44 protein-coding genes, 2 pseudogenes and 1 riboswitch (1 of these 47 cut by a window edge) are annotated in these 46,353 nt (G+C 37.7%); of the genes and pseudogenes, 17 read left to right on the forward strand and 29 right to left on the reverse strand.

The window, feature by feature from the left end:
* From plsY to AO843_RS14410, 6 genes are all read left to right on the forward strand, one after another.
* Positions 1–245 carry the 3' end of a glycerol-3-phosphate 1-O-acyltransferase PlsY gene (gene plsY / locus AO843_RS14385; protein WP_054611784.1) on the forward strand. It extends 358 nt beyond the left edge of the window, so 245 of the gene's 603 nt are visible here — the last part of the coding sequence; the start codon falls outside the window, past its left edge; the stop codon is at positions 243–245.
* A 19-nt stretch (positions 246–264) separates the two neighbouring features.
* A complete protein-coding gene (locus AO843_RS14390) occupies positions 265–555 on the forward strand; it encodes a HesB/YadR/YfhF family protein (RefSeq protein ID WP_054611785.1) in 291 nt (96 codons plus the stop codon).
* Between the two features lie 144 nt (positions 556–699).
* Positions 700–2,244, forward strand: a complete 1,545-nt coding sequence (locus AO843_RS14395) for a spore germination protein (RefSeq protein WP_054611786.1) — start codon at positions 700–702, stop codon at positions 2,242–2,244.
* Positions 2,245–2,271: 27 nt separating this feature from the next.
* On the forward strand, positions 2,272–3,471 hold the full coding sequence (locus AO843_RS14400; RefSeq protein ID WP_054611787.1) for a Ger(x)C family spore germination protein: 1,200 nt from the start codon (positions 2,272–2,274) through the stop codon (positions 3,469–3,471).
* 4 nt (positions 3,472–3,475) lie between these two features.
* Positions 3,476–3,709: a hypothetical protein gene (locus tag AO843_RS14405; protein ID WP_036126116.1), complete on the forward strand. Its 234-nt coding sequence runs from the start codon at positions 3,476–3,478 to the stop codon at positions 3,707–3,709.
* A gap of 34 nt (positions 3,710–3,743) precedes the next feature.
* Positions 3,744–5,201 carry a GerAB/ArcD/ProY family transporter gene (locus AO843_RS14410; RefSeq protein WP_054611788.1) on the forward strand — a complete coding sequence of 486 codons (1,458 nt, stop codon included), beginning with the start codon at positions 3,744–3,746 and terminating at the stop codon, positions 5,199–5,201.
* 55 nt (positions 5,202–5,256) lie between these two features.
* Here the strand turns inward: AO843_RS14410 and metA are convergent, their stop codons facing one another.
* A complete protein-coding gene (metA, locus tag AO843_RS14415; protein WP_054611789.1) occupies positions 5,257–6,192 on the reverse strand; it encodes a homoserine O-acetyltransferase MetA in 936 nt (311 codons plus the stop codon).
* A 96-nt stretch (positions 6,193–6,288) separates the two neighbouring features.
* Positions 6,289–6,398: riboswitch (SAM riboswitch) on the reverse strand.
* Between the two features lie 202 nt (positions 6,399–6,600).
* Between metA and AO843_RS14420 the strand changes: the two genes are divergently transcribed.
* Complete coding sequence (locus AO843_RS14420) at positions 6,601–6,972, forward strand: nucleotide excision repair endonuclease (protein WP_054611790.1); 372 nt, start codon at positions 6,601–6,603, stop codon at positions 6,970–6,972.
* 49 nt (positions 6,973–7,021) lie between these two features.
* Here AO843_RS14420 and AO843_RS14425 read toward each other — a convergent pair whose 3' ends face one another.
* Together AO843_RS14425 and AO843_RS14430 are read right to left on the reverse strand one after the other, a co-directional pair.
* Entirely contained in the window at positions 7,022–7,405 is a 384-nt protein-coding gene (locus tag AO843_RS14425; protein WP_231630155.1) for a hypothetical protein, read from the reverse strand.
* A gap of 21 nt (positions 7,406–7,426) precedes the next feature.
* Complete coding sequence (locus AO843_RS14430) at positions 7,427–8,209, reverse strand: TrmB family transcriptional regulator (RefSeq protein WP_054611791.1); 783 nt, start codon at positions 8,207–8,209, stop codon at positions 7,427–7,429.
* Positions 8,210–8,335: 126 nt separating this feature from the next.
* Between AO843_RS14430 and AO843_RS14435 the strand changes: the two genes are divergently transcribed.
* Positions 8,336–9,106: a TSUP family transporter gene (locus AO843_RS14435; protein ID WP_054611792.1), complete on the forward strand. Its 771-nt coding sequence runs from the start codon at positions 8,336–8,338 to the stop codon at positions 9,104–9,106.
* Between the two features lie 44 nt (positions 9,107–9,150).
* On the opposite strand, the gene panF is transcribed toward AO843_RS14435, so the two are convergent.
* Complete coding sequence (gene panF / locus AO843_RS14440) at positions 9,151–10,596, reverse strand: sodium/pantothenate symporter (RefSeq protein WP_054611793.1); 1,446 nt, start codon at positions 10,594–10,596, stop codon at positions 9,151–9,153.
* Positions 10,596–10,859, reverse strand: a complete 264-nt coding sequence (locus AO843_RS14445; RefSeq protein ID WP_054611794.1) for a YhdT family protein — start codon at positions 10,857–10,859, stop codon at positions 10,596–10,598. The genes panF and AO843_RS14445 overlap by 1 nt, the downstream gene beginning before the upstream one ends.
* Positions 10,860–11,026: 167 nt before the next feature.
* On the opposite strand from AO843_RS14445, the gene AO843_RS14450 reads away from it, so the two are divergent.
* On the forward strand, positions 11,027–11,632 hold the full coding sequence (locus AO843_RS14450; RefSeq protein WP_054611795.1) for a DUF6241 domain-containing protein: 606 nt from the start codon (positions 11,027–11,029) through the stop codon (positions 11,630–11,632).
* Between the two features lie 106 nt (positions 11,633–11,738).
* Here the strand turns inward: AO843_RS14450 and AO843_RS14455 are convergent, their stop codons facing one another.
* The 10 genes from AO843_RS14455 to AO843_RS14500 all read right to left on the reverse strand — a co-directional run bounded on the left by AO843_RS14455 (position 11,739) and on the right by AO843_RS14500 (position 21,102).
* Positions 11,739–12,290, reverse strand: coding sequence for a short-chain dehydrogenase (locus AO843_RS14455; protein ID WP_054611796.1), 552 nt, complete (start codon positions 12,288–12,290; stop codon positions 11,739–11,741).
* A 17-nt stretch (positions 12,291–12,307) separates the two neighbouring features.
* Complete coding sequence (locus tag AO843_RS14460) at positions 12,308–13,786, reverse strand: AMP-binding protein (RefSeq protein WP_054611797.1); 1,479 nt, start codon at positions 13,784–13,786, stop codon at positions 12,308–12,310.
* 15 nt (positions 13,787–13,801) lie between these two features.
* Positions 13,802–14,533, reverse strand: a complete 732-nt coding sequence (gene fabG, locus AO843_RS14465) for a 3-oxoacyl-ACP reductase FabG (RefSeq protein ID WP_054611798.1) — start codon at positions 14,531–14,533, stop codon at positions 13,802–13,804.
* The gene (locus tag AO843_RS14470; RefSeq protein ID WP_054611799.1) at positions 14,517–15,428 is read right to left on the reverse strand and encodes an intracellular short-chain-length polyhydroxyalkanoate depolymerase; all 912 of its coding nucleotides are present in this window, start codon (positions 15,426–15,428) and stop codon (positions 14,517–14,519) included. Before AO843_RS14470 ends, fabG begins: the two co-directional genes overlap by 17 nt.
* Positions 15,429–15,440: 12 nt before the next feature.
* Positions 15,441–16,445: a 3-oxoacyl-ACP synthase gene (locus AO843_RS14475; RefSeq protein ID WP_054611800.1), complete on the reverse strand. Its 1,005-nt coding sequence runs from the start codon at positions 16,443–16,445 to the stop codon at positions 15,441–15,443.
* On the reverse strand, positions 16,442–17,458 hold the full coding sequence (locus AO843_RS14480) for a branched-chain amino acid ABC transporter permease (RefSeq protein WP_082389483.1): 1,017 nt from the start codon (positions 17,456–17,458) through the stop codon (positions 16,442–16,444). The genes AO843_RS14475 and AO843_RS14480 overlap by 4 nt, the downstream gene beginning before the upstream one ends.
* A complete protein-coding gene (locus AO843_RS14485; RefSeq protein ID WP_054611802.1) occupies positions 17,455–18,327 on the reverse strand; it encodes a branched-chain amino acid ABC transporter permease in 873 nt (290 codons plus the stop codon). Before AO843_RS14485 ends, AO843_RS14480 begins: the two co-directional genes overlap by 4 nt.
* Positions 18,328–18,342: 15 nt before the next feature.
* Positions 18,343–19,050, reverse strand: coding sequence for an ABC transporter ATP-binding protein (locus tag AO843_RS14490; RefSeq protein ID WP_054611803.1), 708 nt, complete (start codon positions 19,048–19,050; stop codon positions 18,343–18,345).
* A complete protein-coding gene (locus AO843_RS14495) occupies positions 19,025–19,801 on the reverse strand; it encodes an ABC transporter ATP-binding protein (RefSeq protein ID WP_054611804.1) in 777 nt (258 codons plus the stop codon). Before AO843_RS14495 ends, AO843_RS14490 begins: the two co-directional genes overlap by 26 nt.
* A gap of 62 nt (positions 19,802–19,863) precedes the next feature.
* Entirely contained in the window at positions 19,864–21,102 is a 1,239-nt protein-coding gene (locus tag AO843_RS14500) for a substrate-binding domain-containing protein (RefSeq protein WP_054611805.1), read from the reverse strand.
* A gap of 935 nt (positions 21,103–22,037) precedes the next feature.
* Here AO843_RS14500 and AO843_RS25165 point away from each other — a divergent pair.
* Both AO843_RS25165 and AO843_RS14505 read left to right on the forward strand, forming a co-directional pair.
* Positions 22,038–22,313 (forward strand): MBL fold metallo-hydrolase, encoded by a 276-nt coding sequence (locus tag AO843_RS25165; RefSeq protein WP_231630156.1) that lies wholly within the window; start codon positions 22,038–22,040, stop codon positions 22,311–22,313.
* Between the two features lie 26 nt (positions 22,314–22,339).
* Complete coding sequence (locus tag AO843_RS14505; RefSeq protein ID WP_231630157.1) at positions 22,340–22,957, forward strand: MBL fold metallo-hydrolase; 618 nt, start codon at positions 22,340–22,342, stop codon at positions 22,955–22,957.
* A 365-nt stretch (positions 22,958–23,322) separates the two neighbouring features.
* Here the strand turns inward: AO843_RS14505 and AO843_RS25385 are convergent, their stop codons facing one another.
* Both AO843_RS25385 and AO843_RS14510 read right to left on the reverse strand, forming a co-directional pair.
* The gene (locus AO843_RS25385; RefSeq protein WP_255350377.1) at positions 23,323–23,451 is read right to left on the reverse strand and encodes a hypothetical protein; all 129 of its coding nucleotides are present in this window, start codon (positions 23,449–23,451) and stop codon (positions 23,323–23,325) included.
* Between the two features lie 471 nt (positions 23,452–23,922).
* A complete protein-coding gene (locus AO843_RS14510; RefSeq protein WP_054611806.1) occupies positions 23,923–24,564 on the reverse strand; it encodes a TetR/AcrR family transcriptional regulator in 642 nt (213 codons plus the stop codon).
* Between the two features lie 128 nt (positions 24,565–24,692).
* On the opposite strand from AO843_RS14510, the gene AO843_RS14515 reads away from it, so the two are divergent.
* From AO843_RS14515 to AO843_RS14530, 4 genes are all read left to right on the forward strand, one after another.
* The gene (locus tag AO843_RS14515) at positions 24,693–25,706 is read left to right on the forward strand and encodes an ABC transporter substrate-binding protein (protein WP_054611807.1); all 1,014 of its coding nucleotides are present in this window, start codon (positions 24,693–24,695) and stop codon (positions 25,704–25,706) included.
* The gene (locus AO843_RS14520) at positions 25,696–26,757 is read left to right on the forward strand and encodes a FecCD family ABC transporter permease (protein ID WP_054611808.1); all 1,062 of its coding nucleotides are present in this window, start codon (positions 25,696–25,698) and stop codon (positions 26,755–26,757) included. Before AO843_RS14515 ends, AO843_RS14520 begins: the two co-directional genes overlap by 11 nt.
* A 1-nt stretch (position 26,758) precedes the next feature.
* Entirely contained in the window at positions 26,759–27,532 is a 774-nt protein-coding gene (locus tag AO843_RS14525) for an ABC transporter ATP-binding protein (protein WP_054611809.1), read from the forward strand.
* A 65-nt stretch (positions 27,533–27,597) separates the two neighbouring features.
* Positions 27,598–29,040, forward strand: a complete 1,443-nt coding sequence (locus tag AO843_RS14530) for an MFS transporter (RefSeq protein WP_054611810.1) — start codon at positions 27,598–27,600, stop codon at positions 29,038–29,040.
* 1,459 nt (positions 29,041–30,499) lie between these two features.
* On the opposite strand, the gene AO843_RS14535 is transcribed toward AO843_RS14530, so the two are convergent.
* From AO843_RS14535 to AO843_RS14570, 9 genes and pseudogenes are all read right to left on the reverse strand, one after another.
* Positions 30,500–31,930, reverse strand: a complete 1,431-nt coding sequence (locus AO843_RS14535; RefSeq protein WP_054611811.1) for a DHA2 family efflux MFS transporter permease subunit — start codon at positions 31,928–31,930, stop codon at positions 30,500–30,502.
* A gap of 128 nt (positions 31,931–32,058) precedes the next feature.
* Positions 32,059–32,766, reverse strand: a pseudogene (locus AO843_RS24070) (FecCD family ABC transporter permease); the annotation flags it as partial.
* A gap of 129 nt (positions 32,767–32,895) precedes the next feature.
* Positions 32,896–33,000, reverse strand: a pseudogene (locus AO843_RS24555) (ferrichrome ABC transporter permease); the annotation flags it as partial.
* A gap of 15 nt (positions 33,001–33,015) precedes the next feature.
* Positions 33,016–34,332: an NtaA/DmoA family FMN-dependent monooxygenase gene (locus AO843_RS14550; RefSeq protein WP_054611814.1), complete on the reverse strand. Its 1,317-nt coding sequence runs from the start codon at positions 34,330–34,332 to the stop codon at positions 33,016–33,018.
* Between the two features lie 298 nt (positions 34,333–34,630).
* The gene (locus AO843_RS14555) at positions 34,631–35,461 is read right to left on the reverse strand and encodes an AraC family transcriptional regulator (protein WP_054611815.1); all 831 of its coding nucleotides are present in this window, start codon (positions 35,459–35,461) and stop codon (positions 34,631–34,633) included.
* 548 nt (positions 35,462–36,009) lie between these two features.
* Positions 36,010–36,177 (reverse strand): hypothetical protein, encoded by a 168-nt coding sequence (locus AO843_RS24860; protein ID WP_197278931.1) that lies wholly within the window; start codon positions 36,175–36,177, stop codon positions 36,010–36,012.
* Positions 36,170–37,006, reverse strand: a complete 837-nt coding sequence (locus AO843_RS14560; protein WP_054611816.1) for an alpha/beta fold hydrolase — start codon at positions 37,004–37,006, stop codon at positions 36,170–36,172. Before AO843_RS14560 ends, AO843_RS24860 begins: the two co-directional genes overlap by 8 nt.
* A gap of 127 nt (positions 37,007–37,133) precedes the next feature.
* Complete coding sequence (locus tag AO843_RS14565) at positions 37,134–40,319, reverse strand: BTAD domain-containing putative transcriptional regulator (protein WP_054611817.1); 3,186 nt, start codon at positions 40,317–40,319, stop codon at positions 37,134–37,136.
* Between the two features lie 145 nt (positions 40,320–40,464).
* On the reverse strand, positions 40,465–41,445 hold the full coding sequence (locus tag AO843_RS14570) for a diaminopimelate dehydrogenase (protein ID WP_054611818.1): 981 nt from the start codon (positions 41,443–41,445) through the stop codon (positions 40,465–40,467).
* A 282-nt stretch (positions 41,446–41,727) separates the two neighbouring features.
* Here AO843_RS14570 and AO843_RS14575 point away from each other — a divergent pair, with 282 nt between their 5' ends.
* Entirely contained in the window at positions 41,728–42,042 is a 315-nt protein-coding gene (locus AO843_RS14575) for a hypothetical protein (RefSeq protein ID WP_054611819.1), read from the forward strand.
* Positions 42,043–42,133: 91 nt separating this feature from the next.
* Here AO843_RS14575 and yeiL read toward each other — a convergent pair whose 3' ends face one another.
* Entirely contained in the window at positions 42,134–42,796 is a 663-nt protein-coding gene (yeiL, locus tag AO843_RS14580) for a transcriptional regulator YeiL (protein ID WP_054611820.1), read from the reverse strand.
* A 97-nt stretch (positions 42,797–42,893) separates the two neighbouring features.
* Between yeiL and AO843_RS14585 the strand changes: the two genes are divergently transcribed.
* Entirely contained in the window at positions 42,894–44,045 is a 1,152-nt protein-coding gene (locus AO843_RS14585) for an MFS transporter (protein WP_054611821.1), read from the forward strand.
* Positions 44,046–44,520: 475 nt separating this feature from the next.
* On the opposite strand, the gene AO843_RS14590 is transcribed toward AO843_RS14585, so the two are convergent.
* Together AO843_RS14590 and AO843_RS14595 are read right to left on the reverse strand one after the other, a co-directional pair.
* Positions 44,521–45,153: a type 1 glutamine amidotransferase family protein gene (locus AO843_RS14590; protein WP_054611822.1), complete on the reverse strand. Its 633-nt coding sequence runs from the start codon at positions 45,151–45,153 to the stop codon at positions 44,521–44,523.
* Between the two features lie 75 nt (positions 45,154–45,228).
* A complete protein-coding gene (locus AO843_RS14595) occupies positions 45,229–46,191 on the reverse strand; it encodes a helix-turn-helix transcriptional regulator (protein ID WP_054611823.1) in 963 nt (320 codons plus the stop codon).
* Positions 46,192–46,353 lie beyond the last annotated feature (162 nt).

Consider the following 46,353-nt stretch of genomic DNA (forward strand, 5'->3'; position numbering starts at 1 on the left):
GGCCATTGTTTGTCTTACTCCTTATTGCTTTTATTGTGACATTGAAAATCACAAAAATCGTCAGCTTAACATCTATGATAGCCGCTTTAGTAGCACTTATTTATTCTATCGTTTATTATTTTGTTACAGGTGACTTTGCATTAAGCATCTTGGTAGCCTTATTATTTACCTTTATTATCTATCGTCACCGTGCCAATATTACACGTATTAAAGACGGCACCGAGCCAAAGGTAAAATGGCTTTAAGAAGAGAGGAGCATTCGCTATGAAAATTGCACTGACAGATGAAGCCTTACAATGGTTCAAACATGAGATGGAAGTAGAACCAGGTGACACTATTCGCTTTTATGCACGCTATGGTGGCTCTAGTCCTTTTCACGAAGGCTTTTCACTTGGCATGACACGAGAAGAGCCCATTGCCATTGGGGTAGAAACAGTCATTGATGGCATAACCTATTACATCGATGAAAAAGATCTATGGTTCTTTAACGATCACAATTTACACGTGGACGTGGATGCTAGTCAAGATGAATTACAATACGAGTATCGTACATAAAGCAGTATTTTCCTTTCAGTTTCTGAAAGGAAATACTGTTTTTTTATTTAGAAAATAGCTAGAATTTCATTTCCTTTTTCGTTTATCTCCTCACAAAGTTGTCCATTCTATAGATAATGAACACCCATTTGAGGAGGAAAACACATGTCCATATCTAACAATATCGATCCCTCCCCATCCCTTACAACGGACGATTTACTAAATACTTCCCTTGCCAAAAATATAAAAGTCATTCAAAACACACTTGGTCATAGCAATGATATTATCATACGTGAAATTACGATTGGTGAAGCTGAACCTCATCGGCTTGCCATTATTTCGATTGATGGCTTATCCGATAAAACAACGATTTCGGATTCTGTTATTGGTAAACTAATGGCCAATATTGAGGAAGAACAAGAGATTGAAATTACAACCATCAATCAATATGTGCGAAGTTCCTATTTAACTGTTGGTGATGTGATGAATATCGAGCATTTTACCCCACTTTATCATGCCATACTTAATGGTGAAACTGTCATTTTATTAGACGGCTTTGCGGAAGGCATTGTGACAAGCACGAAAAGTGCTAAGGACAGAGCTGTGGCAGAGCCATCGACCGAATCCGTTATTAGAGGACCTCGGGAGTCCTTTACTGAAACGTTGCGTACAAATACGGCGCTCATTCGCCGCAAAATAAAAAGTCCAAATCTTTGGATTAAGTCACGTGTCATTGGAGAGGTGACGCAAACAGATGTCGCTGTGATGTATATAAATGGTATCGCCAGTGACAAAATTGTAGCCGAGGTGTTAGCGCGGTTAGATCGAATTAATATCGATGGCATCTTGGAAAGTGGGTATATTGAGGATTTTATTCAAGACTCTAAAAATTCCATGTTTCCAACTATTTATAACTCCGAACGTCCAGATGTTATTGCTGGTGAATTATTAGATGGTAAAGTGGCGATTCTAGTAGATGGTACCCCCTTTGTCTTAGTGGTGCCTGCATTGTTTACATCCTTTTTACAATCAGCAGAAGACTACTATCAGCATTGGATCATTAGTTCCCTTATTCGTATCTTACGTTTCTTTGGTATTAGTTTGGCATTGGTAGCACCTTCGCTCTATGTTGCCATTACTACGTTTCATCAAGAAATGCTGCCAACGCCTATGCTCATTAGTATTGCTTCACAACGAGAAGGCGTGCCCTTCCCTGCTGTAGTCGAAGCACTTATTATGGAGCTTGCCTTTGAGATACTACGAGAGGCAGGGCTTCGAATGCCCAGAACAATCGGTCCTGCAGTGTCCATCGTGGGTACGCTAGTAATTGGCCAGGCGGCGGTAGATGCCGGTGTTGTCTCGGCTGTTATGGTTATTATCGTAGCATTAACAGCCATTTGTAGCTTTTTATTCCCTGCCTATGGTTTGTCGAATACGATTCGTGTACTTCGCTTTCCATTAATGATTTTCGCTGCCATGTTTGGTCTATTTGGCGTTATGTTTGGCATTATAATAATTATTCTTCATTTATGCAGCATTCGTTCATTTGGTGTACCGTATTTAAGCCCATTCGCGCCATTCATTATACAGGATCAAAAAGATGCTTTTTTATTGCTCCCTCGTAGAGGTTTATTAAAACGTCCTCGTTTGGTCAATCAGAAAAACGTTGTCAGAGGGCATAAATATGTTGTAAGAACAGGCAGGAAATAAAACTACTAAACAAATGAGGAATGGAATATGGCAAAAGTAAAAGCAATTTGCTTCCTATGCATCCTCACTTTACTGTTAAGTGGTTGCTGGAGTAAGCGTGAATTAAATGAATTAGCCATCGTTGTAGCGCTTGGTATAGACAAAGTAGAAGATGAGTTTGAGATTACCGTTCAAATCGTTGATCCTAGTGAGGTTTCAATGCGTCAAGCTTCCACTCAGCGCTCCCCAGTTATCAGCTATCATTCGAGAGGGGAGACGATTTTTGAGGCCATTCGCAAAATGACGAACCTTGCTGCACGGAAACCATATTTTGCCCATCTACAGGTAGTCGTTTTAGGCGAAGACCTCGCTAAGGAAGGAATCAGTGATTCATTAGATTTAATTGTGCGAGATCATGAATTTAGAAAGGATTTCGATGTCATTATGTCTCATGAAGCTACAGCTAAGGAAGTGTTAAATGTGCTAACACCCATCGAAAAAGTGCCTGCTAATAAAATCTTAAATTCCCTTACCGTTTCTGAGAAAGTTTGGGGCTCTACAATAGCTGTTAATATTGACGAATTAGTCTCTACACTTAGCAATAAGGAGAGAGGGGCATTGATTTCTGCGATTGAAGTTCATGGTGATAAACGATTAGGGATCGATCAAACGAATGTCCAACGTGTTAAAACACCTGTTTTCTTAAATTATGCCGGATTAGCCGTCTTTAAAGAAGATAAATTCGTTGGTCTACTTTCGGAGGGAGAAAGTAAAAGTGTTAGCTTCCTTAGCGATAAAATACAAAGTACAATTGAAATCGTCGCCTGTCCAAAACAAGGTACCCTCTCAACTGAAATTACGAGTTCTACAACAAAGGTAAAAGGTTCGTTTCAAAATGGGAAACCGAAAATTGATGTTCAAATAAACGTGGAGCAAAATGTGGGAGAGGTCGAATGTGAAATCAATCTATCGAAAAATAAAACGATTGATTATATCAATAAAAAAACAGCACAAGGCATCGAAGAACGTATTGAAAAAACATTAGAGAAAATACAGCAACAATACCAAGTGGATGTTTTAGGCTATGGTGATGCCCTACATCGTGCAGATGCAAAACAGTGGAAAAAAATCAAAAAGGATTGGGCAACCATCTTTCCTGATCTACCAATCCATGTTCATGTTAAAGTGACAACACAAGGTTTAGGCACAATGCAAAACTCATTATTAAAAAAGCCAAAGGAGGGATAGTGGATTGGTACTAGCAATAGCCATCTTAATCATTTCAATCATCATTGCGTTACTATATATCCCGAAACTCAAAAAGCAACAAGAGACCAAAACCATTCTTGTTTTTTCAATCCTATTACTAATTGGTACAGCGCTTAATATGGGCATTGCCCTTAAAATAAATATCCCGAGTCCTTTAGATTTTATAACCTTTATTTTTACGCCGATTAAAGATTTTATCGTTTCACTCACAAAATAGTAGACACATCGACATGTATTGGAGGGGTAGTTAAATGGAAAAAGAAATCATTAGTTCAAGACAATTTACAATCATTACATTCCTCCTTTCTATCGGTACTGCCATCTTAATCGTCCCTTCAAGTATTGCAAGCTCTAGTAAGCAAGATGCGTGGATTGCTGCAAGTATTGGTGTTGTCCTTAGTTTGCTTGTTGTGAAATTATTTTTGACGTTAGGCGACCAAACACCGACACTTAATTTTATTGAAGCAAATGAAAAACTTCTCGGGCGCTTTTTTGGGAAAATCACAGTGGTGGGCTTCCTTTCTCTTACCCTATTTGCGGGAGGAGAATTATTGTATTTTATTGGTGCTTTTATGAAAACAGAGGTAATGCCTGAGACGCCCACACTGGCATTTGCCTTGTTGTTTATTATTATAATTATGTATGCTACCTATTTAGGGTTAGAAAACTTTGCTCGTTCAGCAGAAATACTTTTCCCTATGTTTGTCTTAATTTTTATTTTCTTTGTTGTAAGTATCACCCCACAAATTAAGTTTGAAAATATACAACCGATTATGGAAGCATCCAAAACATCCATCTTATATAGTATCATCCGCTTTATAAGTGTCTTTTCTTTTTCGTTAGTTATGTTATTAATGATTTACCCTGCTAGTGTCAATGTCCAGCAATCCTCAAAGAAAGGATTTTACATAGGCATGCTTCTCGGTGGATTTGTTCTAGTAACATTGATTACTCTATCCATTTTAGTATTAGGGCCAGCTAACACGGCTTCGCGAACTTTCCCTAGTTATGCCCTAGCACAAAGAATCTCTATCGGAAATTTTTTACAGCGCATTGAAATTATCATGGCTTTTATGTGGATTGTATCCATTTTTATTCGAACGTTTATGTACTTCTATACAACTGTTGTGGGGATTGCACAAATTATGAAATTGAAGGATCATCGACCACTTATCTTACCAATGGGTATTATTATGGTCGGACTTTCGCAAATTGTTCACCCAGACATCGTCCATTCCAACATTTATAATGATGAGATTTGGCCCATTTATGCATTTGTTTGCACCATATTATTACCCATACTTCTCCTCATTGTAGCTGTTATTCGTAACCGAAAATCACAGGGGAACGAAGCCAAAACGGTAAATGGAGAAAATAAGCAAGAGAATGAGGCTAACATAGGTAATGCGGATACCAATCAACAGAAACAGGCTGATACAGGCAATTCGGATTCTAATCATCAGAGTCAGACTAATACAAACAATGCGGATTCTAATCATCAGAGTCAGACTAATACAAACAATGCGGATTCTAATCATCAAAATCAGGCTAACACGGGCAATTCGGATTCCAATCAACCGAATCAGACGAAAACAGGCAATTCGGATTCCAATCAACCGAATCAGACGAAAACAGGCAATACAGATTCTAACCAGGAGCATCAGCCAAAATCAGACAATGCGAAAACTAACCAGGAAAATCAAGAATAACAAAAGTCTAATTCCTTCTACAGATTGAGAAGAAATTAGACTTTTAAATGGTTACTTAAATATGATATTCAATTTCGTCTACGAAATCCCATTCATATGGTGTCTCTTGGTATACGTAGTAGTTCAACCAGTTGGAGAACAATAAATGCGTATGTGCACGCCATGTATTCATCGGTTCCTTTGCTGGATCATCATTTGGGAAGTAGTTGACTGGAACTTCTATATCAATACCCTTCTCAACATCACGACTGTATTCATCTGCTAACGTTGTGGCATCATATTCTAAATGACCTGTAATCATAATGTTTTTATTATCTTTAGATTGTACGATGAACACACCTGCATCCTCTGAATAGGATAATAAGCGTAAGTCTGGATGATTGCGTACCTCGTCAATCGAAACAGATGTATAGCGAGAATGAGGAGCTGTAAATAAATCACTAAAGCCTCGTACTAAATCCACCGTTAAATCGGTAATCACATGGGAATAAACGCCTGAGCATTTAGCAGAAAGCTCGACCTTCCCAATCCCATAATGGTGATATAACGCAGCTTGTGCCCCCCAACATATATGTAGCACGGATGTCACATTCTTTTTAGACCAATCCATAATTTCTGAAATCTCCTGCCAATAGTTAACGTCTTCAAACGCCATTTTTTCTACTGGCGCCCCAGTAATGATCATACCATCATAGCGTCGGTGACGAATTTGATTGAACGTCGTGTAGAATAATTGTAAATGTGATTTACTCACATTTTTAGATTCATGAGTAGCCGTGTTTAAAAAAGTAATATTCACTTGTAATGGTGTATTTCCTAGTAAACGTAGTAATTGTAGTTCTGTCTTTTCTTTTTCGGGCATCAAATTTAAGATTAAAATATTTAATGGACGAATTTGTTGTGTTAGCGCACGATCCTCTTCCATGACGAAGATTTTTTCCTCACGTAAGTGTTCCCCAGCAGGTAAATTTTTCGGAATATTAATTGGCATCTAGCGTTCCCCTCTCTCTTATTGCTCTCTTTTTAAAAATTAAAAAATCCCCCACATTCCATACGAGATAGAATGAGAAGGATTTTTTCACGTTCACTCTTATCTCTCAAAGGAATATCCTTTGCTGGAATTAGCACCTTTCTAACATGTGTTAGAGGTTGCTGAAGCTTCATCGGGCCAAATCCCTCAGCTTCTCTTGATAAGATTATTTAATTACCTTGAATTGTAACATGAACTAGTTAGAATATCAATAATTCATAGAATATTTTGTTATTCCTATGCATGTTCCACATTGAATTGATGAACACTAAGCTTGCTGTATATGGTTTTTCTACATGAAATTTTATGGTAAACATGCCGCTATTATGTTACCATATATCTTTAGTAATAGAGAGGAACGTGAATACTTTGATTAATATTGAATTTCCAAAACCAGACGTAGTCATTCGCCAACGCGAACAAGATGTAAAACCAGGTGATGTCCCAATCACACCCTATTTTGGTTTCATTGACTTCCATAAAATCACTCGTGATAATGGCGGCATTTTCTTATTCTATAATGAAAAGAATGAACTATTATTTGTCGGCAAAGCACGTAAAATTCGCCAACGTGTAAAAAAACATTTTGAGGACAATGTATCTCCGATGAGAAATCATCGTGATGAAGTCTTCAAAATTGAAGTTTATGAAGTTGAAGACCCTATGGAGCGTGAAATTTATGAAACATATGCCATTAATACTTTCCGCGCCAAATACAATGTAGATAAAGTATTTTATTAATCACTTCATCAAAAACCGAAATCTCTTCTAAGGGATTTCGGTTTTTTTATCACATCATGGTAATACGATCAATCGGCGTGCTTTTGCCGTTTATAAACAGTTCGATAATAGACTGCTCTGGGCTTTTCTTGATGGCATAAACATAGGGCTGCGCTTCTTTCTTTTGCTCGCTTCCTTCCTTGAAATGAATGATAAGCCTCTTCTCTTTAGCTGCAACATTCGCGAGCACATTTCCCTTTGAATAAATGACAAGATAGTACGTAGTATCATCTTCATACAATAGCTGAACTCTGTCATTGGCTATAATATGTTTATGCATACGGTCAGGGACGATTGTGAGCTCCTGAATCTTAGGAGAAATAGGCTGCGGTGTAGTATCACATGCCCCTATCAATAAAAAATAAAATAAACCTGGCAACATCCATTTCCTCAAGATGCTCCCCTTCCCTTATAACTACTCTAAGAAAAATGCTTTCCGCTCTTTAGCAATCCAGTCCTCAAGCTCCTTATCATCGCGCTTTACCAATCGATTGATCAGAACATCATGCCAAATATAATCCTCTAATAAATAGATATGCACGGGATCATTGGTAATAAAAGCTGTTTCTTGGTTAGACGGCGAATGACCATAAATCATTTCTTGTCCATCAACCGATAAAATAAACCAATGAGGTGTTGAAGTCTTTCTCGTATAGTGTGTAGCCCTATGCTGGTCTATAGATGCCAGATGTTCCCCTACATACAATGAAATGCCATGGACAGCCACATGCTGAGATACCTCTTCGATATCCTCTCGTAAAGCATCATACATATCTTCCCACATCGATAGTATAACTTTTGACTCTGCTTTTTTTAATAAGGTTTGACAATAATTAACGATTGTCTGCTTACCTTTTAGCATTAATACTTTAGGTTCCGCTTCTTGCTCTGTCGTTTCTAGTTTTTCTAACTGATCGCTTATCGATGTAAAATTCGATTGCCAACGTTGCTGAATTTGTTGTAAAAACATCGCTACAGGAATGGAAGAGTAAGTCGTTTGATCCGCTGTTTCCTCTTTCAATACGAGTCCTTTTTCAACAAGACCATTCAAGATGTCATAGATTCTAGCACGTGGAATACCAGAGTTTTTACTAACTTGATAGGCACTAACATGACTATTTTGCACAAGTGCTGTATAGGCCTTTGCCTCATATTCTGTCAATCCCATTTCTTTTAATTGGGCGATTAATTCATCCATATCATCCCTCCATATTTTTATTATAGGCTACTATTGTGAACATTTGCCAATGAAAAAGTTATGCTTTACAGCAACAAATAAATTAGTTACTATTTCAGTAGTAACTAATTAAGAAGAGGTGTAAGCATGCTTTTTGATGTTGATGTACATATCCTAATACTATTAATTTCTTTTGGATTTCTGGCGGCATTTATCGATTCAGTAGTTGGAGGAGGCGGTTTAATCTCCCTACCAGCTTTATTGTTTGTTGGCCTAAATCCAGCCGCTGCTGTGGCAACCAATAAACTAGCAGGGGCAATGGGCTCACTGACATCGTCCATTTCCTTTTACCGTTCTGGCCAGCTAGAAATTCGATCTGTCCTTAAATATTTCCCTCTAGCATTCATTGGATCTTTATGTGGTGCATGGACTGTTCATTTAATTAATCCCGCACTATTAAAGCCATTAATGCTAGTAATGCTGGCGGCTGTCGGGATTTATACAATCTTTAAAAAGGATTGGGGCGCTGTCTCAACAGTAAAAAATCTTTCAAAAACCCATTTAATTTTATTTATGATGCTATTATTTGCTATTGGTTTTTATGATGGTTTTTTAGGTCCAGGAACGGGCTCTTTTTTAATCTTTAGTTTCTTGCTTGTAGGCTTTGATTTTTTAAAGGCGGCAGGTAATGCGAAATTTTTAAATTTGGCGAGTAATGTGGCTGGTGTTTGTATGTTTGCTTACTTAGGTCAAATTCATTATGTTTATGGTTTAGTAATGGGGGTTGCTCAAATCGGTGGGGCCATGCTTGGCTCGCGGATGGCCATTCAAAAAGGAAGTGGTTTTGTCCGTACACTTTTTATCATTGTGACGATGACGCTCCTTGCCAAAAATGCCTACGATTATATGATTCATTAAACACGAAAAACGCCACAGAAGAGTTTCTGCGGCGTTTTTTTAGATTATATCAGGAAGTGCTCTTCCTTAAATTTATGACTAGTGGCGAGACTAACAATCACAAAAATTATAAGAGAAGCTACAATTGGAATCGTGACGGTATGCATACCGAAGGCAGATGGATAAAATCGATCGATGATAATATACAAGGTCATACCCGAAATCATCGATGCTATCGCACCATATTTATTTGCTTTCTTCCAATATAAGCCCAGAACCACTGTCCAAATAAAGACTGCCTCAAGTCCACCAAATGCAAATAAATTTAACCATACTAATAAATCAGGCGGATGAAGCGCAAAGACTATAACAACTAAGCCAATCACAGTTGTGACAATATAGCTTGCACGCTTAATTTCTGCATCACTCGCTTTTGGCTTCATGTAATTTAAATAGATGTCTTTAACAACCGTAGAACTAACAAGCATGAGCAAAGCATTGACCGTTGACATCGTAGCGGCCATTGGTGCTGCTAAGACGATGCCTGCTAAAAATGGCGGTAGCACCTTCAATGTTAAGAGTGGCATGACTTTATCACCAATGTCGATGCCAGGTAAGACAGGTCGTGCTAACACACCAATGAGGTGCATACCAAACATGATCGTCCCAATAGCAATTGTGCCAATAATAATCGCTAAATGCATACTTTTAGAATCCTTATAACTCATAGCACGTACGGCGATTTGTGGTAACCCGACAACACCTACACCAATTAAAATCCAAAAAGTCGAGACATATAGAGGTGTTAAATCTCCTTGAGCTCCAAATGGTGATACAAAATCAGGATTTTCAGCAACAAGTGAGGCCATAATCTTATCGACACCTCCACCTGCAATAATAGTTCCGATTAATAAAATAACCGTCCCAATGACCATTATCGAGCCTTGTACGGTATCCGTTAAAGCAACCGCTCGGAAACCACCAATAATCACATATACTAAAACCGAAATTGCAAAGATAAACAGTGCCGTTGTGTAATGTAAGCCCGTCAATGACTCAATTAAACGTGCGCCACCTACCCATTGTGCCATCATCGCCGAAAATAAAAAGACAATAATACTAATAGCAGATAAGATGACGATGGCATGGCTTTTGTAGCGCTCTCGTAAAAAGTCGATTAACGTAATGGCTTCGTAACGACGAGCAATTATCGCAAATTTCTTTCCTAAAATCATCAGGACAAAATAACCGGCAGGTAGCTGTGCCATCGCGAGAAGTACCCAACCGAGTCCCTTTGTATAGGCAACGCCAGGTCCTCCGATAAAGCTACTTGCACTGCCGTATGTAGCAATCATCGTCATCGCAAGGATAAAACCACCCATTTCTCGACCACCAAGGAAATATTCCTGTAGGAACGAGTTAGAGGAACGAACATGCTTATTGGCCCAAAAACCAATTCCAAAAATAATAATTAGAAATAATAGCAATGGAAATACAACTTGCCAATGCATTAGCGATCCCCCTCCTCATCATCAAATGGAACCTCTTTGAAAAAGAGTTTCATAACAATCCAGATGAGTAGGATCATAAAGCCTGTCCCTGCGATACAGCTATAGAAAAACCATGCAGGAAAACCTAAAACATATGAATAATTTGCGGGATCACCTGCACCAAGTCCATAAGCAAAGCCAAACCAAATCGCAAAATTGACAATGACTAGTCCAATCCCAATAAGCGCCTCTTGATGCGCAATTTTAAAACGTTGATCTTTCACAAGACAATCCTCCTAACCTACTCTATTTTACTGATATGTTGGTCGGATGGGAAGGGATGTGAAAAAATAAGAAGTACATGACTTAGCTACCTTTTAATAAGGGATATATTTACATATTAGAATGCAAATGATACCTTGGTAGTAATTGTAAATGGAGGTGATAATGAATGCGGCGGATACATGTTGTAGGAATCGTTGTTTTAACGGCGTTGCTAAGTATAGGTGGTACGTATTTAGTAATGGACAAGAACCATAAACAAGAAACTTCTAATGGGACTGACAGTGAAATAGATAACAGTCCCAAAGAAGTGGTCAAGGAAGAATTTGTATCGACAGTGGATACGACCTTTGGTTGGGAAAACCCTGTGTTCTCCATGAGGATTGATGAATGGAAGAGTGGAGATGAACCATTTGTTGATAATTTAGTGGAAGAAGTACTTCAACAAATGTCACACCAAAAAATAATTGCTGATGAGAAAGAATCATCCATCATGATTACACCTAAAAGAATTGACACATTGCTGCAAATGGTAGAAGAAAATAAAGCTGAATACGAACACAATGAACAATATTTGGATATATTAAATCGTTGGAAATTAGGTGATTTTTCATCTGTAGACCAAGACCATAATGATATGTGGTATCTTCAAGGGTCAAAGCAAAGTGGGATTGCTTATGGAATTGCAACAAAAGAACAGGAAATTGATTATATCTTTCGGGTTTTCGCTAAAGAGGTAGTAGATGTTTTTGGTAGTTCCACTAATATGAAATAAGCCACTATCTTACCTTTTACAAATGGAGAAGATGAAAACGTGTAGTGTTAAAACTTAATAACCCTCGTCTACTTAGTTAGACGAAGGTTATTTAAATCCACATTGATTATGACGAGCGCTTTTCCCAAGGCTGCAATGTGCCAACAATATTGATAAGACGATGATGTTGGATTGAATCAATGACACCTTGGGAAATTTCCTCATTAGTAAGCCACCTAGAATGACCATTTTCAATGATAAAACCTAGCTGCACTTGGTAGTATTGAGCCGTATTAGGCAGATGCATGTTCTCTTTGATTTCACTTAGTTTCGCACTACTACCTAAGACATGAAACAATTTCCATGTGCCATTCCTGCAAGGTGAAATTTCACTGACTATGCTCTCTAAAGTCCTTTCAGCATATGAATGAATCCACGCAATGACTAAATCAATTGGTCCATTCTGTTCAATCGTACTCCTTATCTCTTTTTTTAATAAGGCAATATCACTATAATCAACGAATATGGGCGTCATAAGTGATGAATCTGTTGCATTTAATAAACTTTCCATTCGAGCTTTATTCCGTCCAATGACAGAAACATGAATACCATTACTCACTAACCAAAGAGATGTGTTCGCTAACATCCCTGTTCCACCAACTACTAATGCGTGTACCATTTATCTGTCCCTCACTTTTATTCACATGGCGTAGTAGCTACAAGCATCTGTATGGCTTTTTTATCAATTTTTCCGACACTTGTTTTCGGTAATTCCTCTATGAAAATAATTTGTTTAGGAATTTTAAAACGTCCTAACTGTTGATGGCAAAGCTCATGTAGTTCATCTAAAATGGTCGCTACTTGATTGTGACAGACAATGAATGCTGTCACTACCTCTCCCCAATAGTCGTCTGCTACGCCAATTACGGCAACTTCCTGTACATGTGGATGCTGTAACATACACTGTTCCACTTCCTGCGGATATACATTTTCGCCACCCGAGATGATCATCTCTTTTCTTCGCCCAACGATAAAGAAATCCCCATCCTCGTCCATCATCGCTAAATCGCCAGTTTTTAACCAGCCATCTTGCATAATATTGGCTGTTTCTTGCTTGTTATTCCAATAATAACGAAACACATGCTTCCCTCTTACCAATAGCTCTCCGACTTCACGAGGCGCACAATTTTGTCCTGTTGGTTTGACAATTTTAGCTTCATTGAACTGCATGCTTTTCCCCACTGCCCCTTTTTTGGCATAAGCATCCTCTCGCGCAATGAAAAAGTTATTAGGCCCTGCCTCCGTCAAGCCGTAGCCCTCTTTAAAAAATAGCCCCTTCCTATAAAAAGCATCGTAAATAGGGTGTGGACAAGGGGCACCACCTGACAAAAATACTTTCATCGAAGGAAATGGATTTTCCTGAAAATAGTTCGTAGCAATCATCGCCTGATACATCGTTGGCACAAACAGTGAAATCGTCGTTTGATATTGATTCGTGGCTCGCAGTGCTGCCTCCGCTTCAAATTTATCGCCAATGATGACAGTTCCGCCAGCCATAAGTAATGGTATACAGAGCGCATTTAAGCCACCTGTATGAAACATCGGCATATAATTTAAGGTACGATCTTTGTCATGTAAACCCCAGCTAATAATCGTATTCATGGCATTCCAATTGACCGACTCAAAGGATAAGACCACTCCCTTTGGTCGTCCCGTTGTCCCTCCTGTATAAATCATGAGCCAGGGATCATCTACTTCCATGGATTGCTCATTACCTATAACATGCTTCTCTTGCTGGCTAACATGAAGGGGAAACATTTTTTCTAACACTAAGGGACAATGATTCGCCTCTTCATACAACAGGATGGAGGGGGTAGCATCCTCCAAAATTTGGGTTAATTCCTCTTTACTTAAACGCCAATTTAACGGCACATAGATCAGACCACGTAAACCACAGGCAAAGAGAACAGCAAAAAGTTGAATATGATTTTTGGCAAAAACAGCGACTCTATTCCCTTTCTGTAGCTGTTGACGCTCAAAAAATTGACACCATTTACCGATCTCCTCACTTAATTGCCGATAGGTCCATTGCTCCTCTGTAGCAAGATTAATCAATGCGATATGGTGAGGTGTTAATGTGGCACGTTTTAAAATCCACGTTTGCTCAACAAACATGTTGAAAACCTCCTATCACATCATAATGGCGCCATCCACATGAAGCGTATGACCGTGGACGTAGGAGGCTTCATCAGAGGCTAAAAACAAGTAGGCGTTGGCAATATCTCGCGGCGTTCCTAAGCGTTGCAATGGGACGATGGATCGCATTTGAGCAAGGATATTTTCAGGCATTTTCTTCACCATATCGGTTTCTGTAAAACCTGGGGCTACGGCATTGACATTGATCCCTTTCCGCCCTAATTCCTTGGCCCATGTTTTGGTCATACCTACAATCGCTGCTTTCGTGGCTGCATAATTCGTTTGACCAACATTGCCGTAAACACCACTTACGGAGGATGTATTAATAATTTTGCCACCCCTAGCCGCCACCATATGAGGAATGACTTCCTGTGTACAGTGAAAGACACCTGTCAAATTGACATCTAAGACTTGCTGAAACTGATCCTCAGTCATCTTTGTGAGCATCGCATCTCTTGTTATCCCTGCATTATTTACTAAAATATCAATTTGTCCTGCTTGTTCAATCACAGTAGCCACTAACTGTTTTACGCTCTCTCTATTGGCGACATCCACTTGTATAAATGCTGCCTTTTCACCTAATTGTCCCGCTGCAGCAATCCCCGCCTCGTTATCATAATCAGCAATAAAAACAACTGCCCCTTCTTCGATAAAACGCTCAGCAGCCGCATAGCCGATTCCTTTGGCAGCACCTGTAATAATGGCGACTTTATTGTTTAAACGCATAATTTCTCCCTCCAATTTCTAAAAAAGCCTCAATTTCAGCTGTCAGTTGTGCTAAATCATCTACCAGTGGTGAATGCCCACAATTCTTTAAGCTCACAAATTGCGCCATCTTGCCCAAATCTTGAAGCAACTCTACATTCATCTCCTCAGTAATGACCAAATCACGATCCCCTCTTAACACTAAAATGGGGATATTGATAAGGAGGGCTTCGTGTGACCCTTTTGCCACCTCATGATCAACTCCACTTATATTAAAAGTATTGAGTGCATGATATACCTCTGCTAAATTTCGCTGTGTCAGCATATCCGCTACATATTCTTGATATTTTTCTTTGCTTGGCTGTTGATGGCTATAAATTAATGCATTCCATAGTGACTGTAAGCCCTCTCTATTTTTCGTATCATAGAAGCCCTGTACGAGCTTCGTTTTCGATGTATCCACAAGGACCTCTTCATAGCTATGCGCTCTCTTGAAGGAGGCAGGATTGCTCGTTCCTAAATCTGTATAAAATGGATAACCACGTGTGGAAGCGGAGGCTAGTAAAATCAGGCGTTGACAATATCCTGGATAATTCGCTGCAAACTGTAGACAGACTGCTCCACCCGTTGACCAGCCAATCATATCAAAACTTTGTAATTGAAGAGCATCTACAAAAAGTTTGACATCCTCACTAAAATCTCGAATGGCCGATATAGGCTTATGATAAGAAGACCCACCAAAACCCCGTAAATCAATCGCATAAATCGTAAACTTATCATCCAAAGCATCTATCAGTACATCCCAATGCTTAGAAGATGTCATATTCCCATGAACCAACACTAAAGGATGACCTCCACCCGGGCGTTTGCGATAAGCCAACGTTTCTCCATTTGCTAACTGAACTGTTTTTAACATTCAAGTTCCCCCTTAACCCCAACGTATTGTAATAGCCCCCCATACATAGCCAATACCTGCACTAACGAATGTAACAATGTCGCCAGCCTGTATACGATTTTGCTCCAAGGCAAGCTGTAAGGACAATATTTGATCTATCTGTCCAATATGCCCATAGTCTTGTAAATAAATAGACTGCTCAGGCTGCAGGCAAAGCTCTGCTAAAATATAATCATGCGCAGACCTTTTCATATGCAGCATCGCTAAGTAACTTAATTGCTCTTCGCTATATCCACTTTTCGATAAAGAACTTCGAATGACCTTCAAAAAATTGCTTAAAGATTTCTGTTCTAATCGCTCCTTCATGCCAATCGGATCCAGAACGTCAAGTTGATATAATCGTTCTGTTAAATGAAAAGGTGTTAACGGGGTTTTCGTACCTCCAACTGGAACCACCACATCTTCCGAGAACGAACCATCTGTCATAATATCTGCCTCTAAAAGCTGGTTTTTTACATAGTTTTTTTGTAGCAGTATGGCGCCTCCACCAGCAGCCAAATTATACATAAAGCGTGTTCGTGGATTGCTATAATTGATAAAATCAACATTACGATAGCCACCAGCGATTAGAATGGTGTTAATGCTATTGTCTGCAGCCATTAAGCTTTTCGCCACTTTCAGCGCCATAATGGTTGTGCCACAGCGTAATTGCACATCAAATGCCCACGCATTGACTGCACCAAGCTCTTCCTGCATTTTGATGGAAGCTGTCCAGAGTGGATATTCTTTATGCTCCTCCCCCATATAAATAACAACATCAATATCTTTTGGCTCTATATGTGCTTTTTTCAGAGCATCTTGTGCCGCCCATATCCCCATCTGCACCGTATGATCATGCTCTCCAGGAATCGATTTTTCGTAGATGCCCATTTTTTGACGGATAATGTCCTCAGGAATGTTCGAAAGAGCCGCAAGTTCCCGCGATGTCATTTTGTTTTGCGGTAGATAAATACCTGTACTAACAATACCGATCGTCATTCAAATCGCTCCTTTTCCTGTGGCAGGGCAACCTGTGTTTTTTTGTTTTTTACCTTTCCTCGCCATTTCCAAATCAGCAATCTTAGTGAGCCGATAATGCCTTTTGGGAAAAAGATAACCGCTAAAATATAGAGAATTCCAAAGAATATAATCCACCGCTCAAAAATAGGATAATCTCGTGCCATTCCTGACAGTGCATGCTGAGCATATTCAATGACTGCTGCCCCTAATAATGGTCCCACTAACGTTCCGACCCCACCAATTATGGTCATTAATAAAGCATCGAGTGTAATATCCATCGTCATCACACTCGTATTGACGAAGCGTAATGATACGGCGTATAAGGATCCTGCAAAGCTCGCTACGATGCCTGCCACAACCGAGGCGATGACTTTATAATGCAACGTGTTAAAACCTAATGATTTTGTCCGTTGCTCATTTTCACGAACGGCAATTAGTATTCGACCTGTTGGCGAATTCACAAAACGATAAAGCGCTAAAAAAATAACGACTAGGCTTGTGAACACAAAGAAATAAAAGGTCATTCGATCCCTAAAAACATCAGGTGCTCGAAATGTAAAGCCATCATTGCCATAAGTGACAGAGCGCCATTTTTCAGCTAGTACTAAAAATAATCCCGAAAAAGCTAACGTAAGCATGGCGAAGAAATGACTTTTCAAACGGAGGGTCAATAAACCTACTAAAAAACTAACAAATCCTGCAAATAGCATGCCAATCAATATGGACAGTACGAAAATAAACAGCGTATTATCCATCTGTTTGAGCATAACCGCTGTTGTATAGGCACCAATACCAAAAAACATGGCATGCCCAAATGAAACGATTCCTGTATAGCCTAGTAAAATATCATAGCTCATTGCCAATATCCCAAAAATAAAGATTTGCGTTAATAAAATGAGCAATGTTCTCGAATCATTAACAAAAGGAAGTAGGACAAAAATCGCGAATAATAGGAAAAATGCGATATGCCGTAAGGAAATTTTTAGCTTCATGATGTTCGCTCCTTCCGCATCGCAAACAGCCCTTGAGGACGGAAAATTAACACGATCGCCATTAATATCATATTGACTGCCAATGACAGTACAGGCACGTAATAGGCCATAAAGCTACCTGCAAGTCCTACTAAAATAGCTGCCAGCAACGAGCCTGAAAAGCTGCCCATTCCGCCGATGACCACAACGATAAACCCTAAAATCGCGTACTCCATACCCATTTCTGCATAAATCACACCTGAATAGGGAGCCATCAACATCCCACTTAGGGCCGCAAGAGCTGCACCTACCATGAAAACATATAAAAATACACGTTTAATATGAATACCAAGCGCCTGTGCCATTTCCTTATCCTGGACACCAGCCCGAACAATTAAGCCAATCTTTGTGCGCTTCAGCAAATATTGGAAAAATCCAAAAATCACAAACCCGACGATAATAATAAATAAACGATATTTAATGATAATAACGTCGCCAATTTCCCAGCTTCCAGCTAAATAACTTGGCGTTTTCACTGCGACGCCATTCGGGCCAAAGACCACCTTAATAAGCTCCTGTAAAACAAGCATCAGCCCTAAGGTAATTAAAATTTGCTGAATATGATTGCCATAAACAGGCGTAATAATTATTTTCTCCGTTATAAATCCAAGCAATGCTCCAGTTATAATTGCACCAACAATCCCCAAGATGAAACTTTCCGTATACATATAGGTGAAGATTCCCGCATAAGCTCCCCAAACGAATAGCCCACCATGCGCAAAATTCAACACATCCATTAAGCCAAAAATTAAGGTCAAGCCTGCTGCTAGTAAAAATATCAGCATGCCAGTTGCCAAGCCATTAATGATTAAATTGACGAAAAGCTCCAATGATGGTCACCCCCTTTATCCAATCCCAAGATACTTACGTTTCAGCTCTTCATTATCAATGAGTTCCTGCATATTGCCTGAATGCACTGTCCTGCCATCATCAATCAATGTATAGGTATCACCAATACGACTAGCCATCATAAAGTTTTGCTCGACGAGGACAATGGACGTTTTCTTTTTCATTTCTACAATGGCCTCCATCACCTTTTCAACAACGATTGGCGCTAGCCCCTTTGAAGGCTCATCAATCAGAATTAATTGACTATCATTGATAAAGGCTCTTGCCATCGACAGCATTTGCTTTTGGCCACCTGATAAATGTCCACCAGCCTTCTTCCAAAATTTCTTTAAGTCTGGAAATAGCTCAAGCACATATTGTTGCCGCTCTATTGTCGCTTTGTCCTCCTTCCGCATTGCTACCTTCATATTCTCTTCTACCGATAAATCTGCAAAAATCCCTTGATTTTCTGGAACATAGCCTATCCCTAATTTGGCTACCTTGTAGGTGGGGCTTTTTTTTATAGAGTTCGAGCGAAAGGCGATTTCTCCCTTTGTCGCAGGTGTTAAGCCCATAATTGTTTTTAGCGTAGTCGTTTTACCTGCGCCATTACGGCCTAGCAGTACTGTCACCTGCCCCTCCTTTGCTTCAAAATTCACGCCTTGTAAAATGTGATATTGGCCGATATGGGTATGAACCTCATTTAATGTCAGTAAGGTGTTCATCGTACAGCCCCCCCAAATATGCATGTTGCACGGTGTCATTATTCATAATTTCCTCTGGTGAACCATCTGCTAATAACTGACCATTAAACAACACCATAATGGAATCCGATAAATCTAAAATCATATCCATTTTGTGTTCAATGAGCAGAATGGTTTTATCCCCTTGCTGTTTAATTGTCCGAATCACTTCTAAAATCGTTGGCACTTCTTCTAAAGACATGCCAGCAGTTGGTTCATCGAGTAACAGAATCTCCGTATCTAACGCTAAGAGCATGGCAATCTCAAGCTTTCTTTTCTCCCCATGTGAAAGCATTGTTGTGAGGGCGTCGCGTTTATTGTCGAGCAAAACGAGGGCTAATAACTCTTCCGCTTTTTCAGTGATTGCCTTATAGCTTTTGAAGTGTCGAAATAGCTGATAACGAATTTTCTCCTTAGATTGCACAGCTAAACGAACATTTTCTAAAACCGTTAAATTTGGAAAAACATTGGTGATTTGAAAGGATCGCCCTAAACCCATACGTGTTCTTTCAATGGCTGACTTTTGTGCCAGTGATTGCCCCTTAAAATAAACATCACCAGCAGTTGGCTTTAACTCGCCACTAATTAAATTAAAGAACGTCGTTTTACCAGCACCATTCGGACCAATTATGGCCTTCAAATGCTTCTCTGGCATTTGAAAATTAACGCGATCCACAGCCGTATGCCCACCAAAACGAATTGTTAAATTATCTGTGTGTAATATAGGTTCCATCCTCGACTCCCTTCCTCTCTATTAGTTATGTAGAGAGGACAGAATTTCTGCCTCTCCTGTGCCTAATTCAGAACAGGCGGTGCTGTTTCCTCAGGACTTAGCTCACGTATAAGTACTGGTACTGGATAATCCACACCTTCTTGTTTTTCTAATCGTATCGAATACATGGATTGAAGAGCCTGATGATCCTCCTCACGGAAAGTCATCGTGCCTTTTGGCGTCTCAAATGACATCCCTTCCATCACGTCAATCAGTTTGTTGGCATCAGCATCTCCATCCGATTTTTTCAATGCCTCCACAATGGCAATCGCCGCAGACATACCTCCAGGTGTAAATAAATCGGGTACTTCATTAAAACGTTTTTGATGTTCATCCACTAACCATTTGTTCACATCATTTTGCGGTAGCGTATTGTAATACACCGAGAAGCCTTCCATTCCAACCAATGGATTCATAAATTGAAGTGCAATAATATCGGGCGCACCTGTTGAAATTTTAATGCCCTTTTCTTGAATTTTAAGATCAGCAATTTGATTCCAAGGCGAATTTGCGCCTGCCCATACTACAAATAAATAATCAGGCTTGGCATCGATCACCTTTTGTAAATTGGGCGTAAAGTCGGTTGCCGCAGGATCTGCATACTCCTCTAGCACAATTTCAGCGCCCAACTTCTCCGCAGCTGTTTTAAAGGCGTTTACCCCGTCCCAACCAAACGAATAGTCTGGTGCAAATGTAGCAATTTTTACACCATCTCCCGCAATAGCCGCTGCCGCAGCATACGCATCTTGTGATGAATTACGTCCTGTACGGAAAATATACTTATTAAATTCTGAACCTGTAATACTATCAGCCACTGCAGGCTCCACCACCATAATCTTTTCATACTCCTCAGCAAGAGGAAGAACAGCGAGTGTATCACCAGAACTCGAAGAACCGACTAGAAAATCAACCTGATCATCCTCTAATAACTTTGTGGCCTTTTGCACAGCTACCTCAGGCTTCGTCTCCGTATCCTCATAAACAATCTCGATTTTCTTACCATTGACCTCCATCGTACCGCCAGTAGCATACTCAATTCCTAAATCAAACCCCCGCTGCGTCTGCTTCCCATAGGACTCCAATGCCCCTGTTAACGAAGCAAGCACTCCAATTTTAACCGTCCCACCTTCTGCCGTGACCGCTTTCGTCTCATCACTAGAATCGTCTACATCTGTTGCATCTTGCGTTGTATCCTTTTCATTACAAGCCACCAACAACATAGCTACCATGACTAATAGAAACCAATACAAATGCTTCTTCATCCCATAACCCCCTTTAAAATAAGCTCCATAGAAAGCGCTTTCGTTGCTATGACATCACTATATAAAAGTCCAGTTACAAATTAGTTACAAAAAATGCTCTGCACTATAAGTGCAGAGCATTTTTCTGTCCCGAAAGTGAAGTGAAACGCAACGGCAGGGACAAAACGGTTTTACCTCTGCACTATAAGTGCAGAGCATTTTTCTGTCCCGAAAGTGAAGTGAAACGCAACGGCAGGGACAAAACGGTTTTACCTCTGCACTAAAAGTGCAGAGCATTTTTCTGTCCCGAAAGTGAAGTGAAACGCAACGGCAGGGACAAAACGGTTTTACCTCTGCACTAAAAGTGCAGAGCATTTTTCTGTACCGAAAGTGAAGTGAAACGCAACGGCAGGGACAAAACGGTTTTACCTCTGCACTAAAAGGCAGAGCATTTTTCTGTCCCGAAAGTGAAGTGAAACGCAACGGCAGGGACAAAACGGTTTTACCTCTGCACTAAAAGGCAGAGCATTTTTCTTCCCGAAAGTGAAGTGAAACGCAACGGCAGGGACAAAACGGTTTGTTATCTGCACTAAAGGCAGAGTATTTTTCTGTCCCGAAAGTGAAGGGAAACGCAACGACAGGGACAAAACGGTTTTAACTCTGCACTAAAAGGCAGAGCATTTTTCTTCCCGAAAGTGAAGTGGAACGCAACGGCAGGGACAAAACGGTTTTTTATCTGCACTAAAGGCAGATTATTTTTCTGTCCCGAAAGTGAAGCGTAGCGCAACGACAGGGACAAAAGTTCTTTTACGATCAGCCTTCTAAGGTGATTACTTGTAGCGATAATAACCTATAAATTGGGCATTTATGGTATTATAACTTTACGTATTTTAAAAGCTTTTTATTTAACAACATGTATTAACTTTATTGAACACAAAAAAAGAGAGGAAAATATAATGAGTGAATATTATTCCAGACATTTTAATCTTGAAAAAGTAAGTGAAGGTATTTATGCCGCAATTGCAAAGGATGGTGGTGGCTCGTTTGGAAATGCTGGTTTCATTGATTTAGGGGACAAAACAATTATTTTTGATACATTTAACACACAACAAGCAGCTGAGGATCTAAGAAATATTGCTGAAAATATTACGAATAAACCTGTCTCTTGGGTAATTAACAGTCATTTTCATAGTGATCTAGAGGTAACCAACTATTCAAAGATTGTCAAATAGTATCAAGTCAAATAACACTACAACAAATGAAAGAAAACCATCCAGCTAAAATTGCCGAACAGAAGGCAGATTTGGAAGGGTTACAAAAATATATTGCCTCCCTTTCAGAACAAAGTGTCGATTCTACTGACATACAAAAAATGAATGAAATAAGTTTTTTAAAAGAGATGGAAATCTCAATCCCTGACCTGGAATTGGTTTTGCCGCAATATACTTTTACTCACGAATTTACTATTTTCGGAACAGAACGTACTGCAAAAATAATGACTTTGGGAGGTGGTCATTCTCCCTGTGATTCTTTTCTTTATATTCCTGAAGACGAAATCATATTTATGGCTGACCTTCTATTTGTCGGTATGCATCCATCATTTTTCCCGTATTCCAATCCATCAAAATGGGAAAATATTTTAGAAGAAGTAAATAACTTGTCAATTCAAAAAGCAATCCCTGGTCACGGAGCAGTAGGAACTAAAAAAGATATCATTAAGTTAAAAAACTACATTAATGAAATGAACTTTTTATCGAAAAAAATTAGTAACTTGGAAGAAGTTTCAATTCCTTCAGCCTATCAAAATTGGACTACTATTAATATCGACGTCATGGAATTGTTTATGAAAAATTTAAACGTGTTAAAAGATTTATAGCTACGATATTAATTAAATCAGGTAAAAAGAAAGACAAAAACGTTGAATTGTGTGGGTTGGTGGGCGGTCGGCACGCATTTGTGAACGATAGCGATGCGCTACCCTTCGGGTGATTCGTGAAATTGATACCGCAGGATAAGGAGGTCAGAAGGGCGAGATGTGTTTTTTATGCGTTTTTGATTCGAGCCCGCGGGATGAACATGGTTCGGATGAGTAGAACTTGGGTGGAATGATTGTTGTATATGGTCTATCGAGGTGTATGGAATTATGCTTAATCTTACCTTGTATGTAATCTGTGTGTATAATATGTGGAGAATTTCATGAGTGTTGTAACATGCAATTTTTGCTCTTGCTGCAGCTGCATTTTACAGACACTCGACTCCCCTTTCTTCACCTACCATCATTATTTCTGGACGGTAATCGATAAAGTATCCTAATGCTAATTGGACTCCTTCAGCAAATACTCTAGCCTTTTCTTGCTGCATTTTCTCCAATAAATGTTCCTCTCCAGCGATTTTTATGAGTACCTTGCCATCGGCCTTTATAAGGATCTCCCCCTTCGCTTCCTCACTAATGCTTCAAGGCCTTTTTTACGAATCTCCATCATCAGGATAAGTAATACTGATTTCTCGCGCTTTTATGATTTTGATCAGATTTGTCCCAGCCTCTTAAATATTATAATATCTAACGTACATCAGATCAACTCAACTTGACCTGATGCTACTTTTGCACAGGTACGTACCATCCGAAACATCCGAAGTAAAGGTGGCCCTTCCAAAGCTAAAGAATGGAAACATTAGTTAATTTTAAACTATGTGTTATATCTATGTTTATATAATATGCTCATTTGTATTTTTTCTATATGGTAGCCCTTCTATTTTTGTATTGACAGGTTGTCAGTCAAAACATATAATTGAACCATCTAATTGATAATTAATATCACTTAGATGGTTGTTACTCAATTATTAAATTTTGCTTTTTACTGTTTTCCTTAAAAGTGATAAATCAAATTTGCCGCTAGGAACGCCAAATAAATGTTCAAATGTAGATTGAATTGCTTCAATTCTTGCAATGCGTTCTGCTTTATTCCATTTGAATAGTGATGAATCAACCCAATGATGGATTGTCGAAAGGAAAAATTCTGCTACAAGTGTCGGATTGTCAACGTGGAAGCTGCTTTCCTTATTACCTTGAATAATTAAATCCGTTACTATTGGTGTGAATTGACAAATCGTTTGTACATGTAATATTTGCCGAAGAATAGCATTACTATCGTGTTGTAAATACTTAAAGATTTCAACATGCCCTGTTGGATCATCAAGCTCATACACAAAAATCCAAGCAATTTTTTCAAATGCAGAAAATGTTTCGTCATAAATTACATCTATAAAATGCTTTTTGATCCCTTTTAGCTGTCGATCAATTAATGCATTTGCTAATTCTTCTTTCGATTTAAAGTAGTAGTATAGTGTTCCCTGTGCTACTCCCAGCGTTTTAGTAATGTCAGTCGTTGAGGTTTTTTCATAGCCTTTTTGGCTAAAAAGTGATTCTGCAGTATCTAATATTTCATTTCGGCGTTCCGCTGCACTTTTCGTTACTCTATTCATTGATTGCACTACCTCCTTTTTTTATTTAAGCATTCGACTGACTATTAGTCAAATGCTTAATTGGAGTGGAAAAAGTTTATTAAATTTATTTGAGTGACTGTCAGTCAAAAAATACTAGGAGGATTCAAATGTTTAGGAAAACTATTTATCTATTATGTTTTATTCTTATTTTCGTTGCTTTAGGATGCTCACAAAAGGAGCATTCCTCTGAGGAAATCGCAAGCGTAAATACTAATAAAAAATATCCAATGTCAGTTGGTGTTCATACAAACAAAGGTGAGGAAATCACTCAAACAATTGACAAGGCTCCTGAGAAGATTATGGTCATTGGTTCTGCTGTTGCAGAATTAATTGTGAAATTTGGACAACAAGAAAAAGTCGTTGGGTTTGCATATAGTGATCAGTCTAATTCAAATTTTACTGGGGAAATTGAAAAATTACCTTTAGTAAGTAAAATGTGGCCAGCAAAAGAATCCATTATAGCATTGCAACCTGACTTAATTTATTCTATTTCTTCTGCATTTAGAGAAGACTTACTTGGGAGTATCCCGTCTTGGAATGATCGCGGTATTCCTGTCGTTTCCTCAACAAATTTTACAATTGGACGTGGTATTGATGTTTACTTTAATGAAGTTAAAACATTCGGAAAGGTGTTTGATATCGAAAATCAAACAAATAAATTTTTAAATGAACAACAAGCTCGTATTAAAGAAATCACATCAGAAGTAAAAAAAATTAAAGACCGTCCTAAAGTTTTATTGATAGGTGGTGCACGTGGAAAGTATTATTACTACTCACCAAAATGGGCAATTATTAGTGAGATGATTAAAGGTGTTGGTGCGGAATATATGGAGCTGTCGAAAGAAGACTATATTGAACTTTCGACGGAGACAATTATTGCAGCCAACCCAAATAAAATTATCATCACTGAATTTCAACAGCCTGATCTAGAGAAAACAAAAAATAATTTATTAAGTGATGAGAAACTACAAAATGTGAAAGCAATTCAAAATAAAGATGTGATGGTTACTGAATATACAGGAGCTATTAGTGGTGGCATTGAACTTGCTGACCTATATGAACAGGTGGCAGAGTTCATTCATCCAGATGTTTTTGCAGCAGGAGAAAGAAATGGTAAATAATAAACGCACATTCTCTTCTATTCTTCTACTTTTAATAGGACTGCTTTTTATTTCGATGATTGTTTCAGTTTCTATCGGACAAGTAAATATTTCTTTTTTCGATTCTTGTAAAATCCTTTTGTATAAGTTTACAGGACTCAATATCGGCAATGTGGATACTGTCATTCCCAAGATGATTTCGGATGTTATTTGGCAAATTCGTATTCCAAGAATTTTATTGGTTGTAATAGTAGGCGCAGGCTTAGCACTTTGTGGTAGTGTAATGCAAGCATCGATTCAAAACCCGCTTGCAGACCCTTATATTCTAGGTATCTCTTCAGGTGCTTCACTAGGTGCAACATTTTCAATTATTTTAGGACATAAGCTTAGCAGTTTCTTGGGCGAGTTTGATTTAATCATTTGTGCATTTTTAGGTGCTATATTGGCGACATTTCTAGTATTGGTACTTTCAAGTGTTGGAGAAAAAATGTCCGTCATTAAACTCATTTTAGCTGGAACTGTTGTTAACGCTCTATTTACAGCTCTTTCAAATTTATTCGTATATTTCGCAAAAGATGCTGAAGGCGTCCGTTCGGTTTCATTTTGGACGATGGGAAGTTTATCTTCTGCAGAGTGGAAAGACATTCCGCTAATTGCTGCAATAGTCATAATTATAGGCGTATTCTTCTTATCACAATGGCGCATTATGAACGCAATGCTTATGGGCGATGATGCTGCGATGACATTAGGAATTAACTTAAATGTATACCGAAAAATATATTTAGTCATTTCTGCAATTTTAACAGCTGTTATTGTATCAACATGTGGAATTATAGGTTTTGTCGGTCTTGTTATTCCACATATTGTTCGAATATTTACTGGCTCTAATCATCGTTATTTAGTACCCATCGTCATATTAGTTGGTGCTATCTTCTTAATTTGGACAGACTTACTGGCAAGAACGGTTATTTCAAATAGTGAATTACCGATTGGGATTGTGACATCCTTATTTGGAGCACCTGTATTTATGCACATGTTAATAAAAAAGAAATACGGCTTTGGAGGCAATTAATATGAAATTAACAGTTAATAATCTTTCCTTCTCTGTGTCTGATCTTGAAATCATTAAGAGTATTTCTCTAAAGGTGAATGAAGGACAATTTGTTGGTATTATTGGACCAAATGGTTGTGGAAAATCAACATTATTAAAAAACATCTATAAAGTAACAAAACCATCTAGTGGTATGATTTTTTTAGATGATTTAGATATCGTCAAATCTTCTCCTAAAGCAATCGCTAAAAAGATGGGCGTTGTTGGACAATTTAACAATACAAACTTTGATTTTACTATACGTGACATGGTTATGATGGGAAGAACCCCACATAAAAAAATGTTGGAATCTGACTCAAAAGAAGATGAAGACCTTGTAAATTGTGCCTTGCGGAAGGTGAACCTAAAACAGCATGAATTAAAGCATTTTTCGTATCTTTCTGGTGGTGAAAAACAACGTGTTATTTTGGCACGTGCTTTAGCACAAGAACCTCAGTTTTTAATATTAGATGAACCGACGAATCATTTGGACATTAAATATCAAATTCAAATCTTATCGCTCGTACAATCATTAAAAATAGGCACACTTGCTGCATTACATGACTTATCTCTAGCTGCTATGTATTGCGAGTATTTATACGTGATAAAGGATGGCCAAGTCTTAACGCATGGTAAACCGGAGGAAATACTTACACCAGCTTTAGTAAAAGAAGTTTATGAAGTAGACTGTCAAATTTATCAAAATGAATATACAAAAAATTTGGTTATTGCGTATCATCCAAACATTGCTATTTAATCATGTTTTACTTTATTGACTGACACTCAATCAGTTATTTGATATTAAAGAGAGGAGCAATTGTCATGAACATGACTCAATCAACAAACGACAATTCATCTTATTCATATAGGTGGTTCGCGTTAGCAGTTATCCTACTTCCAACATTGCTAATCTCTTTAAATAACTATATGGTTCAAATTGCAGTTCCAGTTATTCAAAATGAATTAGCAATTAGCTTTTCACAAGCCCAATTAATATTTATAGGATATTCCATTGGGCTCTCTATAGCCCTTATCTTAGGAGGCAAACTTGGTGATCTCTATGGAAGAAAGAAAATATTATGGATTGGACTGCTTATATTCACAATCACAGCTGTCATTGGAGGAATTACTTCTAATCCAATGTTATTAATTAGTACTAGAATTGTACAAGGTTTAGGAGCTGCTCTCATTCAACCACAAATTTTAGCGACTATTCAGGTGATTTTCCCTCCAAAAGAGAGAAATTTAGCCTTTGGGTTGTATGGTGCTGTTATGGGTATTGCCTTTACATTCGGATTGATATTAGGAGGCTTACTAATAAGTTGGAATTTGTTTGGCGGAGGTTGGAGAACAGTTTTCTTTTTTAATTTACCCTTTGGTATACTAGCTCTTTTATTACTGCCAATTATTCCTGAGTCAACAGGAGAAAAATCACAAAAAATTGATTGGCTTGGTGCCGCGCTTTTAATGTTGGGTATACTTTTACTTGTCTATCCAATGTCAGAAGGACAAACATACGGGTGGCGGCCTTGGATTATTGGGTCCTTCATTTTATCACTCATCATACTTACTTTATTTATTTTCATAGAAGGTAGAAAACAGAAAAAACAGCAAGCAACACTTGTTGATTTAACAGTTTTTAAGCACCGCTTATTTATTATAGGAATTTGTTCTGTACTATCGATCTATTTAAGTATGTTCGCGTTTTTCTTTATATTAAGCTATTTCTTACAATTTTGTTTGAAATATAATACAACAGAAACTAGTTTAGTATTTTTACCATTGGGTATTGGCTTCTTCTTAACGTCAATTTTATCGTCTAAATTTGTTCATCGCTTCGGTCTAGTTGTATTAAAGTTCGGTGCAATAACGATGAGTATTTGTACATGTATTCTTATGATGCTACTTTTAGTTAGAGAAACTAATTTATTTGATATTTATGGGTTATTACTATTATTTATATACGGTCTTGGCTTGGGTTTGGCCACAACACCTTTAGTAAACGCGGTCTTAAGTAAAATTCCAAAGAACCATATTGGTGTCGCATCTGGTTTGTATAACACTTTTATGTATTTGGCAAATTCGTTAGCGGTTGCAGGTATTAGTCTTACATTCACGAAGTTTTTAGGTAATACTTTAGAAAATGCCTTATATAGAGATTATGTAAGGGCATTTTCTGCCTGTTTACTTGTAATTGGATTACTTTCTATTCTTTCGTTTATTATCTTTTCTATTTATCAAAAAAATGAAAAGAATGAAAGTTAATTCCATAAAGTACTTTTAGCTTGTAGAGAAAATTGCTATTTTTTCTTTACAAGCTTTTTTGTTTGAAAGATCATTACGCTAATTAATAAGAAAAAGACTCCCATACATTTCGCCAAACTTGGCAAAATCAATTAACTTTAATATATAGTATTTAGAGATTACCTTCGAGAACATCCCGAAGTGTGTATGGGGAATTAAAGAGCTAGCTCGCCAATGAGTATCCAAATAATTTTGACGGCTCTGGATAGAAAAAGATGATTTTGTCAAATTGTTTATCTTTAATAAAAAAGTTTGATCATCTTTGTGCTATGTTCTTCAACTCAATTCTGTACGTGTCAAAGCCAAGACACACATGCGCTTGATGATTTTTGTCGTTAATCATACTTTAATAGAACGAAAAAACAATCAAGCTCTTTTTAAGGTTGATAAAAAGTCTATTCATACCTTTTTACCTTATTTACTTCTCCTCTATTTGGCTCCAAACTAAATAATATTAAAGAACTTCTTTTAAAAAGCCTTCCTAACAATTAAAAAGTAAAATTTTTTTCATCTTCCTTTTACAGGATTTTCAATCTCTAGCATCCTTTCATTATAGAAACTTATAAATCTATTTAATCCTTCTTTTACGCTTAGGCTTCTGTGGTACAATTTATTCTTACAAAACCTACTCCATTCTTTCCAAAATTATCTCCGGAAACAACAGATAACTTATAATGTTTTAATGCAAAATTGGAAAACTCTTCAGAAGAGTAACCCGTATTTGTAATATCAAATCAGATAAAAAAACCTCCATAAGGTATATGTACATTAATATCATTATTTAGAAATAATTTCGCACTATAGATAATATTATTAAGTACACTTAATTTATTCAATTCTCAATATTCATTTTTCTTATTCAATGCACCTATAGCTGCTTTTTTGTGAGATTACACTTGTACTTAATTGAGAGAACCAACGTTCTCATGAAATAAATTCATTCCATTTTGAAGAAGGAGAAACAACATAACCAACTCGGAAATATAGTGGGTCCTTTAGTTTGATATTGATTTACAATTTCTATAGCGGATATTCCTGCAGCTAAGCAAAGAGCAATAATTCAATAATTCCTCCCGTAGAAGGACCACATATTAAAAATAAGTGATTGCTTAATTTGCCCTACTTTTCTTCAATATCAGCTAATATGACAGCTGAAGTTTAATCAAAAATACAAAAATATCTCAAAAGCCGTATTTTGTGGCTAAATAAAAAAATCCATTTTGAAAAAAAGTTGGATCAAAATGGACTCTTTACTAACAGATTTAAGTTTTGTTTTTATGAAAAGTTGGATCATTTTCTACCTTAAACATTCTACAATCGCACATTTTCTTGATTAGTCAAGTAGCTTCTATATTATAATGTCAACCACTGATTTTTGTTTTGAGCCGTAAAATAAGAGTTTTAAATTATTCAGTAAGCCCTATTTAACGCGAGAAGATTTGATGAAGAAGGAAATAATTAAACCAACCATAGCTATAATTAGAGTGAATATAAAGGAGTCCTGTACTCCCGCTGTTAATGAAGCTCTAATTGAAGAAGGGTCAGATAGATCAGTCATATTGTTCATAAATCTTTTCTGAGAAGCGGACATAATCGTAATCGCAACTGCAGTGCCAATTGCTCCCGACATTTGCTGTAATGTATTCATTAAAGCAGTACCATCTGGGTAAAGATTTTTCGGTAATTGATTTAGTCCATTTGTCTGAGCAGGCATCAAAACCATCGATACACCTATAAACAGAATGGAGTGCATCACAATCACCATACTAACCGGCGTTTCAATGGTGACGTTTGACATGATCCATGACATGGTAAACATGATCGCAAACCCAGGTATAACAAGTCCTCTTGGTCCGAATTTGTCAAAGATACGACCTGTGATTGGGGACATTAGCCCATTCAGCACACCACCTGGCAACAAAACAAGCCCCGCGGTAAATGCAGTCAATGCTAGTCCTGTTTGCAAATATAATGGCAACAAAATCATCGTGGACATTATTATCGTGAAGCAAATAAATACTGCCAATAAACCTAGAGTAAACATTGGATATTTTAATACACGTAAATCAAGCATCGGTTTATCCATTTTAAATTGTCGCAAAGAAAACAAGGTAAGTGCAGCAAGCCCTATAATAATCATCGTAATCACAATCGTGCTTCCCCAGCCATTCTCACCAGCGCTGCTAAAGCCATAGACGATTCCGCCAAAACCAATCGAAGATAGAATAATAGATAATATATCAATTTTGGGTTTAGTTATGATCGATACATTCTGCATATACACTATACCCGATACCAACGCAAGAATTAGAAACGGTAAACAAACCCAGAAAATCCAATTCCAAGTCAGTTTTTCAAGAATTAATCCTGAGATTGAGGGTCCAACTGCGGGTGCAAACATAATGACTAACCCTATTAGTCCCATTGTTGCACCTCTCTTATTGATGGGAAAAATCAATAAGATCGTATTAAACATCAGGGGCAGTAATAATCCCGTACCTATAGCCTGAATCACTCGAGAAAACATTAATACTTCGAAGCTTGGTGCAAGAGCTGCTACTAGTGTCCCAATAATTGAAAAAACCAATGATACAATAAATATTTGACGAGTACTAAACCATTGAAGTAAGAGACCCGAGACAGGAACTAATATCCCCAAGGTTAATAAATAACCTGTTGTCAGCCATTGCACCATGGTAGAACTAATAGAAAATATTTGTATTAAATCTCCGAGAGCCATGTTTAAAGCCGTTTCACTGAACAATCCAATGAAACCAGCAATTAAGAAAGAAATTAATATTGGAGTAGTTTTAACCACTTTTGTTAGCTGTGTTTCTACTGTTAATGACATAAATAATCCACCTAAAATTTTATTTTGTTATAAGCTTGTCGTTAGTTTTAGAAGATTGATTTTTAATTGCAATTTCTTCTGCACTTCTTTTTTTGTACAATGATTTGGCTCCCTTCTCTCTTTACTCTACTTTCTTTTTTAAACAGCAGATATACGAAATAAGGAACACCGATAATGGAGATCACAATGCCTACAGGCAGTTCAGCTGGAGCAAAGATCGTCTTTCCGATAAAATCCCCGACTAACACCATAAGCATGCCGATTCCTCCACAGACAGGTATTACATATTTATAATGAATACCGACTAGCCTCCTAGACATATGAGGGGCAATTAAGCCAATAAATCCAACGCTTCCTGCTACAGATACACATGCGCTAACTAACCTGACGCAGCATAAAAGAAAAATCATTCTTTTCCGATCTTTATTTAAACCTATTCCTATGGCTGATACCTCATCCAAATTTAATAGGTTAAGTCTGTGCGATCTCCACCAAATGATTGGAGTTAAATTATTATCCATGGTAATACCGCTAATATATGAAGCCCAGTTGTACTATAAAGGCTGCCTGATAACCAAACAATCGCCACTTCAAAATCTTGTGCTTTCACCGTTCCTTGAATGAAAAAAAATGTACAAAATAATCACCATTCCAGCAGCTGAATGTATCCCAAGAATGCCCGGGTCTGCTTGAAGGACAGCACCAGCAATCCATAGCGCAAGTCCGACTAATGCTCCAATCACAATTTGCGGTAACCTAAATTCGAAAATCACTAGGTCGTACTCGCTGACGGATTGAACACGAAATAACATCCTAATAACATCTATCACCGACATATCAAACGTTCCATTCGCTACGGCAACATACAATACAACGAAGGAAAGTGCCAATATTCAATAAGAAAAAACAAAAATCGAGCGCGCTGACTTAGCTTTTTCAAATGCTCCTTCCCCCTTTCTTCTTAATTAAATAAAGAAAGGGACACCAGATAACACGGTTACTACACCAATTGGCGTCTCGAATGGATAATTCAGAAAGCGGCAGATTATTTTAGACCACTCTAAAAACAAAGCGTATCCCTATTATTAATGATCAGTAATATTAATCCCTAAATGATCCCGCAAGGTGACACCCGTATATTCACTTCTGAACAAACCTCTTGCAACTAACTGCGGCATCAGCTTTTCAAAAAATATTTTCAAAGATTTTTCTGAACCACCCGGAATAGCTATAAATCCGTCAATAGCTCCAGCCTCAAATCGCTCAATTATATCGTTCAATACGTCCTCAACCGTTCCAACGGAAACCCAGTGAGCAGACCCGACAACCTCCGGCCTTGCTAATACCTCTTCCACTGTAGGCTGATGATTTGTAATATACCTCCGCAACAGCTCAGCATGTGTTCGGCTGCGGACTGGCTGATTCGGATCGGGAAGCATATCTGAAGTTACGTGACGATCCAATGCAGAGCTACTCAAATCAAGACCCAGTAATGATTTAAGCGATGCATGTCTGCGTTCAATAGTCAAATGTGCATGTGCAGCCTTATGTAATTCATGGGCTTCCTCACGAGTTTCGGCCAAGAAAAAATATAAACCTGGCAAAACTTTTATGGCGTCCGGATCGCGCCCATGCTCCATAGTTCTTCTTCTCATATCATTTCGCAATTCCACTCCCGATTCAAGGTCTGGCATCGCTGCAAAAATAGCATCTGCTATTGAAGAGGCAAAATTTCGTCCTGTATCCGACGCACCTGCTTGAAATAAAGGAATTGGTCCCGATTTATGGGCAGGCAAAGTAAGTGGTCCCTTAACACTAAAAAACTCACCTGAATGATTAATTGGGGAAACCTTATCCTTATCAGAAAACATGCCTGACTCACGATCAATAACAATGGCTTCATTCGGAAAACTTTCCCAGAGTTTGCGTACGACCTCAGTAAATTCAATTGCTTTCGCATATCTTTCTTGGTGTGAAGGCATAGGTGATTCACTGAAATTTTCGGCTCCTTCAATAGAAGTGACAATATTCCAGCCAGCACGTCCATTGCTTAGCCAATGCAAAGACTGAAGCTGTCTAGCAACAACATACGGCAGATTAAACGTCGTAGAAATAGTCGTTACTAGCCCGATCCGCTCGGTTTCACGAGCAATCGCTGCAAAAATCATAGTAGGGTCAGGGCTACCAAAATTAGCGGAATCGCCAAGCATCTGTGGACTAACAAAAAGATAATCCGCCCTGAAAAGAAAATCGAGCTTTGATTTCTCCGCCATCTTTGCCAAATCAATGTAAGGGTCAATTGAACCCATTTTTTCTACACCGCTGTCTGAGCGCCGCCAGTCGTCTCCTTTCAACCAAGTAGATAAGACTAATCCAATACATAATTGTCTATTTGTATTCAATATTACTAATCCTTCCCATATAGTAAAAATAGTTTTGCGCCCATGAAATACTCTGATTAGATTTCCTCTAAACAGTTAATAATGATTCTCATTATCGATTATAGTGTAGCAAGGTCCGCAACAAATGCAAATACACAAATCACAAATACTATATGCATTATTATCTACTCCAGGTTTGGCTGAATGATGTTTTAACCGACATGTAAAATGGGGCTGGAAAGAAAGAATGAGACAAAAGCGAAGAAGCCTGCACTTTAGGTTCATCACCAGTAGCAGGCGTAATACATTAATCAGTACCTCATTTTATATGATTATCTAATTTAGCTGTGTATACGGAGGGAGACACACCAAATTTCTTTTTAAACACTCTACTGAAATATAGCGGATTGGCGTAACCGACACTAATAGCGATATCATGGATAGGAAAATTGCTTACTTTAAGTAAGTCACTCGCTCTTTCCATACGATAATTGATAAGATAGTCGATTGGACGAAGGCCAGTATGTTTGTGAAAGAAGTATGAGAAGCGTTTGGGACTCATTGCATGCAGCTCCGCCAATTCGTCTAGTGTCAACGGATTCATATAATGCCGGTGTATGTATGCAATAGCCTCCTCTATCACCCTTTCACTTGGAGAACTGCCACTCTCTCGATGCTTACACCCCACCAAAACTTGATGCATGACACTTAAAAATAACTCCTTAACACGAAGCTTCCCGATACCTCTAAGTGTATTAGCATTTTGATGAAGCATGATAAGTAATTCTAGCACTCTTGGATTTGCTCCCGCTTCCAGTTTGAAATGAGAGTTGCATTCATGACCGCTATATACTTCGTCTAACTTGTCAAATCTATAAAACAGTAAATAGTACTCGTACTCTGATTGACCTAAAACTTGCGCGTCCAGTTGCATGCCTGGAACAGCATGAAATACTGAGCCTGGATGTAATTCATAGACAGTTCCATTCACACGCATTCTAGCCTCTCCACGAATTACAAAAAGAAATCCATGCTGGACGGTCCTTAATTCACTTAATATACTTTTCGGCTGGATGACTAAACGGTGGACACCTTCTATATCATAGAAACCTCTAGCAAATATCTCGGCTAATTTATCCAAATCTATCATAATAACACACCTGTTCCCTATCCAAACATTGTACATCTGGTCTACTTTCATTAATGCCAAACAATAAATCTATTTCTGAGATATCAACCTAACGCTATTTTTGGGGATTAGTCAGGCTACACAAGGGTAAATCATTCTTAACAATGCATTCAGTCATTATGTAAATGGCAATTTCAATGTAGTATTTTATCATAGGACCAGACAAAGTGTTTAGGTCTTACTATATAGTAAAAATAGTTTTGCACCCATGAAATACTCCTAACAGATGTTGCCACTAGAAGGCTATTAATTAATAATGATTCTCAGTAATAACTATAGTGTAACAAGGTCTGCAACAAATGCATATACACAAATCACAAATGCTATATGCATTATTACCTAATTCAGATTTGCTGAATGATGATTTAAATCCCCTTATTTCAAACTATTGCACCTTTATCACAAAAAGCGATTGTTCTCAATTCGTTTGGTCCTAAATTTCGATTAACAAAGGAAAAGAACATGGAAGGTATCGTCGGTAAGAGACGGGATTCTGTATATAAAATAAATCAACGAACAAAAAATTGGTTAAAATATAAACATTTCAAAATAGCCGATACGGTTATTTTAACAATTTCTTGTGAGGCATATTGATGTACATCGAACCAGTCATGTTCAGTGAATTCTCGTAAAAATATGGTTTCATTCGCAAGTATACTTTCATTATTTTTAATCATTTGTATTAATCCTTCCTTTATCTCCTTCTACTCGTTCCAACCATTCAATCATCAGCTTCGTAAACAATTCAGGTTGTTCAATTTGCAAATTGTGTCCAGCCATATCTAATATCGCGAAGGATGCTCTTGGGAACTTTTCTAAAATCGCAAAGGCGTCCTGATAGCCAACAACGGAATCCTGTTTGCCCAGCAAAAAGAGACTAGGCTTGTCAAAAGATCTTTCATCGACGGCAAAAGAAAAACCATAGCTGTGCTGAATTTTTTCTAAAAATGCTTGATCCGCTATACAACATCCTGCTAGCACTTCTGTTGTATAGCGCATCCAATTATAAGCGTCTAAAACCACTTGATGCGATTGAAAATCTTCTTGTTCCTGTTGGCTTAATGTTGATAAAAAATTAGCATCTGATTTCACGATACAATGTTCTGGCACTGTACGTTGCTCTTTTTCAGGAATGATGAGAGGGCAAATAAAGGCAGCACCTAAAAGTCGATCTGTTGATGTCCTCATAATACCTCGCGCTAAATAGCCTCCATAAGATTCACCCACCAACAAGTAGGATTCATGTGGAATGATTGTGTGTATAAACTCGCTGACCGCTTCTAACATTTCATCTGAGTTCTGAATTGATGAATAGTCCGTTGTCTTCCCCATCCCAGGAAGATCGAAATAGATACGTTTCCATCCCTCTCGCTCTAAAAAAATCGGTTCCATACACCCTTTCATTAATCGATGATCAGGTGAAAAACCATGTAACATGATGATCGGTATTCCCGTTCCGACTATTTCAAAGTAAATATTAGCTTTACTAGTTTGACAAAATGGCATAGTTGTTCCTCCAAATATATGGCTTTTATAAATTATTTAAAAACTCAGCGTGAATCAATTTACTCACACATTAAAACAGGTGCCCACCACCTTGCTACACAAACAAACGACTTTTCCCAAAAATTCACTACCCCATAATCAAATCATAAACAGCCATTGTAGATTCCATTGGGGTTGTGTTTAATTCTTGCTGTAATTGCTGGACACATTTTTCATACCATTTTAGCGCTAGTGAGCGGTTTTGGAGTTGGTAATGGCTGTACATGAGCAGGCGATATCCCTCCTCCCACAGTGCATCCTCTCGTAGTATTTTCTCTGCATAGTCAATCGCCTTCTTAAACTGTTGCTGTCTCGTCGCGTTTTGGGCTAAGCGCTCCAGTACCTCGATAAATAAATATTGTAGTTTTTCGCGATCCTGGTTCAGCCAATCTATTTGTTTTTTTTCCGCATATAAAGCGTCTGTATAACACGCTTCAGCTAATTGTAGCCATTCATTGGAAAACTCTGGATCAAATTCCTCCATGCCTAAATTGTAGTAAAATAGAAAGCGTTCCACGTCAATTTGAAGATAAAGAATTTGCTGTAACTGATACATATTATTTTTTCGTTGAATAAAAAAACTATCTTGTCTTGCGTGACGCTGTGGTTCTAGCACTTTTAGTAATGTATTCAAAACTACTTTAAAATCTCGATCCAAGGATTCAACACTACGTTCAGGCCATAATGCTTGGGCAATTTCTTCCTTCGGTGTAAAGCGATGGCGATGACAATACAAATACACGAATAACTCCTTTGCTTTATCCCGCTGCCACTCTTTATCTTCAAGCTTTCGTTGTCCCCGTAGAAGACTGACACTTCCCAAAAGATTGAGTTGCATTTCATCATGCGAGTAGCTAATACTGTCCTCCACTTGTAAATAGTGTCGCAACGTAACGATGGCGGCATGTTCTTCCCCACATTGTTGACTAAATTGCAATAGCTCATAAAAAATTATTCGATTGCTTGGGCCAAGTATCATTTTCTCTTGTAGAAAATAATGATAGCCATTTGTCAGACACAATTGTGCGAACTGATGAAAATAAGGTTGAAATTGTTCGATAGACTGCTCTTGAAAGGCAATCACGGCTTGATAAAATAACACATGCATTAAACCATTATGATCACCGCATTCGTGAAATAGTTGTTGGGCCTTTTTTAACAACTCCTTCGCACGTGCCGTTTCTTGCTCAGAAACAATGATTTTCACCTCAGCTATGAGTATTATGGCCGTCATCCAAGCATCTTGTACTTGCTCTGTTTCCTGTAAGCCAAGCGCTAAATATTTCTTAGCTGCTACCATATCACCCAACATATGTTTGACAATGGCCATCCCCATATAAGGTTCTGCCTTTACCCGTGAGATATTGATGGGATTCATTAAAGTCAACGCTTTTTCATAGGCATGGCACGCCCCGTAATAATCTGGGTAATCCATTAATAACAAGGCATGGGCTTTTCTGATATAACCAACAGCCTCAATGAAAACAGACTTCTCACGTACCCCTCTTCGAATACCATGTTGAGACGCATACCAAGCATCCTTTCCTTGCCCTAGCAATGTATAAACAAAAGCTGCTAACAATTCACTTTCACGATGAGTTGCGACAAGTTGAGGTGGTAATTCAAGTCGTTGTACTAATAATTCCTTTGCCTCTTGTAGTTGCCCCGTGCGTAATAAAACACGTACATCGACATTTGCTCGTTGTACAACGTCCTCTGGTAAGGCTACGTCCTCAATAAATAATTGTGCTCCCTTCGCCTTCCCTAAATTCACTAAATTTTCAGCATATTTCCGTTGGAGTTCTAATAATTCCTCCTTAGGTAAAGGCGTATGTTTGGCTAACTCTAATGCTTTTTCTAAATGTGGCTCTGCTAATGCAGGTTGAATGGTGTCTAAGTAAATATGGGCTAGCCCTGCCTGAGCCTTTGTTAGAAAGAGATTATCCCGTTGCTGCTTAGCAATGGTTGCACATTTCTCGTAGGATTGTTTTGCTTTTTCATAAAATGCACGGTAACGATGACATTCGCCTTCAAAATAATACAATTTATAAAACTGTGTTTTTTCTTGTACTGTAAAACGATTGATTTTTTCTAGCAACCATTCAAATTGGCCAGCACGAATTAATGGCTCCGCATGAAGCTGTAAGAGCTCTCCACAAAATTCATGATCATTCGTTTTAAAGGCATGATAAAGGACTGCTTGAATGTTATGTTGATCCTCATAATACAATGCAGCTTGTTTATGAAGGTCGATATATTGACTTGGATACTGTTGCCACTTCATTTCTAGAAATCGACTAAACAATGCATGGAAGCGATAGATGCCGTCTGTTGTAACGGACTGAATAAATACATGGCGTTGCGTTAAAGAAGTCAATACTTGTGCAAGCTCAGAGCCATAAAAATCCACCAATAATTTGACTGAAAAGGTTGGGAAAATCGCTAATTTTAAGATAATTTCTTGCTCAGTGGACGTCATCGTACTAAAAACTTCCTCCGACAAATAGGTGAAAAGATCATTAGTGGAAATTGTTAGCCAATGATCTAAAGAAGCCTGGTGCCATTGCTCTGCTAGTAAAGAAATACTAATCGCCCAGCCCTCTGTAATTTCCAAAATCTTTACGATATCTGAACTGGACAAATGCACATCAACATATTCTTCAAAAAAAACGGCGATTTCCTCGGTTGAAAATGCAAGCTCGCCCTCTGAGATTACAAGTAATTTTTTTTGCAGCTTTAATTTCCTCATAATATCCCAATTGGGCAATGTTCTAGAAGCAATTATGAAATGTACAGTTGGTGGAGCAAACTCTATAATTTTTTCCATTAAATAATTAATGTGAAATACATGATCGACAAGATGATAGTCATCAATAACAATTAGGAGTGGCTCATCAATGCTACATAAGCAATTAATAAAAAGCTTATACCATCGATTAAGCTCCTCCATTTTTGGAAAACGTGATAATTGGTCCCATGTATCAAATGTCTGTCCAAAATTAGGCACAATTCGCTGTATACTAAAAAAAAGATGCCTTAGAAAAGGTAAGATTGTATCATCTTCATCGGAAATACTATACCAAGAATAACGGCGAGTTTCGTGACAAAGGAATTGAGTGAGAATGGTCGTCTTGCCATATCCTGCCCCGCTATGGATGAGTGTGCAAGTATGCTGATGGCTTTTTTTTAATGTTCTTATAAGTGCGGCTCTATTAATACAATGATTGGATGGATTTGGTGCTATACATTTGGATTGAATGATAATATCTGTCATGTAAACGATAACCCCCATTTGTGTAAGGTTACAAAAATTCAGATTATTAAATTATTGACAGTTTACCATATTTTAATAACTTTGATGGGAACAAATAAAAAAACCCGATTATCAAATCAATGATAACCGGATTTTTATTCTAGGGTTAGAGTAATTCTTTACGTAATTCAGCAGCTGATTTTGGTGAAAGCAGACTGAATGGGATATCAAATACTGTTTTCGCCCCTTTATCACCAGCCTGGCTTAGACGATGTGCCGCACGGGCAAATGCTACTAACACACTAGACGTGAAGTTTGGATTACTTTCGAGTTTTAATGAGAATTCAAGAATTTGTTTATCGTTTGCACCACTATCACCACTGCGAATCACAAAACCACCATGTGGCATACCTGTGTGGTTTGCTTTAAATTCTTCTTCAGAAATGAAGTTGACAGTTGTATTATATTCATCGAAGTAGTTAGGCATTGTCACAATTTCTTGTTCAATTCTTGCCGCATCTGCGCCGTCTTCTAGCACAACCCAGCATTCACGTGCGTGTTTTTCACGTGTTGTTAGCTCTGGATTTTCACCGTTACGTACACGTTCTACAGCATCTTTAATCGGTAACGTGTATTGAACAGCATTTTTAACACCTTCGATACGACGGACTGCATCTGAGTGACCTTGGCTTAGACCATCTCCCCAGAACGTATACGTTGTACCAACTGGTAATACAGATTCCCCAAGTAGACGATTTAATGAGAATAAACCTGGATCCCAACCAACTGAGATGACAGATACTTTGCCAGATTTTTGCGCTGCTGCATCAACCACATCAAAAAATTCTGGAATTTTCGCATGTGTATCGAAGCTATCAATTGTATTAAACCATTGAGCAAAATGTGGACCTTGCTCTGGTAAATCTGTTGCAGAGCCCCCACATAAAATCATCACATCAATGTCATTTTGGAATTTTTCAGCGTCATCTACTAAATATACGCTCGCATTGCTTGCTACGTTGACTGTTGAAGGGTCACGACGTGTGAACACTGCTACTAATTCCATATCTGGATTTTGCGAAATAGCATACTCGACACCACGACCTAAATTTCCATATCCTACAATACCTACTCGAATTGCACTCATTAAAATTCCTCCTCACGATAACGTGACTTTGTGAAAACCTTCACGTTAAATCTAACTACAATAATACTTCGTGTTAGAAAAATTCACAATAGTTTGAGTATGAGTTTTTCAAAAGAATTTATATCAGTTTTCTATGATTTTTATTCCAGATTGGTATGAATACGGTTACAAAATACAAACTATACTAGGAACCTTTAAGTTTTCGTAAAAGCCTTGTAAATGACGGCTATTTTTCAAACCAGTCTTGTACAATAAATGTAACGACAAAAGGGGGCATGTTGAATGAAAAGTACTGGTTACTCATCAAGCACAGAATTGGCACAAGGAGAACTACTTGCATTCCATATGACACAAAATTCTGTGGACAACAACAGTGAAGCGATACAATCTGTAAGTAAGCCGCTTAGAGGTTTTGCACCAAATAAACATTTATGTATCGGTGTTCTACCTTTTGACGTTATGGAAGATACATTAGACAAATCCATCCAAAAAAACAGGGTTAATGAAGTAGACTTTTATTATAGCGGCAAGGACATCGCTCGCTGGCTCATAAAAAAAAGCGAATACAACAAACCTAACCCAGACTTCTTTCCTTGAAGTCTGAATGACAGCTTGTAACTGGCGTAGCCCATTATTAAGATTAATTTTTGGCTCACCTTCCTCAGAGTACTGTTACATACCCCTTCAACTACTGAATCTCCTGTGACAATTGAGCGAGACGTTTTTCATCAATAATATGGTACCCTGACTTTCGTTTCTCTAAAATCTTCTCCTCACAAAATTGGGCCAGTACATATAATAAATGTCTATAGGAAACCCCTAAATACTCACAGATTTCCGTATGTTTTTCCTTGTAAACACCTTGATCAGCAGATAACTGAATAAAAGCCGCTAAACGATTTTCAAAGGGGTATGCCTGATTTTGTGTATATTTGGCGGTTATTTTTGTCGCCTTTTCACCTAAAAACACACAAAGACGGCGTAAAAATAGGGCATCGGCAAGTAACTTTTCCTTACATGACTGGGTAATCGAGTAACAAATTGTCTTGGTTACCGTTTGAATCCCCTTGGTATACCTTGCCTCATTCAACAATTCAATTTCCCCCATAAAACGGGGCGCCTCTAAATATTCGATGAGTGAAACCTTGCCATTTTTATGCGTCATATAGAGCTTCGCCTTGCCCTCAATCATGTAATACAATGTTTCTGGAAAGGAGCCTTCTTGGAAAATCCATTCCCCTTTGTCAAATTGACAAACTTCCAGATATGGTTCAATGTCAAATGAGAAAAAATCATGGATAGGATATTTTTCTAGATAATGGGTACGTGCTTCTGCTGTTAGAATATGCATTTTTTACTCTCTCCTATAAAAAATATGAGATATCTCACATTATTGTAGCGATGAACGTGCTATTATTCAACATAGTTATTGGAGGTACGGTAAATTTATGAATAATCAACGATGGCTTTCTCAAAATTTCTTTTCATTTTTTATTACTTGGGGCATATTCTTACCCTATTGGACTGGATGGCTTGTGGATGCCAAACATCTGACCGTGTCGCAAGCAAGTGTTGTTATGGGCTGTGGGTTACTCGCTCGTGCCACGTCCAACCTTTTCTTCTTCCCAGCTCTCGCTAAATATGTAAACAATAAACGACTCATTACCATTCTAGCTGTTGGTGCACTTCTAACAGCACTGCTGTATATACCTAGTACGGGCTTTATCGCATTATTAATTGTAACTATTTTATTTAGTATTTTTTATCCAGCACTGTTACCAGCTGTGGAAAGTAGTGCCGCAACGCTTGTTCAGCATGGCAACATTCATTACGGCAAAAGCCGCTCCTACGGTTCCTTTGGCTTTGTCATTGCCGTATTGATTATTAGTATGCTGACAGGTGTATTCGGGAAAAATGTTATCTTTTGGAGCATGATTATTGGGTTAATAGGCATGTTGCTTATGCAGCAATTATCCACGCCAAAAGAATTACTCGTTGTACCAACAAAAGAGCAACGTGCTAAATCGTTGTCTATGAAAAATTTATGGACTATCAAAGGCTTCCCAATTGTCTTATTTATCGTTATTTTATTGCAGGGTGCACATGCCTCCTATTATAGCTATGGCTATATATATTTAGAAGATTTACAAGTAGACCCATTCTATATGGGCATGATTATTAACATCGCGGTTATTTGTGAAATCCTATACTTTATGAAGGCTGATACATTATTTAAGAAATGGCGCTCATCTTCTTTATTACTCTTAGCAGCTAGTGGTTCTTCCCTACGTTGGTTACTAATCTTTATGTTCCCAAATGTTTGGGTATTTATTGCGTCTCAAACTTTGCATGCGTTATCCTTTGCCCTAGCACATTTTGCTTTTATTCGCTATCTAACGCAAACCTTACCTAAGGAACAAATACCAAATGCACAGGGAATATACTCAGCATTAGCCATGGGCTTAAGCACAGCCATCCTGACATTTTTGGGAGGCTATTTATACGAATTATCGCCCGGCCTGTCCTTTGCAGCCATGTTGATTTGTACAATACCTGCCATCGCTATTTTGCTGATGACACGCAAAAAATTCCAATATTAATTCAAAGAAGCAGGTCAGAATAGATTTTATTAAAAGTCAAAAAATAAATATAGAACTTAATAATTATGTGTTTTATTAAAATGTCACACATTATAGTGGATAAAAAGAAAAGGATAGATGAACAGGAATTATACCTGCTTGCATCTATCCTTTTTTTACAACATATGACCACATTCACTACTGCAACATCAAATTTCCCACTACAATTCACAATAAATAATCATTGGCTTTCTTTAACAATTGCGCCCGATTCTTGAAGATTATTCCAACATTATTACCAAAGAAAAAAGCACACCTATATGCAATAAGATTAAAAAAGATTTAGTTACCAATTCTATTTATAAAAACTTCAGGAATGCTTTGTAAGTTTTTTACTTCCATAAACATATTTAAGTAATATACAAAAACCATGCTTTGACATTGTCTAAAGCATGGTTTTTATTTGAATTAATAAACTGCTAAGTTGATTTTTAGTTCAGCTATTTATTGAATTCATTAACTGGAAGAAGTATTCAGTTTTATGAGTCTTATTTAGGTTATACCATGAATGCAATGTGTCGGGTGTAAATACATCTAATATTTTCAGTACTTCCATAGTAAATTCCAGAGGTGCTACCCCTGATGCAGTAATCAAATTCTCACCTGATACCGCAGGCACCATCTCGTGAAATTTTTCTCCTTTATAATTAGGACAGACCATTTTAATATACTCTAAGTCATTGCTTGTGTGTTTTCTAGAATCTAAGTATCCCATATTCGCAAGAGCCTCAGTTGCACCACAAATTGCAGCAACAATAGTACCAAGCTTTAAAGCTTCGCCAATTCTTCTTAAGATAGGTTGATGAATATCTTCTCTCCAAGTGGTCCCACCAGGTAAGACTAAAAGATCTTTACTCTCAAGCGTACATTCATCAAGAGAAATATCTGGTTGTATGCTCAGTCCTCCCATTGTAGTAATCATTTCTTTATTAGCTCCTACTGTAACTACTCTTAATGGGGTTAAATCTTTTTTAAAATATCTTCCAGAGTTTAATTCAGCAATCAAATATCCATATTCCCAGTCTGACATTGTATTAAATACATAAAGATACACTTTTTTTGTTTGCATTCAATAACGCTCCAATCTCAATTAATATAGCCTATTATAATATAACTTCACTGACAGCTAACGTCAGTGAAGTTATCATACTTGATGAAATTTTATTAATTCCGACAGAACTTCAATAAGTCTTTTCTTTAGACTTATTGGCTCAATAACTTGAATAGATTTACCATACGGTAAAAGTAAATAAGGTACATATGTATGTATAATATCCTTTTCAAGAATAAATACTGCTTGATTTGAAGTGCGTTCTTGTAAATAATGTCCTAAAAACCAATGTTGGCAAATATCTCCCAACGTCCCTGTATTCCCATTAATAACTAAAGAAGTAATCCCTTCCTTATCTTCTATAGTTGGAAGGAGGTTTTTCATAAAAAAGTCACGTGCTGAAAAATTTCCTGGCCGGTTAAACTTATTTTCGGTTAGCATTAGACTTTCAATGCGATCTACTCTAAAACTACGGATATCATTCCTAAGATGACAAAATCCAATCACATACCACTTATTATTCCAATAGATAATTCTGTACGGATCGACCAATCTATAATTTAATTGCTTTTCGCCACTTTTATGGTAAAGAATTTTTACTGAGTACTCGTCAGCTACGGCCTGCTCCAACTCCTTCAAAAAAGGTTCCATAGAGACTGAACTTAATCGACTTATTACTTCAAGACTAGTTAAATGTTGATTTATCTTTGTTTCTTGCTCTTGATTTGAGTATTTGCTTAGTTTTGAAATGGCCCTATTTAGTGCTTCACCTCCATAATATCCGGCTTCTTCTGCAAAAACAGCAGCGTGAAATAGTGAAGTTTGCTCCTCAAAATCAAAAAAAAGAGGAGCTTCAATAAAATCATTTAATAAAGTATATCCACCGTTATGTCCTGTGTCTGAAATTATAGGTACACCACTTGTTGAAAGTGTATCAATATAACGATAAACAGTCCTTATATTCATCTCTAACTTTTCTGCAATTTGTTTTGCAGTAATTTTTTCACCTGAACTAAGCATCCATAGAATTGCTAACATATTGTCAATTTTAGGCATATAAATCCACCTCTATTTGGAATTTACTATCTATCATATAAGTTTATTTTACTAAATTAGTAATAAATAAATTTTACAGTATTTATCATTAGAATTTAACTTATTTCCATGAGAGTATAAAATATTTTGTGTAAATAACTGAAGACATAGAAAAAGGAAAAC

Source organism: Lysinibacillus sp. ZYM-1 (genome assembly GCF_001308875.1).
Classification (GTDB): domain Bacteria; phylum Bacillota; class Bacilli; order Bacillales_A; family Planococcaceae; genus Lysinibacillus.

What these genes read in the sequence shown, in the direction of transcription:
- AO843_RS14390 (WP_054611785.1), top strand. Translation starts at nt 265, where the DNA reads ATGAAAATTGCACTGACAGATGAAGCCTTACAATGGTTCAAACATGAG.
- AO843_RS14395 (WP_054611786.1), top strand. Translation starts at nt 700, where the DNA reads ATGTCCATATCTAACAATATCGATCCCTCCCCATCCCTTACAACGGAC.
- AO843_RS14400 (WP_054611787.1), top strand. Translation starts at nt 2,272, where the DNA reads ATGGCAAAAGTAAAAGCAATTTGCTTCCTATGCATCCTCACTTTACTG.
- AO843_RS14410 (WP_054611788.1), top strand. Translation starts at nt 3,744, where the DNA reads ATGGAAAAAGAAATCATTAGTTCAAGACAATTTACAATCATTACATTC.
- metA (WP_054611789.1), bottom strand. Translation starts at nt 6,192, where the DNA reads ATGCCAATTAATATTCCGAAAAATTTACCTGCTGGGGAACACTTACGT.
- AO843_RS14430 (WP_054611791.1), bottom strand. Translation starts at nt 8,209, where the DNA reads ATGGATGAATTAATCGCCCAATTAAAAGAAATGGGATTGACAGAATAT.
- AO843_RS14435 (WP_054611792.1), top strand. Translation starts at nt 8,336, where the DNA reads ATGCTTTTTGATGTTGATGTACATATCCTAATACTATTAATTTCTTTT.
- panF (WP_054611793.1), bottom strand. Translation starts at nt 10,596, where the DNA reads ATGCATTGGCAAGTTGTATTTCCATTGCTATTATTTCTAATTATTATT.
- AO843_RS14450 (WP_054611795.1), top strand. Translation starts at nt 11,027, where the DNA reads ATGCGGCGGATACATGTTGTAGGAATCGTTGTTTTAACGGCGTTGCTA.
- AO843_RS14455 (WP_054611796.1), bottom strand. Translation starts at nt 12,290, where the DNA reads ATGGTACACGCATTAGTAGTTGGTGGAACAGGGATGTTAGCGAACACA.
- AO843_RS14460 (WP_054611797.1), bottom strand. Translation starts at nt 13,786, where the DNA reads ATGTTTGTTGAGCAAACGTGGATTTTAAAACGTGCCACATTAACACCT.
- fabG (WP_054611798.1), bottom strand. Translation starts at nt 14,533, where the DNA reads ATGCGTTTAAACAATAAAGTCGCCATTATTACAGGTGCTGCCAAAGGA.
- AO843_RS14470 (WP_054611799.1), bottom strand. Translation starts at nt 15,428, where the DNA reads ATGTTAAAAACAGTTCAGTTAGCAAATGGAGAAACGTTGGCTTATCGC.
- AO843_RS14475 (WP_054611800.1), bottom strand. Translation starts at nt 16,445, where the DNA reads ATGACGATCGGTATTGTTAGTACAGGTATTTATCTACCGCAAAACAAA.
- AO843_RS14480 (WP_082389483.1), bottom strand. Translation starts at nt 17,458, where the DNA reads ATGAAGCTAAAAATTTCCTTACGGCATATCGCATTTTTCCTATTATTC.
- AO843_RS14490 (WP_054611803.1), bottom strand. Translation starts at nt 19,050, where the DNA reads ATGAACACCTTACTGACATTAAATGAGGTTCATACCCATATCGGCCAA.
- AO843_RS14495 (WP_054611804.1), bottom strand. Translation starts at nt 19,801, where the DNA reads ATGGAACCTATATTACACACAGATAATTTAACAATTCGTTTTGGTGGG.
- AO843_RS14500 (WP_054611805.1), bottom strand. Translation starts at nt 21,102, where the DNA reads ATGAAGAAGCATTTGTATTGGTTTCTATTAGTCATGGTAGCTATGTTG.
- AO843_RS25165 (WP_231630156.1), top strand. Translation starts at nt 22,038, where the DNA reads ATGAGTGAATATTATTCCAGACATTTTAATCTTGAAAAAGTAAGTGAA.
- AO843_RS14505 (WP_231630157.1), top strand. Translation starts at nt 22,340, where the DNA reads ATGAAAGAAAACCATCCAGCTAAAATTGCCGAACAGAAGGCAGATTTG.
- AO843_RS14510 (WP_054611806.1), bottom strand. Translation starts at nt 24,564, where the DNA reads ATGAATAGAGTAACGAAAAGTGCAGCGGAACGCCGAAATGAAATATTA.
- AO843_RS14515 (WP_054611807.1), top strand. Translation starts at nt 24,693, where the DNA reads ATGTTTAGGAAAACTATTTATCTATTATGTTTTATTCTTATTTTCGTT.
- AO843_RS14520 (WP_054611808.1), top strand. Translation starts at nt 25,696, where the DNA reads ATGGTAAATAATAAACGCACATTCTCTTCTATTCTTCTACTTTTAATA.
- AO843_RS14525 (WP_054611809.1), top strand. Translation starts at nt 26,759, where the DNA reads ATGAAATTAACAGTTAATAATCTTTCCTTCTCTGTGTCTGATCTTGAA.
- AO843_RS14530 (WP_054611810.1), top strand. Translation starts at nt 27,598, where the DNA reads ATGAACATGACTCAATCAACAAACGACAATTCATCTTATTCATATAGG.
- AO843_RS14535 (WP_054611811.1), bottom strand. Translation starts at nt 31,930, where the DNA reads ATGTCATTAACAGTAGAAACACAGCTAACAAAAGTGGTTAAAACTACT.
- AO843_RS14555 (WP_054611815.1), bottom strand. Translation starts at nt 35,461, where the DNA reads ATGATAGATTTGGATAAATTAGCCGAGATATTTGCTAGAGGTTTCTAT.
- AO843_RS24860 (WP_197278931.1), bottom strand. Translation starts at nt 36,177, where the DNA reads ATGATTAAAAATAATGAAAGTATACTTGCGAATGAAACCATATTTTTA.
- AO843_RS14560 (WP_054611816.1), bottom strand. Translation starts at nt 37,006, where the DNA reads ATGCCATTTTGTCAAACTAGTAAAGCTAATATTTACTTTGAAATAGTC.
- AO843_RS14565 (WP_054611817.1), bottom strand. Translation starts at nt 40,319, where the DNA reads ATGACAGATATTATCATTCAATCCAAATGTATAGCACCAAATCCATCC.
- AO843_RS14570 (WP_054611818.1), bottom strand. Translation starts at nt 41,445, where the DNA reads ATGAGTGCAATTCGAGTAGGTATTGTAGGATATGGAAATTTAGGTCGT.
- AO843_RS14575 (WP_054611819.1), top strand. Translation starts at nt 41,728, where the DNA reads ATGAAAAGTACTGGTTACTCATCAAGCACAGAATTGGCACAAGGAGAA.
- yeiL (WP_054611820.1), bottom strand. Translation starts at nt 42,796, where the DNA reads ATGCATATTCTAACAGCAGAAGCACGTACCCATTATCTAGAAAAATAT.
- AO843_RS14585 (WP_054611821.1), top strand. Translation starts at nt 42,894, where the DNA reads ATGAATAATCAACGATGGCTTTCTCAAAATTTCTTTTCATTTTTTATT.
- AO843_RS14590 (WP_054611822.1), bottom strand. Translation starts at nt 45,153, where the DNA reads ATGCAAACAAAAAAAGTGTATCTTTATGTATTTAATACAATGTCAGAC.
- AO843_RS14595 (WP_054611823.1), bottom strand. Translation starts at nt 46,191, where the DNA reads ATGCCTAAAATTGACAATATGTTAGCAATTCTATGGATGCTTAGTTCA.